Origin of the sequence: Rhizobium aethiopicum, from assembly GCF_014197535.1 — a bacterium.
Taxonomy (GTDB): domain Bacteria; phylum Pseudomonadota; class Alphaproteobacteria; order Rhizobiales; family Rhizobiaceae; genus Rhizobium; species Rhizobium aethiopicum_A.
Genome location: NZ_JACIFV010000001.1, coordinates 109,919 through 165,055, shown reverse-complemented (window position 1 = coordinate 165,055; position 55,137 = coordinate 109,919). Strand labels below are relative to the sequence as shown.

At 59.5% G+C, this 55,137-nt stretch carries 60 protein-coding genes and 2 pseudogenes (1 of these 62 running past the window's edge); 29 read left to right on the top strand and 33 right to left on the bottom strand.

Features of this window, described 5'->3' with window-relative positions; translation table 11 throughout:
- The 3 genes in view from hmgA to maiA are tightly spaced (at most 49 nt apart) and all read left to right on the top strand, a layout consistent with a single transcriptional unit that may run on beyond the window.
- A protein-coding gene (gene hmgA / locus GGD53_RS00885; RefSeq protein ID WP_184452789.1) for a homogentisate 1,2-dioxygenase crosses the window boundary here: on the top strand, positions 1–177 show its final stretch. Its footprint begins 1,185 nt before the window's first position; the window shows 177 of its 1,362 coding nt (coding positions 1,186–1,362); its start codon lies off the left edge, out of view; the stop codon is at positions 175–177.
- A gap of 49 nt (positions 178–226) precedes the next feature.
- Positions 227–1,255: a fumarylacetoacetate hydrolase family protein gene (locus GGD53_RS00880; RefSeq protein WP_184452787.1), complete on the top strand. Its 1,029-nt coding sequence runs from the start codon at positions 227–229 to the stop codon at positions 1,253–1,255.
- Complete coding sequence (maiA, locus tag GGD53_RS00875; protein WP_184452785.1) at positions 1,252–1,884, top strand: maleylacetoacetate isomerase; 633 nt, start codon at positions 1,252–1,254, stop codon at positions 1,882–1,884. The genes GGD53_RS00880 and maiA overlap by 4 nt, the downstream gene beginning before the upstream one ends.
- Before the next feature lie 3 nt (positions 1,885–1,887).
- Here maiA and GGD53_RS00870 read toward each other — a convergent pair whose 3' ends face one another.
- The gene (locus GGD53_RS00870; protein ID WP_184452783.1) at positions 1,888–2,358 is read right to left on the bottom strand and encodes an MEKHLA domain-containing protein; all 471 of its coding nucleotides are present in this window, start codon (positions 2,356–2,358) and stop codon (positions 1,888–1,890) included.
- 336 nt (positions 2,359–2,694) lie between these two features.
- On the opposite strand from GGD53_RS00870, the gene GGD53_RS00865 reads away from it, so the two are divergent.
- Both GGD53_RS00865 and GGD53_RS00860 read left to right on the top strand, forming a co-directional pair.
- Positions 2,695–4,026 (top strand): hypothetical protein, encoded by a 1,332-nt coding sequence (locus tag GGD53_RS00865; RefSeq protein ID WP_184453479.1) that lies wholly within the window; start codon positions 2,695–2,697, stop codon positions 4,024–4,026.
- Between the two features lie 93 nt (positions 4,027–4,119).
- Positions 4,120–5,388, top strand: coding sequence for a patatin-like phospholipase family protein (locus GGD53_RS00860; RefSeq protein WP_184452782.1), 1,269 nt, complete (start codon positions 4,120–4,122; stop codon positions 5,386–5,388).
- Positions 5,389–5,660: 272 nt separating this feature from the next.
- Here the strand turns inward: GGD53_RS00860 and GGD53_RS00855 are convergent, their stop codons facing one another.
- Both GGD53_RS00855 and GGD53_RS00850 read right to left on the bottom strand, forming a co-directional pair.
- A complete protein-coding gene (locus GGD53_RS00855) occupies positions 5,661–6,197 on the bottom strand; it encodes a SixA phosphatase family protein (RefSeq protein WP_184452780.1) in 537 nt (178 codons plus the stop codon).
- A 591-nt stretch (positions 6,198–6,788) separates the two neighbouring features.
- Complete coding sequence (locus GGD53_RS00850) at positions 6,789–7,445, bottom strand: hypothetical protein (protein ID WP_184452778.1); 657 nt, start codon at positions 7,443–7,445, stop codon at positions 6,789–6,791.
- A gap of 884 nt (positions 7,446–8,329) precedes the next feature.
- Here GGD53_RS00850 and GGD53_RS00845 point away from each other — a divergent pair.
- Positions 8,330–9,397, top strand: coding sequence for a hypothetical protein (locus tag GGD53_RS00845; protein WP_184452776.1), 1,068 nt, complete (start codon positions 8,330–8,332; stop codon positions 9,395–9,397).
- On the top strand, positions 9,357–10,856 hold the full coding sequence (locus GGD53_RS00840; RefSeq protein ID WP_184452774.1) for a hypothetical protein: 1,500 nt from the start codon (positions 9,357–9,359) through the stop codon (positions 10,854–10,856). Before GGD53_RS00845 ends, GGD53_RS00840 begins: the two co-directional genes overlap by 41 nt.
- 122 nt (positions 10,857–10,978) lie before the next feature.
- On the opposite strand, the gene GGD53_RS00835 is transcribed toward GGD53_RS00840, so the two are convergent.
- The 8 genes from GGD53_RS00835 to GGD53_RS00800 form a co-directional block, all read right to left on the bottom strand.
- Positions 10,979–12,802 carry a TniQ family protein gene (locus tag GGD53_RS00835; protein WP_281413892.1) on the bottom strand — a complete coding sequence of 608 codons (1,824 nt, stop codon included), beginning with the start codon at positions 12,800–12,802 and terminating at the stop codon, positions 10,979–10,981.
- Positions 12,803–12,815: 13 nt separating this feature from the next.
- Positions 12,816–13,841: a TniB family NTP-binding protein gene (locus GGD53_RS00830; protein ID WP_184452770.1), complete on the bottom strand. Its 1,026-nt coding sequence runs from the start codon at positions 13,839–13,841 to the stop codon at positions 12,816–12,818.
- Positions 13,842–13,860: 19 nt separating this feature from the next.
- Positions 13,861–15,885 carry a DDE-type integrase/transposase/recombinase gene (locus tag GGD53_RS00825; protein WP_184452768.1) on the bottom strand — a complete coding sequence of 675 codons (2,025 nt, stop codon included), beginning with the start codon at positions 15,883–15,885 and terminating at the stop codon, positions 13,861–13,863.
- A gap of 377 nt (positions 15,886–16,262) precedes the next feature.
- Entirely contained in the window at positions 16,263–16,943 is a 681-nt protein-coding gene (locus GGD53_RS00820) for a hypothetical protein (protein ID WP_184452766.1), read from the bottom strand.
- A complete protein-coding gene (locus GGD53_RS00815; RefSeq protein ID WP_097623488.1) occupies positions 16,933–17,118 on the bottom strand; it encodes a hypothetical protein in 186 nt (61 codons plus the stop codon). The genes GGD53_RS00820 and GGD53_RS00815 overlap by 11 nt, the downstream gene beginning before the upstream one ends.
- Positions 17,119–17,134: 16 nt before the next feature.
- Positions 17,135–17,599: a hypothetical protein gene (locus GGD53_RS00810; protein ID WP_184452764.1), complete on the bottom strand. Its 465-nt coding sequence runs from the start codon at positions 17,597–17,599 to the stop codon at positions 17,135–17,137.
- Positions 17,600–17,608: 9 nt separating this feature from the next.
- On the bottom strand, positions 17,609–18,079 hold the full coding sequence (locus GGD53_RS00805; RefSeq protein WP_184452762.1) for a hypothetical protein: 471 nt from the start codon (positions 18,077–18,079) through the stop codon (positions 17,609–17,611).
- 617 nt (positions 18,080–18,696) lie between these two features.
- Positions 18,697–19,329 carry a hypothetical protein gene (locus GGD53_RS00800; protein ID WP_184452760.1) on the bottom strand — a complete coding sequence of 211 codons (633 nt, stop codon included), beginning with the start codon at positions 19,327–19,329 and terminating at the stop codon, positions 18,697–18,699.
- A gap of 90 nt (positions 19,330–19,419) precedes the next feature.
- On the opposite strand from GGD53_RS00800, the gene GGD53_RS00795 reads away from it, so the two are divergent.
- Complete coding sequence (locus tag GGD53_RS00795; RefSeq protein WP_184452758.1) at positions 19,420–19,632, top strand: hypothetical protein; 213 nt, start codon at positions 19,420–19,422, stop codon at positions 19,630–19,632.
- A gap of 625 nt (positions 19,633–20,257) precedes the next feature.
- The gene (locus tag GGD53_RS00790; protein WP_184452756.1) at positions 20,258–20,539 is read left to right on the top strand and encodes a hypothetical protein; all 282 of its coding nucleotides are present in this window, start codon (positions 20,258–20,260) and stop codon (positions 20,537–20,539) included.
- Between the two features lie 317 nt (positions 20,540–20,856).
- On the opposite strand, the gene GGD53_RS00785 is transcribed toward GGD53_RS00790, so the two are convergent.
- The gene (locus GGD53_RS00785) at positions 20,857–21,369 is read right to left on the bottom strand and encodes a DUF6428 family protein (protein ID WP_184452753.1); all 513 of its coding nucleotides are present in this window, start codon (positions 21,367–21,369) and stop codon (positions 20,857–20,859) included.
- 42 nt (positions 21,370–21,411) lie between these two features.
- Between GGD53_RS00785 and GGD53_RS00780 the strand changes: the two genes are divergently transcribed.
- Positions 21,412–21,774 (top strand): ArsR/SmtB family transcription factor, encoded by a 363-nt coding sequence (locus GGD53_RS00780; RefSeq protein ID WP_184452751.1) that lies wholly within the window; start codon positions 21,412–21,414, stop codon positions 21,772–21,774.
- Positions 21,767–22,978: an arsenite efflux MFS transporter ArsK gene (gene arsK / locus GGD53_RS00775; RefSeq protein ID WP_184452749.1), complete on the top strand. Its 1,212-nt coding sequence runs from the start codon at positions 21,767–21,769 to the stop codon at positions 22,976–22,978. The genes GGD53_RS00780 and arsK overlap by 8 nt, the downstream gene beginning before the upstream one ends.
- A 73-nt stretch (positions 22,979–23,051) precedes the next feature.
- Here the strand turns inward: arsK and GGD53_RS00770 are convergent, their stop codons facing one another.
- Entirely contained in the window at positions 23,052–23,633 is a 582-nt protein-coding gene (locus GGD53_RS00770; protein ID WP_432443129.1) for a cation transporter, read from the bottom strand.
- A gap of 354 nt (positions 23,634–23,987) precedes the next feature.
- Between GGD53_RS00770 and GGD53_RS00765 the strand changes: the two genes are divergently transcribed.
- Complete coding sequence (locus GGD53_RS00765) at positions 23,988–24,794, top strand: sulfite exporter TauE/SafE family protein (RefSeq protein ID WP_184452745.1); 807 nt, start codon at positions 23,988–23,990, stop codon at positions 24,792–24,794.
- Positions 24,795–24,797: 3 nt separating this feature from the next.
- On the opposite strand, the gene arsH is transcribed toward GGD53_RS00765, so the two are convergent.
- From arsH to GGD53_RS00730, 7 genes are read right to left on the bottom strand one after another with little or no spacing between them, the layout of a single operon-like run.
- Entirely contained in the window at positions 24,798–25,508 is a 711-nt protein-coding gene (gene arsH, locus GGD53_RS00760; protein WP_184452743.1) for an arsenical resistance protein ArsH, read from the bottom strand.
- Positions 25,501–25,929, bottom strand: coding sequence for an arsenate reductase (glutaredoxin) (arsC, locus tag GGD53_RS00755; protein WP_184452741.1), 429 nt, complete (start codon positions 25,927–25,929; stop codon positions 25,501–25,503). Before arsC ends, arsH begins: the two co-directional genes overlap by 8 nt.
- Entirely contained in the window at positions 25,926–26,984 is a 1,059-nt protein-coding gene (gene arsB / locus GGD53_RS00750; RefSeq protein ID WP_184452739.1) for an ACR3 family arsenite efflux transporter, read from the bottom strand. Before arsB ends, arsC begins: the two co-directional genes overlap by 4 nt.
- Before the next feature lies 1 nt (position 26,985).
- Entirely contained in the window at positions 26,986–27,513 is a 528-nt protein-coding gene (locus tag GGD53_RS00745) for an arsenate reductase ArsC (RefSeq protein WP_184452737.1), read from the bottom strand.
- A gap of 15 nt (positions 27,514–27,528) precedes the next feature.
- Positions 27,529–27,969, bottom strand: a complete 441-nt coding sequence (gene arsN2 / locus GGD53_RS00740) for an arsenic resistance N-acetyltransferase ArsN2 (RefSeq protein ID WP_184452735.1) — start codon at positions 27,967–27,969, stop codon at positions 27,529–27,531.
- Positions 27,957–28,316 carry an ArsR/SmtB family transcription factor gene (locus GGD53_RS00735; RefSeq protein ID WP_184452733.1) on the bottom strand — a complete coding sequence of 120 codons (360 nt, stop codon included), beginning with the start codon at positions 28,314–28,316 and terminating at the stop codon, positions 27,957–27,959. Before GGD53_RS00735 ends, arsN2 begins: the two co-directional genes overlap by 13 nt.
- A 53-nt stretch (positions 28,317–28,369) precedes the next feature.
- The gene (locus GGD53_RS00730; RefSeq protein ID WP_184452731.1) at positions 28,370–28,813 is read right to left on the bottom strand and encodes a MerR family transcriptional regulator; all 444 of its coding nucleotides are present in this window, start codon (positions 28,811–28,813) and stop codon (positions 28,370–28,372) included.
- A 74-nt stretch (positions 28,814–28,887) separates the two neighbouring features.
- Here GGD53_RS00730 and GGD53_RS00725 point away from each other — a divergent pair, with 74 nt between their 5' ends.
- The 4 genes and pseudogenes from GGD53_RS00725 (at position 28,888) to GGD53_RS00710 (ending at position 31,663) form a co-directional block, all read left to right on the top strand.
- Positions 28,888–29,466: a hypothetical protein gene (locus GGD53_RS00725; RefSeq protein ID WP_184452729.1), complete on the top strand. Its 579-nt coding sequence runs from the start codon at positions 28,888–28,890 to the stop codon at positions 29,464–29,466.
- Complete coding sequence (locus GGD53_RS00720; protein WP_184452727.1) at positions 29,463–29,849, top strand: thioredoxin family protein; 387 nt, start codon at positions 29,463–29,465, stop codon at positions 29,847–29,849. The genes GGD53_RS00725 and GGD53_RS00720 overlap by 4 nt, the downstream gene beginning before the upstream one ends.
- Positions 29,850–29,851: 2 nt before the next feature.
- Positions 29,852–30,557: pseudogene (locus GGD53_RS00715) on the top strand (cytochrome c biogenesis CcdA family protein).
- 59 nt (positions 30,558–30,616) lie between these two features.
- A complete protein-coding gene (locus GGD53_RS00710) occupies positions 30,617–31,663 on the top strand; it encodes an arsenic resistance protein (RefSeq protein ID WP_184452725.1) in 1,047 nt (348 codons plus the stop codon).
- 125 nt (positions 31,664–31,788) lie between these two features.
- Here GGD53_RS00710 and GGD53_RS00705 read toward each other — a convergent pair whose 3' ends face one another.
- Positions 31,789–32,235 (bottom strand): MerR family transcriptional regulator, encoded by a 447-nt coding sequence (locus GGD53_RS00705; RefSeq protein WP_184452723.1) that lies wholly within the window; start codon positions 32,233–32,235, stop codon positions 31,789–31,791.
- 85 nt (positions 32,236–32,320) lie between these two features.
- On the opposite strand from GGD53_RS00705, the gene GGD53_RS00700 reads away from it, so the two are divergent.
- From GGD53_RS00700 to xth, 7 genes and pseudogenes are all read left to right on the top strand, one after another.
- The gene (locus tag GGD53_RS00700) at positions 32,321–32,746 is read left to right on the top strand and encodes a mercuric transporter MerT family protein (RefSeq protein ID WP_184452721.1); all 426 of its coding nucleotides are present in this window, start codon (positions 32,321–32,323) and stop codon (positions 32,744–32,746) included.
- Positions 32,747–32,764: 18 nt separating this feature from the next.
- Positions 32,765–33,055, top strand: coding sequence for a cation transporter (locus GGD53_RS00695; RefSeq protein WP_184452719.1), 291 nt, complete (start codon positions 32,765–32,767; stop codon positions 33,053–33,055).
- A 1-nt stretch (position 33,056) separates the two neighbouring features.
- A complete protein-coding gene (locus GGD53_RS00690) occupies positions 33,057–33,305 on the top strand; it encodes a mercury transport protein (protein ID WP_184452717.1) in 249 nt (82 codons plus the stop codon).
- The gene (gene merBA / locus GGD53_RS00685) at positions 33,302–35,542 is read left to right on the top strand and encodes a bifunctional organomercurial lyase/mercury(II) reductase MerBA (protein ID WP_184452715.1); all 2,241 of its coding nucleotides are present in this window, start codon (positions 33,302–33,304) and stop codon (positions 35,540–35,542) included. The genes GGD53_RS00690 and merBA overlap by 4 nt, the downstream gene beginning before the upstream one ends.
- A 102-nt stretch (positions 35,543–35,644) precedes the next feature.
- Positions 35,645–35,758: pseudogene (locus GGD53_RS31550) on the top strand (DNA-binding response regulator); the annotation flags it as partial.
- A gap of 316 nt (positions 35,759–36,074) precedes the next feature.
- Positions 36,075–36,251, top strand: a complete 177-nt coding sequence (locus tag GGD53_RS00680) for a DUF3606 domain-containing protein (RefSeq protein WP_184452712.1) — start codon at positions 36,075–36,077, stop codon at positions 36,249–36,251.
- Positions 36,252–36,254: 3 nt separating this feature from the next.
- Complete coding sequence (xth, locus tag GGD53_RS00675) at positions 36,255–37,037, top strand: exodeoxyribonuclease III (protein WP_184452710.1); 783 nt, start codon at positions 36,255–36,257, stop codon at positions 37,035–37,037.
- Positions 37,038–37,046: 9 nt separating this feature from the next.
- Here the strand turns inward: xth and GGD53_RS00670 are convergent, their stop codons facing one another.
- The gene (locus GGD53_RS00670) at positions 37,047–39,059 is read right to left on the bottom strand and encodes a DNA cytosine methyltransferase (protein ID WP_184452708.1); all 2,013 of its coding nucleotides are present in this window, start codon (positions 39,057–39,059) and stop codon (positions 37,047–37,049) included.
- Between GGD53_RS00670 and GGD53_RS00665 the strand changes: the two genes are divergently transcribed.
- From GGD53_RS00665 to GGD53_RS00645, 5 genes are all read left to right on the top strand, one after another.
- Complete coding sequence (locus GGD53_RS00665; protein ID WP_184452706.1) at positions 39,043–39,285, top strand: hypothetical protein; 243 nt, start codon at positions 39,043–39,045, stop codon at positions 39,283–39,285. The genes GGD53_RS00670 and GGD53_RS00665 overlap by 17 nt on opposite strands.
- 161 nt (positions 39,286–39,446) lie before the next feature.
- Positions 39,447–40,070, top strand: a complete 624-nt coding sequence (locus tag GGD53_RS00660; protein WP_184452704.1) for a hypothetical protein — start codon at positions 39,447–39,449, stop codon at positions 40,068–40,070.
- Between the two features lie 3 nt (positions 40,071–40,073).
- Positions 40,074–41,948, top strand: coding sequence for an AAA family ATPase (locus tag GGD53_RS00655; RefSeq protein WP_184452702.1), 1,875 nt, complete (start codon positions 40,074–40,076; stop codon positions 41,946–41,948).
- Positions 41,935–42,246 (top strand): hypothetical protein, encoded by a 312-nt coding sequence (locus GGD53_RS00650; protein ID WP_184452700.1) that lies wholly within the window; start codon positions 41,935–41,937, stop codon positions 42,244–42,246. Before GGD53_RS00655 ends, GGD53_RS00650 begins: the two co-directional genes overlap by 14 nt.
- Positions 42,247–42,800: 554 nt before the next feature.
- Positions 42,801–44,168: a hypothetical protein gene (locus tag GGD53_RS00645; protein WP_184452699.1), complete on the top strand. Its 1,368-nt coding sequence runs from the start codon at positions 42,801–42,803 to the stop codon at positions 44,166–44,168.
- On the opposite strand, the gene GGD53_RS00640 is transcribed toward GGD53_RS00645, so the two are convergent.
- The gene (locus GGD53_RS00640) at positions 44,155–45,060 is read right to left on the bottom strand and encodes a hypothetical protein (protein WP_184452697.1); all 906 of its coding nucleotides are present in this window, start codon (positions 45,058–45,060) and stop codon (positions 44,155–44,157) included. The genes GGD53_RS00645 and GGD53_RS00640 overlap by 14 nt on opposite strands.
- 298 nt (positions 45,061–45,358) lie before the next feature.
- Between GGD53_RS00640 and GGD53_RS00635 the strand changes: the two genes are divergently transcribed.
- Entirely contained in the window at positions 45,359–46,213 is an 855-nt protein-coding gene (locus tag GGD53_RS00635; RefSeq protein ID WP_184452695.1) for an FRG domain-containing protein, read from the top strand.
- Positions 46,214–47,147: 934 nt separating this feature from the next.
- Here GGD53_RS00635 and GGD53_RS00630 read toward each other — a convergent pair.
- The 10 genes from GGD53_RS00630 to GGD53_RS00585 form a co-directional block, all read right to left on the bottom strand.
- Positions 47,148–47,879 carry a hypothetical protein gene (locus GGD53_RS00630; protein WP_184452692.1) on the bottom strand — a complete coding sequence of 244 codons (732 nt, stop codon included), beginning with the start codon at positions 47,877–47,879 and terminating at the stop codon, positions 47,148–47,150.
- Complete coding sequence (locus GGD53_RS00625; protein ID WP_184452691.1) at positions 47,876–48,541, bottom strand: hypothetical protein; 666 nt, start codon at positions 48,539–48,541, stop codon at positions 47,876–47,878. Before GGD53_RS00625 ends, GGD53_RS00630 begins: the two co-directional genes overlap by 4 nt.
- 437 nt (positions 48,542–48,978) lie before the next feature.
- Complete coding sequence (locus tag GGD53_RS00620; RefSeq protein WP_184453477.1) at positions 48,979–49,899, bottom strand: TIR domain-containing protein; 921 nt, start codon at positions 49,897–49,899, stop codon at positions 48,979–48,981.
- 5 nt (positions 49,900–49,904) lie between these two features.
- The gene (locus GGD53_RS00615; RefSeq protein WP_210303040.1) at positions 49,905–50,525 is read right to left on the bottom strand and encodes an adenylate/guanylate cyclase domain-containing protein; all 621 of its coding nucleotides are present in this window, start codon (positions 50,523–50,525) and stop codon (positions 49,905–49,907) included.
- Between the two features lie 90 nt (positions 50,526–50,615).
- Positions 50,616–51,143, bottom strand: coding sequence for a Pycsar system effector family protein (locus tag GGD53_RS00610; protein ID WP_184452687.1), 528 nt, complete (start codon positions 51,141–51,143; stop codon positions 50,616–50,618).
- Positions 51,144–51,189: 46 nt separating this feature from the next.
- The gene (locus tag GGD53_RS00605; protein WP_184452685.1) at positions 51,190–51,951 is read right to left on the bottom strand and encodes an E2 domain-containing protein; all 762 of its coding nucleotides are present in this window, start codon (positions 51,949–51,951) and stop codon (positions 51,190–51,192) included.
- On the bottom strand, positions 51,952–53,514 hold the full coding sequence (locus tag GGD53_RS00600; RefSeq protein ID WP_184452683.1) for an adenylate/guanylate cyclase domain-containing protein: 1,563 nt from the start codon (positions 53,512–53,514) through the stop codon (positions 51,952–51,954).
- Complete coding sequence (locus tag GGD53_RS00595; RefSeq protein ID WP_184452681.1) at positions 53,514–54,281, bottom strand: ImmA/IrrE family metallo-endopeptidase; 768 nt, start codon at positions 54,279–54,281, stop codon at positions 53,514–53,516. The genes GGD53_RS00600 and GGD53_RS00595 overlap by 1 nt, the downstream gene beginning before the upstream one ends.
- A complete protein-coding gene (locus GGD53_RS00590) occupies positions 54,248–54,607 on the bottom strand; it encodes a helix-turn-helix domain-containing protein (protein WP_184452679.1) in 360 nt (119 codons plus the stop codon). The genes GGD53_RS00595 and GGD53_RS00590 overlap by 34 nt, the downstream gene beginning before the upstream one ends.
- A 70-nt stretch (positions 54,608–54,677) precedes the next feature.
- Positions 54,678–54,836 carry a hypothetical protein gene (locus GGD53_RS00585; RefSeq protein ID WP_184452677.1) on the bottom strand — a complete coding sequence of 53 codons (159 nt, stop codon included), beginning with the start codon at positions 54,834–54,836 and terminating at the stop codon, positions 54,678–54,680.
- Positions 54,837–55,137 lie beyond the last annotated feature (301 nt).

Genomic DNA, 55,137 nt, shown 5'->3' with positions numbered 1-55,137 from the left:
TCCAACAGCGAACTCAAGCCGGTGAAACTCGACCACACCATGGCCTTCATGTTCGAGACCCGTTATCCGCAGCAGCTGACGAAATATGCGGCCGAGCTCGAAACGCTGCAGGACGATTACCTCGAATGCTGGGATGGCCTCGAACGCAAGTTCGACGGAACTCCGGGCGTCAAGTGACAGGATCGGTCAAGATCGGCGAAGCTTCCTCCGGCAGTGGAATTGAGACATGAAACTTGCGACCTTGAAGGACTCCACCAGGGACGGCCGCCTCGTCGTCGTGTCCCGCGATCTGACCCGTTGTTCGGAGGTCGGCCACATCGCCCGCACCCTGCAGGCGGCGCTCGACGACTGGGAGCATGTCGCTCCGCGACTTCGTCTGATTGCCGAAGGCATCGAGACCGGGTGGGCTCAGCCGACCATCCGCTTTCACGAACACGACGCCGCATCGCCTTTGCCGCGCGCCTATCAATGGGCCGACGGCTCGGCCTACGTCAACCATGTGGAGCTGGTGCGCAAGGCGCGCGGCGCCGAGATGCCGGCAAGCTTCTGGACCGATCCGTTGATGTATCAAGGCGGCTCTGACAGTTTTCTCGCGCCGCGCGATCCGATCCTGATGGCGGACGAGGCCTATGGGATCGACATGGAGGGAGAGGTTGCCGTTATCACCGGCGACGTAGCCATGGGAGCCAGCCCCGAGGCTGCCCGCGGCGCGATCCGCCTGGTGATGCTCGTCAACGACGTGTCGCTGCGCGGCCTGATCCCGGACGAGCTCGCCAAGGGATTCGGTTTCTTCCAATCCAAACCGGCTTCGGCATTCTCGCCGGTCGCGGTGACACCCGACGAACTTGCAGAGGCGTGGGATGGCGGCAAGCTGCATCTGCCGCTGCTTGTAAGCTTGAATGGCAAGCCGTTCGGCAGGGCGAATGCCGGCATCGACATGACCTTCGATTTCGGCCAGCTGATCGCCCACGCGGCCAAAACCCGTCACCTCGTGGCCGGAACGATCATCGGCTCCGGCACGGTCTCCAACAAACTCGACGGCGGCCCCGGCAGGCCGGTGGACGCGGGAGGAGACGGCTACTCCTGCATTGCCGAGCTGAGAATGATCGAGACCATCGAGAGCGGCGCGCCAAAGACGCCCTTCATGAGGTTCGGCGATCAGCTCCGCATCGAGATGAAGGATCATGCTGGCCATTCGATCTTCGGAGCGATTGAGCAGACGGTCGGACGATACGAGGGAGCTGCCGGGGGATGAACGAGATCATTCTCTACGACTACTGGCGGTCATCGGCGAGTTATCGCGTGCGGATCGCGCTCAATCTTCTGGGCCTCGACTACCAGACCGTGCCGATCAACTTGCTCGACGGTGCGCACAGAATGCCGGACTATCTCGCGCTCAATCCGCAGGGGCTCGTGCCGACACTGGTAATCGATGGGAGGACGCTGACACAGTCGCTGGCCATCATCGAATATCTGGCCGAGTCTCGGCCGGAATGCGGATTGCTGCCATCAGATAGCTTCGATCGCCACAGAGTGCGCGCTCTCGCATATGCAGTTGCCATGGACATCCACCCGATCTGCAACCTGCATGTCGTCTCGCATCTTCTGACGCTGACCGATAAGGCCGAGGCTCGCGAGGAGTGGATGAAACATTTTATCGGCGACGGGCTTCGCAAGCTGGAGATTATGCTCGGCGAATCCGATGGCGCGTTCAGCTTTGGCGGCAGGCCGTCGATGGCCGATCTCTGCCTTGTTCCCCAAGTCTACAATGCGCGCCGCTGGGGAGTTGATATGACTGCTTTCAGACGCATCAGCGACATCGACGCCAGATGCGCCGAACTCCCCGCCTTCCAGGCAGCGCATCCGGACCGCGTGAAACCGTAGGAACTACGCGTCCCGCCACGTTGAAAATATCGCCGCCTGGCCCAACCGCTTGCCCGCTTCATCGATGAGCTGCCAGACAGTGAAATTTTCGACCAGGAAACGGCGGCCCGATTTCGCGACCCTGAGGCCGCGGCCGTTGCCGACAAACCCATCGCGCGTGACGGCATCCAGCAGCCGCTGGCGTTCGGCGCGATCAGGCTGCTCGGCCGAAAGCCGTGACGGCAGCATGATGAATTCGTCCCAGCTATATTCGAAGCAGTTCTGCGCGGTCCGGTTTGCGTAGATGAAGCGCGGGTCGGGCAGTGTATTATGCGCGAGGACCACGAAAGGCGCTTGGCTGTAAAGCCAGTCCGGCCCTTGCCCATTCTCCACAAGACGGCGGCCGACAATGCGCTGGTAGCTGCCGGCAAGAAGGGCGAAGAAATCGGGATCATTCCTCAGGTCAAGGGCGTGGTTGTCATAGGAAGAAGTCACGAACTGCCTCGCTGGTCAAATGCGTCGGTCCAGGCGACATAGCCGATATCAATTGCACGCGTCTATGATGTCTGGTGAACTGCGAGCCTTTTCGGCGAGGGCCGGCATTTACCTTGTCTCATCACTTCTGATTGTGACGCTTGCCAGAAGATCACCCTTGTGCATTGATCTGAGCTGCTGGGGTAGCTGTCAACATTCTCTGCGAAGCTATTGTTCTTCGGACCGTTATCGGTTTTGGCCGTCGCGGATCAGGCTGGGGTGGAGCAGGTGATTTTCATCATCCGGCTATACAGACCTGCGCAAGCTATGCTGCGAATGACGACAGGAGAAGTACGGGTGCTCGAGGGCTGGGGAAGAATGCGGAAATTCGTCTCGTTGATATCGATGCTGCTGGCGTTCGTCGCCATGGCCGGGGAGGGGCATGCGGCCATTTCCTACCAACGTCTGGAGACCGCGCCGGGAGAGCGCGCCCTGACGATAAAAGGCGTGTTCGAGGGTTCCGACGATGCGATGACACTTGTCGACGAATATATGCAGTACCAGCCGAGCTATGTCACCTTTGACTCGCCCGGCGGAAACGTGGTCGCAGCGATCAGGTTCGGCCGGGCCCTCCGCCTCCTGAATGCAAAAACGATACAGATCAGAGCCGCCGAGTGCGCGTCGGCTTGCGCCTTCGCCTTCGTCGGTGGCGTTGAAAGATTTGCCGAGCCGGGCTCTATCGGCGTGCATCGGGTTTCCCTGTCCGACGATGTTGCCATCGACAACAAATTGGCCATCTCGACTGTTCAAGCACTGACCGGCGAGATCATCGGCTATCTCACCGAGATGGGGGTAAGCCCCAATCTGCTGCAGCTCAGCCTGTCGATCGACAGCACCGATATACGGTATCTCACCGCCGCGGAAATGCGGGACTGGAACATCAACACGCCCGAGGATATGCCCTCGGCACAGGAAAGCGCGCCGCCCCCGCCGGGCGCCGCACCGCAGGAGAGCGCAACACCCGCCGACATGCCGTCAGACCCGAGCGATTCCGAGGAAATGGCTGCCTCCGAACCCGGCGACCTGACCACGGAGGCGGTTGATTTCGTCAACCGATACAATGACGAATGGTCGAAAGACAGTGCTTCGGCGTTGGCCTTTATGAAGGGTGTCTATGCCGATGAGGTCTCCTTCTTCGGAAACTCGGTCGACAAAGATGCCGTCCTGAAGGAAAAGGCAGCCTTCGCCCAACGCTGGCCGGAGCGCATCTACAGCGTCAAGCCGGGCTCCGTGACTGCCAGCTGTGCCGGAAAGTGCGAAATGTCGGGAATTGTCGAGTGGTTTGCCGGAAACAGAGACACGGGTAAGACGTCCTCCGGGATGGCCGAATTCTCTTACGTGTGGAACACGGCCTCTCTGCAGATCGAGTCCGAGACCGGAAAGGTGCTCGCCACGGACAAGGGGGCCAAGGCGCCGGATCGGTTGATCCATCAGTGGACAGGACTGGACGACATCTGCCGCACGAGTGTCGATCGCAAGGGACCCGATACGCTGCGGGCATGTAAACGGCGCGATGAACTCGGTCCGCTGCTCAATCGCGCCGACTGGTGCTATGGCTATAAGGACGAAGCCGAAATAAACTGGGAGTGGCACAAATGCGATGCCAACTCCCGGAGGTATGCAGAGTAGATATCGCCGGTCTGCGGGCAGCGACCGCAAAGGTCGGCAGCTTGCCCGAAGAAAAAGATCGGTGAAAACTCATATTCCTGAGTGAGGCCGAGCATGTCGGAAGACGAGCATGCCCCATCGAATGCCGTCTTGTCGGGATCCGACGAGCCCGAGAGGCCCGCTGAGCGTTATAAACTCGGCCTCTGCCTTTCGGGTGGCGGCTATCGGGCCATGCTTTTCCATGCGGGATCGCTTGCGAGGCTCAACGAGGCCGGTCTTCTAGCGAAGCTCGATATGATCTCGTCGGTCTCGGGCGGCTCCATCGCCTCCGGCCTGCTCGCCTATATCTGGCCAGGGCTGATCTTCGAGAACGACGTCGCCGTCAACTTCAGGACCGAATATCTGGATCGCGTTCTGGCTTTCAGTCAGTTGTTCGCGGATGGGCCGAGCTTCCTCAAGGGTGTGTTCAATCCCTTTTCGAGCGCGGCGGCGGAGGCCGCGAAGCTCTATGAACGGCATCTGTTCGACGGAAAATCGCCAAGCCTGAAAGATCTTCCAAGCGCGCCCTGGTTCGTATTTTGCGCCAGCAATCTCAGCACCGGTTCGCTCTTCCGGATGTCGAACCGCTATATCGCGGATTACAGGATCGGCCTGTCGTTTCATCCGGCACTTTCGCTCGCGACCGCGGTCGCCGCTTCGGCGGCATTCCCGCCGGTGCTGTCACCACTGCGATTGGACCTGGCGCAGTTTTCCTGGAAACGGGAAAAACTCGATGACACCGTTGGCGATCCAGTTGCTCCGGGCCGAGCAATATTGAGCGACGGCGGCGTCTACGACAATCACGGCATCGAGCCGGCGCTGAAACGCTGCGACTGCCTGCTCGTCAGCGATGCCGGCGCGCCTTGGCGCTCCTCGACCCGCGGATATTGGAACTATCTCTCCCAGCTCAAGCGCGTTCTCGACACCACCGACAATCAGGTGCGGTCTGTGCGGCGCCGAGACCTGATCGGCGGCTTCAGGGCGGCAAAACAGGCCGATAGGCTTGGCCTCGACGATCTCGCGAAAGCGGCGCTGCGCGCGAGAACGCGTGGCGTCTATTGGTCGATCGACAGCAAGGACGCCGAGCTCAAGCCCTACGCCTCTTACACACTGCCGCCGTCCTCGGTCGTCCCCGCGGAGGTCGGCACTTACCTCCACTTCCTCGGCGCTGAGGAGACCGAGCACCTGACCAACTGGGGTCACTATGTGTGCGACGCAATGCTCAACCGGTTCTACCAATCGCCACCGGCGCCGTCCTCCGGCCCGCCGTTGGCAGCCGGGACGGTGAAGCCCTCCTGGGCGGCGAGGTCGAGTAAGCGCCTATTCGACATTCTGCCCTTTTGACAATGGCCGGAGGTACCGGCCAAGAAGAGCCGAAGGCGGAACTCTGACCGGGTGAGGGAAGCAGCTGCCGGCGTGTAGCATCCACCATATAGGGAAGAGATGCCCGCAATGGATTACCTGTAGAACCGATCCCAATTCCTTGACGAGAACGGATTCTCCGGCCATGTCGGCGCTCTCGGACCATTCTGCCGTGAACGGCGCGTTCGGACCGGCGCAGGCAGAATCGGGACCGTGCACCATGTCCACCAAATTCAAACCGGAAAGCGGCCTTATTATCTCAATGATCGTGGGGTTATGAACCGCTCGAGATAACCGGTGCCCGCCGCAATCTCGTCCCATCCGTCGAGATCGAGGTCGATAACAGCGAGTGCCGCCGTCGGGAATTTCTCCCGCATGCGTCCCACGGCATCGGCATCGCCGTCCGCCACGATAAGCGAGGCCGCATTTTCCATGCCGGGATTGTGGCCGACGATGAGCAGCGTGCGGATGCCAGGCTCGACGGCCCGGATCACATCGAGGATGCGCTCGGCCGACACCTCGTAGATATCCGTCGCCTCGCGTTCGGAGACCTTTTTCGAGAGGGCTCGACGGACAAGCTTCCAGGTTTCCTGCGCCCGGCGGGCCGGCGAGACGAGGGCGAGATCGGGGATCAGTTTTTCGCGCACCATATAGGTGCCGATGACGGATGCCGCCTTGCGCCCGCGATCCGCCAATGGCCGTTCACGGTCGGCCACACCGTCGGGCCAGGCGGATTTGGCGTGGCGCATAAGGATGAGGCGGTGTTGCAGCAGCGTGGGGTTCAGCGTCATTTTATCGCGAGGCCTACATCGGTCCGTTTCGTGTTGACTCCCGGAGCATGAAGGGCCTCCGATACAGCTCGCAAACTAGGCGGATGTCACTGGCAGCCGCGGATTTGGCGTTTGCGGGTTTCAATCGAACGCGGAACGCGTCTTGTCCGAAATCGAAATCAAGCTCGACCTCGCAGACGAAACTCCGGACGTCGTCCTGAGTTCCGACCTGCTAGGAGAACCGCAGGAGGTAAGGCATCAACCTATTCGATTCGCCAGATCGCCGGCTGATGCACGGGGGCTATTCGCGGCGACAGCACTGCGGCGAAAAATCTGCTCTATTCCCCAAATTTCTTCAACAAGAAGTTGTTTGGTGCCGTTTGCCTGTTTTTAGACACGACGTCTCGGACATGCACCTGAGGGTTTAGGTGGCGTAAATCTCTAGCGTGTATTTCGACGGTTTCTTATTCAGTCCAGTTAGGCCGTGGGTGAACGGTGGCGGCAATAGAAAGGGCGAGCCGGAGTGACAAGCTAGCGACTGCCCAAGCATTTCCAAGATATGGCGGGCAGATAATTAGCCCCGCCGCCCACAAGAGGCGGGGCTGTCCGCGATCATGGCTGTGGCGATGGACCTTCCGGACTAGCGGGTAGACCAAGCTCGGTTCGGGCAACCTCAAACTGATTGTCAAGGAACTCCAGGAGCCGTTCACCGAGAAGGGCTATTTGTCGATCCGATTCCGACCATTTGTAGATGGAACCGTCCTGTAGGGAGAGAACTGCGATGTCATCGGGCCTGTCGTGTTCTGGAAAACGCGTAGCGACCGTGCAAAGCGCAGCTCTCACCAACTGACCACTTAGCGGGTGCTGTGTGTTCCACAGATGTACCGCTGTGCGTCGACCATCAAGCTCAAGAAGAAAGTTGGCAGTGAACTCCACCTTGTAAAGCCCCTTAGGGCTGGTGAAGAGGAGGCCGTCAGTCGTTTCGAGAGTTCCTGGATTTTGCTGCTGCCACTCGAAGAAGCGCTTAAGCCCGCGCCGAGCCGACTCGCGCTCTGAATGTTTTGTAATGAGAGCCGTCGAATCCAAGGCTTGCTGAGGAGTGAGTTCCCCGAAAGCAACCTGTTGAACACGAGTTCTAAGACTTTTGTGGTAATCATAACCACCGCCGCTAGGACGGTATCGCTCTCGCACAAGGCGTGTCTGGGGCTTCGGATTCGTGTTGAGGAGTTTCAGAAAGGCAGAGAATCCGAACTTAGGAATCTGAGACATTGCTCATCCTTTTCGTTGATAACTGCCGAAACCCAACTCGACTCTTGTACACGACTCTCCATATAATAACCTTGCTACAGGGCGGAGAACGTAACTTCGCCTCACGAAAGGCGTCAGCTTATTCGTGATCGCAAAAGCCGAATCCGAAAGGGTTCGGCTTTTGTATTTCGCGAGGCGCGGCTGCGCCAACTCCTTTTCTAATCAGTCTCTTTAGGGTTTCCGATTCGTTCCCTATTTTAGTTTTCCAGGCAGTGATTGCCTGGAAAACCTTGACTGATGGTGGTTACTGAATGTCTGCAAGCGTGCCTTGCCGCTTCATTGCGCTGGGCGGACGACCGCCCGGCTATTTCGGATTTACCCCTGCCTTTTGCCTGTAATAGGTCAGTTTTATGCAGAACTACCGCTGTATTCACAGAAGACACTGATATGCCATGACACCAACTATGTCGCACGTTAACCACATTTATCGTTTAAAATCAGCGCCATCTGTGACACCAAGTTCGTCGCAAAATTTGCGTTCCGTGTCTCAAGTTCAATTGCACACGTTCTCTACGCATCGCGGCCGAATACTTTAAGGGGAACTCGCCACCACGACCTGGAATCCTTCGAACTCAGTCGCATCAGCAGATTGACGTCGACCATCAGAGCGTACAGGGCGATAATCTGTATCGCTGAGCGTCACCAATCCCAGCTCCTAGTAACCCAGACCACCGCCAAGTCGACCAGATTTAAATGGTACGGCTTGGCCGTCCCGCCGCATCAAAGCATCGAAGCACGGATGCCCTGGTGCCATAAACCTACAGTTGACAACCGCCGCTCGCGTTTGACATCAAAGCGATTGTTTAGCCGCGCCGCTTCGAAGCGCAAAAAACTGGGGAGCGAGAATGAGCTTTTTAACCGATGCAGAGCAACAAAAACTAAAGATCGAAAAAATGATCGTCCACGTGGTTGATCCGCAAAAGGCGTTTCAGCCGAAAGACGAACTACCTGTCGAAGGCGACCATGTGGGGTTCTTCGAGGCTCGTATCATCGATGTCGCCGTCAGCGCCGTGCACGCGTTCACCCTCGGGTCCGTCGTCAGAGCTCGACTGGAAGATATCGCGATGAAACGCGTCACCTTCCAAATGGGCGCGCAGGAAATTTCCCGCTTGTTCATGGACGAGCACAAGGGATCGGCCAGCCCAGGCGCCTTCTTTGTCTTTCAACTAACGGCCGGCAATCCCGATGTGAGATTCTACAGCCTTATCAAGTACGACTATCGCGAGGCGGTCGAACTTGATTCCGCGAACGGGAAGACGAAACTTCGGCAGATCGTCCAAGCCTTTGTCACCGAACAACGGGCGATCCAAAAATCTGCGTTGGTTCGGGTCGAAAACGGCACCGCTCAGGAGTTGGTGTCGGCGTTCGACCGGATGGAGCGGGCGCCTGATCTGACGGGGTATTTCAAGAAATTCCTGTCGGTCAAACGCAACCGTTCGGACACCGAACTTAGCGATGACCTCATTGCTGTCCTGCGCGAAACACTTATGGCCAATAAGGCGTCGCTTCCTCAAGAGGACGTGCCGGGTGCCTTGCGGGAGGTTCGAAGAAACCTGGCCGCTCGGGCTGAAGTTGACAACAATGCGGTTCGGGAGTCGATAATCGTGGCGGCGGGGGAACTCCCTGAGGACCAGCTCGCGAACATCGATCTATCGCTGTCCAAATCTCTCAAGTCGAAGAACCTGAGCGGGGTCACTTTCAAACCGGACCCGGAGAAGCTGACGAAGTCGGTACGGGTGCGTCTCCGCACTGCGGAAGACGTCATCGTCATCTATCCGCACGATCAGGAAGGCGTCACCGTTGATCGCTCTGTCGACAAGGAAGCCGGCGCGACTAAGATCGTTGTGACCACCAAGAAGAAGTTGATCGAAGATGAGCCTCTCCCCGAAAAATCTCGCAAAGCTCTTAAATGAGTGGGACGACAGCTACAGAATTTCCATCAGCGAAAGCCATGCATATTTAACGGTCAGAGGGGTCCGCGAGGAGGATGCGAAGGCCGTTCTCGAAGGACTCCGCTCGCTGGATTGGCCGATCGAGGTGGAGGATGCCTCGCAGGCACCTGTTCCAGTTAGCAAGATCGAAAACGGACTGCCTCCGTTCAAATTCACCTGCAAGAAGCCCGACGGTCAGTCGTCCATGCGCATCCTGACGAACGAGGGCCTGCGGACATGGCTGGGGAATCAGGAAGCCGACCCAGTCGTCGAGCTCGGCGCGCTCGATGAAGGATTCGCGACCTATGCCACAACCTTCGTTCCATGGGGAGAAGCTGTCGTTGAGGTAAGCCGGCCGGCACTCGACACCAATCCTCGGCGGCTCGTCAGGGAAGTGGGTGAACGCCTGGTGCCTGAAAACGTGTCGAGGTTCGTGCTGCTCGAAGGTTCACACGTGCCGGCGATCGATGGTCCAGGTCCAGCTTCGGTCTGGGCTGGGGAGGCGTCACGCGCCATGGCGCGTTCGCTATGTTCGGAAATCGATGGCAGCGAGGTGATGTTCCGCGGACCGCCGGCGTGCCGGTATCTGGTTCCGGCCGACTTCGCCAACGAACTTGGCGAGGACGGGTTCTGCCACCTGACAAATCTGGCGCGCTGGGTGTTTGAATTCTCCGCAGAAGCGGAGACGCGGCATGGATTGGCAGTCGCCGAGCTCGCCAGATGGCCGGCCAACGGTCAATGTCTCGCGGATCTCTACAAGGACAGTGGTGCCGCCGTGCTCGAGAGCGCGAAGATTGCACACCAGTTGGGCCTTTCGAAGATCAGCTCGGACTCGATGAAGACGCTGTCCGATCTTCGGAAGAACGTCGCCGACGAGGCGTCGAAACTGAACGATGTCACTCGCCAGCTCGCCGGTGCGGTCGCGAGCGCACTTTTCGGCGGTGCCGCCGTCGTCATTGCCAGGTTGTCTCTCAAAGATGCGACATTGGGTGTCGATTACGCAATCATCTCGATCGGGATTGTCTTGTTCGGCTACGTCTGCCTTGTGGCGTACTCTGGCCATCGGTTTATTCAGATCCAGAGCGGTCTGCGGTCTCAGTGGCGGGAAAAGCTCTACAGGTTTCTATCCAACGGCGAATATAAAGAGATGGTGATGGACCCTGCCAAAGACAGCGAACAGATGTACTACCTCGCAGCCATCGCGGGCGTGATTCTCGCCTTCGTTCTTTCGGTAAGTCTTATCGTGATGGGCGCAATGCTGATCTCAGGCCAGGTAGCTGCTCGCTCATCGCAAGCTGAACCCGCGATCAACTCGGCGCTGGAGAACGTCTACAGCGGTGTCTCACTTGCCATCTGTTCTTCAATCGCCGTTGCAACGCTTCCTGTTTCCTGGGGAACTGGACTCGGCCGGCACTGCCGGCCGAACAGAACTCATCGATAGCGATGGGCGATCGTCGGGGTCGATCGTCTTGTTCGGCCACTTAGCCGTCGTAGAGCTGACGGCCCTCAGCGCTACTTAATTGGATCACGCAACAAGAGAGTCGACTCAGCGCAGCCCAACTCCTAATCCGCGCCCGCGATCACCCGGATCGCGGCCTCAAGTTCGGCTCGGACGTAGAACGAAACTCTTACCTCGTCCAATGGAAAGGCGGTCTGCAGGTCGGCGTTCTTGATCGCCTTCCGCAAGGTAGACCGGCTAATTCCAAGGTCCTTTTCGGCAGTTAGGAACGACACGTATTTCTTCTCGAATGCATCCGCGTCCTCTTGGCTGATTAATCGAAGCGGATGGTTGTGCGCATGACTACGTTCCATTGACGAATTCAGATAGCCGCCCCTGACGAGTGCATACGCCGTCTCGTTGGAAGTCTTTAGGCGCTCCTTCATTTTGGTGATCGTAAGCTTTTTGGGACCAGCGGGAGCGAGGGCGGCGCTTGCCTCGCGCGGATCGATCAGTATCGCCGAAAGCCCTTCCTTATCAGCGTCCCATCCGACTTTGGAGAGCCGCCCCTGGAGGATGAGGGCGACCATGTCGCCGAGCCTGATCGCTGTCATCTTGCACGCCCTCAATATCGGGCGCATCAGCCCGTCGGACGGATACACGGCGATAGAGCGGAGCCCCGAGAGGAACTCGGTGATCGCTGTTCGGGAAAAGCGCTCGTGGGCGTCGACGCCATTTCCAGATGAAAGGACGGGCGAAAAGATGCCGGCTCGACGCAGGTCATTAAAATTGACAGTGCGCACCGAAAGCATCTCTGCGGCCTCTCTCGGCAGGACCGCATCGGAGATAAGCTCCGAAATTCTTACGGCGACGTCTCGCGGCATCGCACCTGCGTCAATTTCCGAGGAACTGAGGAATCCCATCGCCACCGCCATTTTGCGCATATGGCCGGGCCGGTGTCCGAATTCCTTTCGAAGCTGCTTTTCTGATACGTATCTGGTGACCTCAGGTCTTCCGAACACCTCGGAATCCCCGCTCAGCGGCAGCACTTCGACAGCATAGGTATGGATTTCGCATTTCAGCCGATCGAGAGCCGGATCTTTCCGGTCCTTGAGCCTTACATAGAAGTTTCCATAGATTTTCTGCCCGCCGATGTCGCAGCGGACCGCAGAGATCGAGCGGTGCATTAGATCTTGAAACGAGTGCATTCCGGCGACCCCACCAGCAAGATATTCGAAACCTGTCTGGGATGCTTCCCATAGCTGATCGTCGTCGTGCGCTTCTTCACGGGCTTTCGGTCCATGGAGGGCGGCCACGCCAATCAGCGTGCATACGAGAGCCGCCAGTTCGAGGGGAAGCTCATCAAGCAACTCGCCGTCGCAACGAATTCCGTCCAATCGGCGAAGCAGGAATTTTTCGAAATCCGATGGCTGCCGTGCGGTGGGCGAGACGATCGCCTCCTCGACCTGGTCGTAAAGCTCTTCCAGATTCTCGATGAAATCCTGATTGCGGGGTGGGTGGAGCGGCGAGGCGCCTAGGTCGACCATCTTCAACTGATGCCGAGCACACGTGCGAAGGAAACGTAGCGCCCAGCTCCGCCGTATGTAGCGACGCGTTCCGGGCATACGGTCTTTCGAACGGTCGTCGTCCCGAAAGCAACCTGGGCAGAACCGCAGTCGCGTTCGCGAATAGTTTTGCCACGTCAGTGGCTCTCCCTGCAGATTGAGAATCCTTCCCGACGTGACGACCGCTGCTGACCGCAGCCGAGCAACCGGAACACGGCTATATTCCGCCAGCGCGTCTATCGCCCTTTCGGCGCCGTCTATGACGTTCTGGAACGTGACGCCCATGTCCAGGGACAGATCGGTCGCCGTCGTCAGGTTGGCCGCAGCCAGGCGGGCGCAGTAGCTTGTAAGCATTTCGTCATCGAAGAGCGGGACACGTAGCATTTTCTTGGTCCCGTCAAGCTGCCCGAACCGATGGCGGGCCGAACTCGCCTCTTCGATTGACCGGACGAAGGATCGAACGCCAGTTGTCGGCGGCGAAGACGTTGGTTTCGGGGACTGCGTCACCATTGACCAGCCGTCGGTAGCCTTCCTCCCAGCACAACATCGTGACTTCGCCCAGATCGTTTTCCAATGCGTCCTCGATGGCGTGGTAGATGATCTTCATGACCATGCCGTAGCGAAAGTGAGCGCCATACATCAGTCGCTCGATGAAATCCGGCACTACCGCGGACGGCATCCGAAGGCCCGCTCGGTTCACCACCAGTTCCTTTATGACGTTCGCGATGAATTTTGCGTCGGCCTTCAACGACAGTGTCTGGAGGGCGAAATCGTCGACGCGGCGCAGGAACTGATCCTTCGGATCACGAAGGGCGACTTCCTTGATTTCCGGCAGGCCCATCAGGACGATGAAGATAGGCCATTTCGGGTTCTGGAGAAGGTTCTTGATGGAGTCCGCGACATGGCTCGGCCCCTTCACCTTGGGGGCGTCAAGCACGTGCTGGAACTCGTCGATCAGGACAACTCTAGTTCCACGCCTACGAAGCGCGTTGCGGACGTCGCGGATCAGATCCGACTCGTGCTTTCTCTTCTTGGTCGGATACCCCATGGCGTCGAGCAGCTCTTCGCCCAGGTCGACCATAGTCGCCTTCGAAGGAGCCTTGATGTAGAGGACCGGATAGAGATCGTTGCCGTACCCGTCGGGAACTGGTCGGAACGAAGGTTCGTCCTTCAGCCGCTGCTCGAAGAGGGTCGACTTTCCGGCGCCCGTCTCCCCATGGATCGATACCGCGAACGTGTCGGGATCATGGGCGGCGATTGCTCGTTTCATCCGTTTTATCGGAATGTCGATCAGCTTGTCGTTCGGCGTGGAAAAATAGGCGAGCTTGACGTTTTTCATGATCGTTTTGATGCGACGGTCCGTTTCGTCCAGCGCCAAGTCGGCCGAGGCCGCTATAAGCTTGGCGATTTCATCGTTGACCATCGAGTGTTCCGGTTTCTCACTAATCCTGGATCGGGTCATCATCTTCCTCGTCTTCCCAGTCGGATTTGAATGTCCGCACCCTGCCGGCGGTGCGCTGCTTGTCTTCGGAACTCTTCGGCAGCAGATCAGTGGTTCCGCGCAAAAGTTCGGAAATGGTCACCTCCCGCACGGGTTTGTCCTTTTCCTCGCGTGGCTTCGGGCTCGGCTTCGGCGGTGGTATAGAAAGCGGAGCCGCCACGCCGTCTTCCGCGCGCCGTCTAGCGAACACACCGGGATCGAAGGTCCCTTCTGATGGGCCGAGCGAGGTGGAGACGTCATCGTCGTCGCCCGCTTCGGCTTCGGTTACGTCGGGCAGCGCGGGTCTTGTCGTGTCCTCGCCGTCCTCGGCCCCATGGGTTTCGCTAGGCAGCTCGTCAACAATGAGGCGTTCCGGATCAGGCGCGTAGTCCGGCATGCTCCGGCGACCCGCGACGTAACCGGCGAAATACTCTCTTTCGAAATAGTCGTAGTCGTCCTCGGTCACCACGTGGCCGGACACGTTAAGCTTGTCTTCGGAAAACTTCGCGGTTCCCTGGATCTGGGTCAGCGCCCGGCCGATGATGGCTTCATCCTCGATGTCGTATTGAGAGTACGACTCGTTCAACAGTCGTTTGGTCGCCGCCCATTCGATGGCCGAGACGCCGTCGAAAGCGGGGACTGCAGCTTTGACGAAGTGAAATGCGTCATCGCGTACGGACCGCACCCCGAGAAGGCCCAGATTGTAGGGATTGGCCCTGATGACGACCTCCTGGTTCTTGAACTCATTGTAGAGGTGCTGGATAGTGTCGTCGTAATACGGGATGCCGAGACACACGACACCCGAGCGGGAGATCTTTCGCTTTCCAGCGCGGAAGCCGAAGATCATGCCCTCCTTTTCAGGATCGGTGAGCGTGTCAACGGGCCGGGCTTTCGTCATCTTCGCCCAGGCGTCGATCGGCTTCTGGCCACCCAGGCCGTCGTGCGGCGTTATATGGTAGACGTCCACGATCAGGCGGATGAGGCATCGTGCAAATTCCTCGAACTCCATGGACGCGTTAGCGACGGAGTCGTAGTTCGCGCGGACGAGGGGATTGGAAAACGTCTGCCCTGTGAACAGTCTCAGCCATTTCTTTCCGGTCCTGAAGAAGCGCTCGATGCGACCGCGGAGCTTCGGATTGCCGGTCGGTGGCATCAAATGGCTTCCGCTAAGTGCGAGGACCGTGTCGTGGAATTCCGTGTCGAGGTAGGCGGCGCCGTGATCGGTTGCGACCTCCTGGGGTATGCCGAACTGGATCCACTTGTTTTCGGTGCCCGCCGCTTCCGCGATATGATCTTTCGGCATGACCGCCATATGCAGGGTCGCGACGCCGGACCGGCCGTTCGGATCGCCATCGAGCAGACGTAGGGCGAGGATCGAACGGGTTCCAGCGTCGATCGCGACTGACGCCCAGAACCTGTCCTTTTGCACTTCCAGCCGTTTTTGAACGTCGGGATGGAGCACGTTCCAAAGCCGAGTTTTCTTCAATAGAAGAATGATGTCGAGCTTGTCTTCGTCCATCTCGATCCGTTCGAGAGGGTGGTACTGTCGATTGGCCGTCTTTGAAAGTTCGAACTCGTTTCGGGTCGCTTCCGCGCCTAGCTGACCAAGGTGGATCAACATCTTTTTTATCTTGGCGACCCGCCGATAGAATGTGCGGATATCCGGAAGCACGACGGGATCGGCGCTGTGACTGTTCTCTATGGTCATCAACTGCCAGCGGGTGGCAATCTCGGTACGTTTGGAGGTCGCGAGCTTCCTGGCCTCCGCGTCGATGTACGCATTCGTGCGAGCGGACAGCGTGCTCTTCCGAGACGTCTTCTCGCTCGGATCGCCCCCGTACATCAAGGAGAATGAGCTGTACGATCCGTCTTCAAATATTTTCACGAGGCGCATGAAATGCCGCGGCGTGCAGGGGTGATGCGTCTCGATCACCACCTTCTTATTTCCGCCACGAGCCTTCGGAAGGTGCTTTTCGAATTCCTCCATGTAGTCGTCGTAGAATTCGAGAATGCTCTCGTCCGACCTCGACCGAAGACCTTGCTTCTGCTCCTCAAGGAACTTCGTGATCATCCGCGCGCGAAACCTGACGTGCTCGGGGATGATGTCCGGATCGAGCAGCTTCTTCTTCCGCTTGTCGAGTTCCTCCTCGGTATAGTAGCCCTTGCGGATGACGATCGCACGGTTTCGGACAAGCCGTGCGATCTGCGCGTATGAGAACTTCTCGATCTGCCCGGCGCCGTGGACCTCCGTGAAGATGTAACTTCGTCCATCTTTCGAAGGCCTCACGCGGAAGACGCCGCCATCCCATTCGACCCTGTCGAATATCGAAAGCTTGACGCTCGTATAGCGGGGCATTTCGTCCATCAGTTCACCCTTGCGGCGCGGACGAACGAGACCGCCTCGAACGTCAGCGACGTATCCTTGACGACGTGCTCTACCAAGCCGTCGCCCATCAAATTCCACAACGCGATCATCCCTCGGCCCTCGTCCCCGAATTCCTCGACGATCTCGAAGGCACGGATCGGTTTGATCTTCGCCTTGAGAAGTTCGAGCAGTCGCACGCAGTCTGGGGAGTTCATGAGACGTCGTGCCGACAAGATCTCACGCGCCCGGTAAACGGCGGCTTTCGTCACCACCCGATCGGTAAGGATTTCAATCCGATGCGCGTGATACTTGAGTTCATGGTTACGAATGCTTTTCACCACGGCCCTCAAGATACCACGCCGGTCACGTCCGATCGGTCGCACGCAGTAGAGGACTACTTCGCCGTTCTCGTACTCCACGCGCAGATCGGCGTAGTGCTCGTGGATCACGCCGTCCGCGTCGGTCCACTCGATGGGGCCATACTGTGCAGTGACGGAGCGAACCGTCTTCATCGACCAGAAGACGACGGCACAGTCGCGCTCGAATAGGCTCTCGAACACGAGATACTGGTTCGTTCCAGGAGCACACATCAAAATTCGACAGGATGCGCTCGACTTCATCGCTACCCGGCGGGCGGACGGGGCCGCGATCATGTCGTAATAAAGGGTCTTACCGAGCATTTCCTCGAGAGACCGCTCGTATTTGCGCGCCTCGGTCGGCGGTCGACGCAAGGCCGCCGCGATAGCCTTCGTCGGGCACCGCGACGGTCGTCCTGCGCTCGGCCTGACGCTCCCAGGGGCGGTAGCCCGCGCGAGCGAAATAGACAGCCTGGATCTGAGTGAGCACCTTAATCATGATTTGTCTCCCGGCCTCACATCAGCGACGATGCGGACTGCATGGTGTCGCGCAGTGCGCGGACACGCTTCAAAAACGTGCCGTAGGAAGGAACGCGAAGCACCACGCCTTCCGAACCGAACCGGCAGGTCTCCGCCACCAAAAGGCGCCAAACCAAGCGGGCGTTGGCGCGGTACCAGCAGCCCATGCGCTCGTACTCCATCGCGAAGACGCACTGGAGAACCGTCTCCTCGTAAGAGAAGGCTTTGCTGCACTGGCGCTTCAACCAGTCGACGAGCTCGGGGTAGGGGCTGATGCGATCTTCGAAGACACGCACGTAATCGATCTGCAACATGGCGTTGCTCTCCTTGTTCATGAAAGTGGGTGTGTCTTCGGGGTTGGGGGGGCGAGTGGCTCCGTCGAAGCGGGCCTTGACGCGGACATCCGCGAAAAGGCTCTTTTCGAAAGCGTCGTAGTCCTGCTGGGTGATGACAACGTTCATGACGACCTCCTATGCCTGGCGCGAGACCATGGCGTCGAAGCGCGAGACGAGCGTCATCATCGAAGGACGACCGTCATCTGCGCCAAGGCGCGCCTTCCAGACGAATTCGCGGGGCAGATCGGCCACGCGGGTGCGAAAGGTGCTGTAGGAGGGGAAGCGCACCGCGCGACGGCCCGGCATCATGCGGGCGTCCTTCAGAATGAGGGCCTGCAGGTACTGCCAGAGCTCGCGGACGGTCGGACGCGTCGGGTCGGCGTAGCGCAGCGCGACGACGCACTGAAGGTTCGTCTCCTCGCGCGTAAAATAGCGGCTGCGCTGACGCTCGACCCAGCGGTTGATTTCGTCGCGATAGACGAAATCGAGATTCTTCTCGTCGTTCAACCGAATGGTGGGGAAGCCTCGGCCGCTCTTGATGAGCGTCCCAAGGCGCTCGAGCGAGCGCTTGGTCTGAAGCTGCTTGGTTTCGATAACGTTGGTCATTCCAGTCACCATCCACTTGGCGGTTCCGGCGGCGTCGACGCACGACTGCACGACCGCGAACCCGATTGCACAAAAGCTTCGGAAGGTTCGACGGCTGCGCTGGCTGGACGGAATTGCCTCCGAGAAGCTAGCGGGCGGCCGCGAACGCTTGGAAGCGTCGTTGGAGATGGATGGTGGAGAGAAAGTTAGGTGTCATGACTGCGTCCTCAATTCCGACTGTTGGAAAACTCAGAGGATGGCCGGCGGCGTCGTGTCGGTGCCGCGGCATAGAAACCACGGCGTCTTACGACGCTTGCCGGCAACCTTGTTGGCCCGATGTGGCTGCTTTCGACTTCATGACTGCCTGTCTCATATGACGCCGTCCGGACTGGAGCGGTGGCGCAATATGGCTCAGATCTCGACCGTGTTGTCAACGGAAAAAATATCCGCAAACGGCGTCGGCCGGCGTCGGATATTGCGGGATTGGCAAATCCGCCTGCGTTGCGAGAGCCGTATTCGATAAGATTTTAGTAAAATATTCCGTGGCAGATTGCGGTTTTGTCAACAATTGCTTGCCTGAGGTTGCTCATGGATTCAGTCGCGCAGAAACGGCCTGCGGTTTCGAGTTCGTCGGCGTTTCAGGGAATTGGTGCTTCCAAGGTGTCGTCATCAAAGTTCGAGTGCTGCTCCTCGCGAACTTGACCCAGAGGTCCGATCACCCTTCTCCAGTCTCGCTCATGTCGGCCCAGGCTCTCACCCAGGTTCCAGCCGGCGGGGGGAGGAACATGCCAGCGTCCTCCGATCGGACAATAGAGGCCCGGCAATGGGAAGTGCCGATTGATGGCCAGGAAATCGGTGACGTCGGTAGACGCCAACGGTATGCTGTAGACGATCGCCGTAGCCGCAATCTCGGGGTCGCATCCGAAACGGAGCTTCGGGTCTTTCGATCGATCAAGCCAAAACCGGCTTAGTTCCGGAACGACCGTCATCTCGGCGAGCAAACGCCTCACTCTTACATCGACCGGCGGCAGCCAGATATCTGTCTCGAGCAGCCGATCGAGCCAACTTTCATACGCCCGCGCTTTCGCGGGCTTGGTGATGGCGATCATGCTGGCCCCACGTTGCAGCTCGAAGATTGCCGCGATGGGGACGGCCAAGGCTCCCGCGGGTATCTGCCGCAGGAAGAAGACGATGTTCTCGTCCAGTTCGTCGATCATTTTGCGGGCTTCGCTTAGCACGCTGGTGTCGACCAGGATAAAATCCACTGCCATCCGCGACGTCCCCTTCGCGGCCACCGTAATCAGTGGATTCGACGCCAATTATGGTTACCAAATCGTTAGCGAGAGGGTATAAGGATTCGCATGAGTAGTAGCAGTGTCCCGACGAGCCGCGACAGCAGATGGCAGTACCCGGAAAACGGTGAAGACCTTCACCGTGTGTTCACCGTCGCGAAGAGGGACGGCCCTCAGCAGGTCTTCGATGGAGAGGGCGTGTTCACCGTATCTTATGCCAAGAGCGGCGCCCAAGGCAGCGCGAAGGACTTCCTGTCAAGCGGCGGGCCTGGCAAGGAATAGCTGCTGAATTTCCGCTTGCTCCTAGTGCCGATCGCGAAGACGATTGTCCGAGGAGGATGCCTCGTGACCGTCGATATCAAGTCTGCCGCCGCTGATGCCGAATACGAAGCGGCCGCGCGCCTGAACGAACTTCTGTTCGAAGCCGCGCGCGGAACAACGATGGAGCGTGGGGCTTCGCGCGATTTCGAAGCACTAGCATGCTCGATCCTAAGCTTGATCGGCGACGGTTCAGCTTGTGCAAGGGCGACCCCCCGGACTGCTTGTGGCGACTCACGCCGATAGCTAACGTGGAAATGCCGAGGACTCCCTCGGAGACGGATGCAATGTCGCGCGTCCGATTGAATGAGCATGTTCATCGACGCTCGCCAAAGAGCATCTCGGAAGGTCGAAAACAGTGCTTTCACCGAAACAACATGCTGCCTCGGAGCAGTTGGACGCCGTCGATGCGGCACTCGCCTGGCACGACGGCGATGCGCGCGCCACGATCGAAACCCTTCTGCAGGATTGCGGCCACCTCAGAAGCCAGCTCGCGGTCGCCAACTCATTCCTAAGCCGAGGGATTACCCGTGGTTGGATCCCGAAACCAGAACGAGACGCCACGTCGTGGTAATTTCCACGAGCGCTCATGAACAGACGCCGTCCTTCGTTCACGTCGTTCCATCGAAAATTGATCCGTTTTATGGTTCGATCAGTCCATAAAGTGGTGCATCGTGTCGATCGTCGATTTCATGCTGTCGAGGCGCTAGCAACGGAACTCGGCGCGATGATCGTTCATCCCGATCGTGAGTTCGGCGCCGGCGGATCCTGGCGAAATCAGGTGGTACGGCGTGGTACGCCAAGTATCGATGAAGTGTCTTTGGCAGCCGCGCCAAACCTATACGGAGTGCACGCCGCTCTGGCAGCTTGAACCATCGCAGAAATGGAGATGGAGGCCGGCCGAGTGACCTTGACGATACGCGGTGCGTGAATGCGCGCGAATCGCGCGCTGGCCCAAAGCCGCACCTAGTGGCGTATTCGTAACTCGATCCGGGTCATAATCATGTCTCCGCTTGTGGAAACGATCTTGGCGTTGCAGCGATCATGGCTGCAGGCGTCGATGCCGATGCGCATTTGTTCCTATTTTGTTCGGCATATCAAGCGGCGTCTGCATGCTGACACCTGCAGCGTGAACGGCTCCGGGAGACTTCGAAGCCGACACGTTGGGTCGGTCGGAGACTCGAGATTTTAAGCGCAGCAACTCTGGTTCGCAGACGGCGCGCAACATCCCGACTTCGCCTTCTCCTCTACAAGCCAGCGGTCGCGAGGCTTGCAGCTCGCCGGACGAGGGGCAAGCTCGACCGAGACGCGGCCGGCAGCGATCCGCGGCGTCGCCGCGCAATATAGGGCCATTGGCGCGACCCCGTCGCTCACCTCGAAGGTAAGCTTCGCGCTCATCGGTAGGCCGACGTGCTCGGAAACCTTCCGGATGATCTTGGCGAACTTTCCCGAGGGCATGTGCGTGCGCCCATCTTCGTCGATGTCCCAGAGCTGCACGAAGATTTCCGTCCACGATTCCGGGTTGGCACCGCAGTCGAGAGCGTCGAAGCGACCGGTCTTCACTTCGGTCACATGATAGCCCGCCTTCACGTCCCGGCCGTCGTAACGGAAGACGAGAGGGGCGTCGGCGTGGGCGTCGAGCGCGGCCAGAAGGGCGCCCAGTTGGATGTCGTTCGATAGGGTCTTGTCGATGACGTTCATATCGGTTATCCCTAATTTCAACATTTCAAGGATTGTCGAAATATGGAAGAACGTCAAGCCCTCCTGTCATTCGCCGCGCTGTCGCAAGAGACCCGCCTGCAGATCGTCCGGATGCTCGTCGTCGTCGGCCCGGAAGGGATGGCCGCGGGAGCGGTCGCCGAGAAGGCGGGCGTCTCGCCGTCGAACGTCTCCTTCCACTTGAAGGAACTGGAGCGCTCGGGCCTGATCGCCCAGCGTCGGGAGTCGCGCTCGATCGTCTACAGCGCCGACTACGACGCGCTCTCCGGTCTCGTGCAGTTCCTGATGCTCGACTGCTGCGCCGGCCATCCGCGCGTCACGGGATCGAAGGAGATCACCGACGCCTGCTGCGCCGGCGAGCCTGCGAAAGACGACGTGAATGTCTGAAGCGAAGGGAACGGTTCCCGTCGCGACGATATCGGCGCTCGGACTGACGCAGATCATCGGCTACGGCACCCTCTACTATTCCTTCTCGATCCTCGCGCCCGGAATGGCGAAGGATCTCGGCATGTCCCTCGAGCAGGTCTTCGGTGTCTTCTCGGCATCGCTCTTCGTCGGCGGTCTGTCGGCTCCGATCATCGGGAAGCAAATGGACCGGATCGGAGCTGCGACCGTCCTCACGATAGGCTCGATGCTTTCAGCCCTGACGCTGGCGCTCTGCGCGTGGTCGCCGTCGATCGTCGTGTTCGCGCTCGCCGTCGTCCTGATCGAGGTGGCGTCCGGGATGGTCCAATATCAGGCGGCGTTCGCGGCCTTGGTCGAGAGCGATCCGAAGACGGCGTCGCGCAGCATCACCTACCTCACGCTGATCGGCGGCTTCGCTTCGACGATCTTCTGGCCGATCTCCGCGGCGCTCATGGGATACCTGACATGGCGGGAAATCTATCTCGCCTTTGCGGCACTCAACCTGTTCGTCTGCATGCCCTTGCACCTGTGGATGGCCAGAAAGGGCCGGGCTGCGGTCGCCGCAGGAACCAAGCGTGCTCGGGAACACGTCGTGGGCGCCGTTTCGCCCGAGAGACGCCGCGGCGCAATGATCGTCGTCTCGGCAGCCTTCGCGATCCTCGGGTTTACGCTGGCCTCGATCCTCGCCCACATGGTTCCGATGCTCGGCGACCTCGGGCTGGGCACGGCGGCGGTCGTCGTCGGTTCGCTGTTCGGACCGGCACAGGTGCTCAGTCGTCTGATCAACATGATCTTCGGGACGAGATTGTCGCCACCGATCCTCGCGGTGATCGCGGCGGCTCTGATGGTCGTCGGCATTATCATTCTAGGCGTGAGCGGGAGCTGGCTGCCGGGCGCGGTGGCCTTCGCGATTTGCCTGGGCCTGGGGTCCGGCATCAATTCCATCGCGCAGGGCAGCCTGCCGCTCTACCTGTTCGGCAGCGACGGCTACGGAACGATCACGGGCAAGATGGCGGCCGCAAGGTTGGCGCTGGGAGCGGCAGCGCCGTTCGCCTTTGCGGCGGCGATGCAGAGCTTGGGGATCGGCCTGTCGCTGTTCGCCACCGCCGCGCTCGGAGTTGTGGGAATGGCCGCGTTCGCCAGCCTGGCCATGACGACGAGACGGGGTCTAGTTGCAGCCGAGTAAACGGCAATAGGAGTTCCGCCCCATGTTGTTCCGTCTGTCTATATCTGTGATCGGCTCGGCGCGGTCCCGCGTTTCATACGGCTGCTCGGTGTTCTGCGCGCGCCGCTCCCCAAACCTCTTTCGCCGCATCAAGGTTCATGTACGCAATACCCAGACCCACGATAAGATCTGGCCACGCTGAGGACCAGAGATAGGCCGTAACGATTCCCGCAGCGATGATGGCGACATTGGCGAAGGCATCATTGCGAGCTGAGAGGAAAGCCGCCCGCGTCAGCGAGCCGCCAGCATGGCGGTAGGCAGCGAGCAGATAGGCGCAGCAAAGATTGACGACAAGAGCACCCAACCCGGTCAAGCCCAGCGCGAATGGTGCAGGCGGTATTGGATCCAGCAGTTTGTGCCATCCGGTCCAGATAAAGGCGAAGGCGGGCAAGAGCAGGATGAGCGCCATTGCCATACCGACCAGAGCGCGGCTGCGCGCCGACCATGCCATTGCGAAAAAGATAAGCAGATTAACCGAGGCATCTTCAAGGAAATCGGCGCTGTCGGCTAATAGTGAAGCCGACCCGATGCGCCACGCAACGACGAACTCAACGCCAAAATAAGCGAGATTGGCGAGTGCGATGACTAGCACCGCTCGCCGAAGCGTAGGATCGATGGGTTGCACCACGGGCATCCTGGAGAGTTCGACTAACCGAATGCTGAGTTTTCTACCCGATTCAGCGGTAAGGTGCGAGCTGAATTCGGTTCACAGGGATGTCCTGTTTGGGGTTCGCCGTCGAACCGTCACATCACATGCACGTGCGTGTGGAAGAGGTACTGTCCGCCCGCTTCTCCCACGTTCCGTGAAGCCGATGTATTGGAACTTTGCAAGCGAGTGCGCGCCTTTCTGGACGAGTGGCACGAGGCTCGAACGGTTTCGCGCAAGCGGCGGCGGCTCTCAGTGCGCCACTTGCATTAAGGCTAGCTTCACAGGATAAGCTTCGACGTGTATCTCGGGGAGTATGGGAGCATGGACGCTTCTGCCAATGAGCCAGTGGATCGCAGCAAGCCTATTGCCTTCTCAGGTGGCGCGGTCATTGGTGCGTTGGGCGGTCTCATAGGACTGGGCGGCGCGGAATTCCGCCTTCCTCTCCTTATTGGCGTCTTCAATTTCGCCGCTCTCGAGGCAGTGATCCTCAACAAGGCCATGAGCTTGGTCGTCGTCGCGACCGCGTTGCCATTCCGTGCCTCGACCGTGCCGTTCAGCGAGATCGGCTCCCACTGGCAGATCATCGTCAATCTGCTTGCAGGAAGTCTGGCAGGAGCATGGTTCGGGGCCGGGTGGGCGACCCGCCTCAAGTCGGAAACGCTCTACAGAGTGATCTCCGTCCTGCTGCTAGTCATCGCGGTCATTCTCGTTGTCGGACACGACGCGACTTCGGGTCAGCCATTGCTGACGGGAGGGGCCCAGCTTGTCGCTGGAGTGGTCGCCGGCTTCGTGATCGGCATCGTGGCGTCGCTACTAGGCGTGGCGGGCGGCGAACTCCTGATCCCGACCCTCGTGCTGCTGTTCGGCGCGGACATCAAGCTTGCCGGATCCCTTTCGCTGGCCGTCAGTTTGCCGACGATGCTTGTCGGATTCACGCGATACAGCCGGGATCAGAGTTTCTCCGTGCTCGGACGCAACAAGGCGTTCCTGATCGTCATGGCCGCAGGGTCGATCATGGGAACCTTCATCGGTGGACGGCTGCTCGGCATCGTGCCCAACGCGTTTCTGCTTCCCGCGTTGGCGGTGATCCTTCTGCTATCCGCCGTGAAGGTCTGGCGACACAAGTAGACGTCAGATCGATTTCAACTGTACACGCTGCTCCGGCTTGGCCGCGTCCTCCTGCCGCTCGCTGTAGCGGTCGGTCAGGTAGGACGAGGCGTCGCGGGTCAGCAGCGTGAACTTCACGAGTTCCTCGCAGACGTCGACGACACGGTCGTAGTAGGACGACGGCTTCATCCGCCCATCGGCGTCGAACTCCTGAAACGCCTTGGCGACAGACGACTGGTTGGGGATTGTGATCATCCGCATCCAGCGGCCGAGGATGCGTAGCTGACCGATGGCGTTGAACGACTGGCTGCCGCCCGACACCTGCATCACCGCCAATGTCTTGCCCTGCGTCGGGCGAACCGATCCGACGGCCAGAGGAATCCAGTCGATCTGGGACTTCATGACACCGGTCATTGCGCCGTGACGCTCCGGACTGACCCAGACCTGACCCTCCGACCATTCCGACAGCTCCCTGAGCTCCTGGACCTTCGGATGACTGACAGGCGCGTCGTCCGGCAGGGGCAGCCCCTTAGGATCGAATACCCTGACTTCGCATCCGAGACGCTCCAGCAGGCGGCGGGATTCGTGGGCGAGGAGCCGGCTGTACGAGACCTCGCGGATCGAGCCGTAGAGGATCAGGATCCGGGGCTTGTGCCTGGAGAACGACGGCCGAAGGGCGTCGACGTCGGGCTGGGCGAGATGGCTTTCGTCGAGTGCGGGGAATCCTTCAGACAATGCGCTTTCCCTCCTCGTCGAGAACGCGCTCACCGTCTTCCTTGGTGAAGGCGCCCTTGTGGGCGTCGGGGAGGATGTCGAGCACGACTTCGGACGGGCGGCTCAGCCGGGTGCCGAGCGGCGTGACGACGAATGGTCGGTTGATGAGGATCGGATCCTTCAGCATGGCGTCGAGCAACTGATCGTCGGTCAGATCGGGATCGTCGAGGCCGAGGTCAGCGTAGGGCGTTCCCTTCTCGCGGATGGCCTGCCGGACGGTCAGGCCGGCGTCGGCGATCATCTTGGTCAGTTCGGCACGGGATGGCGGCGTCTTGAGATATTCGATCACGGTCGGTTCGATGCCGGCGTTCCGGATCATCTCCAGCGTGTTGCGCGAGGTCCCGCAGTCGGGGTTGTGATAAATGGTGACGTCCATGGTCATGGCCTTTCGGTTGCGATGTTCTTGGAGACGGCGGGTGCGGATTCGTACCAGCCCTTGCTGCGGTTCACGATCCAGACGACCGACAGCATGACCGGGACCTCGATGAGCACGCCGACGACGGTCGCAAGCGCCGCTCCGGACTGGAAGCCGAACAGGCTGATGGCGGCGGCGACGGCGAGTTCGAAGAAGTTGCTGGCCCCGATGAGAGCCGACGGCCCCGCGACGCAATGCTGTTCACCCGACATGCGGTTGAGGAGGTAGGCCAGCCCCGAGTTGAAGTAGACCTGGATCAGGATCGGAACCGCCAGCAGTCCGATGATGGTCGGCTGAGCGATGATCTGCTCGCCCTGGAAGCCGAAGAGAAGGATCAGGGTCGCCAGCAGCGCTACTAGCGAAAGCGGCTGAAGTCTGGCCAGCAGTGCATCCAGCGACCGCGTCGTGCCGTCGGCGGTGAGCAGCCTGCGGACACCCTGGGCGATGGCGACCGGGATCAGGATGTAGAGGACGACGGAGATCGTCAGTGTTGCCCACGGCACCGTGATCGCCGACAGACCCAGCAGCAGTCCGACGATAGGCGCGAAGGCGACGATCATGATGGCGTCGTTGAGCGCCACCTGCGACAGGGTGAAGTGCGGCTCGCCCCTCGTGAGGTTCGACCAGACGAACACCATCGCCGTGCACGGAGCTGCGGCCAGGATGATCAGGCCCGCAATGTAGGAGTCGATCTGATCGGCCGGCAGGAGAGGGCGGAACAGCCAGCCGACGAACAGCCAGCCGAGCAGCGCCATCGAGAACGGCTTGACCGCCCAGTTGACGAAGAGCGTCACGCCGATCCCACGCCAGTAGCTGCCGACCTTGGCCAGCGAGCCGAAGTCGATTTTCAGCAGCATGGGGATTACCATCAGCCAGATGAGCGCCGCGACGGGGATGTTCACCTTCGCCACTTCGGCGTCGCCGATGACGTGAAAGACGCCCGGCATCATGTGGCCCAGCGCGATGCCGACGACGATGCAGAGAAAGACCCAGACGGTCAGGTATCGTTCGAACGTGGACATCTCATTCGGCCTTTGCGGATTTGACGGAAGCGCCTTCGAGCCTGCCGATCTGGCGGACGCGCTGTTGGAGCGCCAGACGGTCAATGGAGGCGAGCGGAAGATTGATGAAGGCGGAGATGCGGTTCTTCAGGAAGCGGGCCGCCTGCGCGAAGGCGCGTTGGATCTCGACCTCGGTGCCGACGACGGCGGCCGGATCCTCGACACCCCAGTGCGCGGTCATCGGGTGGCCGATCCAGACCGGGCAGGCCTCGCCGGCCGCGCTGTCGCAGACGGTGAAGATGAAATCCATCTCCGGTGCGCCAGGTTCGGCGAACACGTCCCAGCTCTTCGACAAGAAGCCCTTCGACGGATAGCCGAGCGCCTCCAGTTCCTTCAGGGCATGCGGGTTCACTTCTCCCTTTGGCTGGCTGCCTGCGGAAAACGCCTTGAAGCGTCCGGCACCCTCCTTGTTGAGGATGGATTCGGCGAGGATGGAACGTGCGGAATTGCCCGTGCACAGGAAGAGCACGTTATAGGTCTTGTCGGTCATCGGTTTCGTCCGTGTTTAGGTCGGTGGCCTGTTCAGTCTCATGATCGTCGCCGACGCAGGGCAGAGGCCCGATAGCTGCCGGGTCGAAAGGATCGCGTTCGGCGCCTGGTCGCGCTGGATGGGTGTGAAGCCGAAAGATTCGAAGAAGGGCGCCGCGCTCGTCGTGGCGAGATAGACTTCGGCGGCGATGGGCAGCTTGGCGAGCGTCAACTCCACCAGGCGGCGCCCGAGTCCATTCGACCGGAACTCCGGAACGACGACCACCGAACGGAGAAGAACGGATGCTTCGTCGCAGGTTTCGAAGCCGGAGTATCCGACGATGCCGCCGTCGGAGTCGACGAGAGCGAAGTAGGCTCGGTCCGCTCCTTCGAGATCGTCGGTCAGCAGCCCGGCGGACGTCAGGGCCGCCTTTAGCGCATCGGAAACCGGAACTGGCTCGAGGTTTAGTTCACGCATGGCTGGCTTTCCGGCAAGCAGCAGGGCGTGAGATCGGCGATGAGAGGCGCGCAGAGTTCCGCGTTCCCGCCGCAGCAGTCCTTGAGCAGGAACAGCGTCAGAGCGCGGAACCCTTCGAGGTCGGCGCGGTAGATGATGGAGCGGCTCTGTCGTTCGCTCTTGACAATACCCGCGCGCTGCAACGTCGCGAGATGCGCGGACATCGTGTTCTGGGGCACGTCGAGCATCCTGGCGAGTTCGCCGGCGGGTACACCGTCCGGTTCCGCCTTCACGAGCTGACGGAAGGTTTCGAGGCGTGTGGTCTGGGCTAGTGCGGCCAGCGCCGTGATCGCAAGTTTTGATTCCATATATCCAGAATAACGGATACTTTGGAAACGTCAAGACGGATTACCGAAAGGCGCTAGCCGCAGCACGACCGGGTAGGTTGGCCGGCAAGATCCTTGAAGATGATGCATTCGTCCCCCGGACCTCCGGCGCACGCCTCGTCGCATCGCTTCACGAACGTCTCCAGCCGCGCTTCCAGTTTCCTCAGCTCCTCCATCTTCTGCCTCACCTCGTCCAGATGACCCTGCGCGATGTCCCGCGTCTCGATGCAGTTCCTCTCGCTGCTAACGGATAGTTCCAGCAGCACGCGGATCTGATCGATCGAGAAGCCGAAGTCGCGGCATTGCTTGATGAAGGTCACCCGAGAAACATCCTCGTCCTCGTAGTAGCGCTGGCCGGATTGTGACCGCCGCGCCTTCGGAATGAGGCCGATCTCTTCGTAGAACCTGATGGTCGGCGTGGTGACGCCGGAAGACTTAGCCAGGTTGCCGATCGTGAACACGGACGTGTGATAGTTCATCGCATTTTTCTCCTTGCCCTTAAAGTAACTTGAAGGAGTAGCTTCGACCAATCACGATTGAAGGAGGTCGAAGGATGAATACGACAACCAAACTAGCGGGGTTTGGACTTGCCGCCTGCGCGGCGTGCTGCACGGTCCCGCTACTTTCGGCGGGATCGGCCGTCGCCGCGGCAAGCCTGACGCCGTGGCTCGGACCGGCCGCTCTTCTGGCGGCGCTCCCGGTGCTCGGATATATGGTCCTGAACCGGAGAGCGCAGACAGCGGGCGGTGCGCCGCTTCCCGCGACGGCCTGTGGCTGCGGTTCGTGTGCCGCGCCTACGGCGGACAAGCCGATCGCCTGCACGTTGGACGGGGGCGACTTCAAGAAACGCGCGGCGGAGATTGAGAGGCTTGCGTCCAGCAGCCTACTCGAAGTCGTTCGAAAACCGCTGGCCATAGAACTCGTCTACGACAGCGCGGCGCGGCTGGAGCTGCAGGAGCTCGTCCAGAAGGAGCGCGAGTGCTGCGCGTTTCTCGACTTCAATCTGAAACAGGAGGTAGATACGATCCGGCTCACGATCACCGCGCCCGAGGAGGCCCGCGAATCCGCGGACGCGCTCTTCTCCAACTTCGCGCCTTCCTCCGTCACTCTCCGAAAGGAAATCGTCCAATGAATCGCCGTCAGTTTCTCGCTTCCGCGTCCGCCGCACTTCTCGCGGCTGGCCTTGCCTTCAATTCTGCATCCGCGGCGGAAGCCATCCCCGGATTTGACGATGCAGCCGCAAAGGGCGTGCCCGTTCTCGTCCACGTCACCGCGCCGTGGTGCGAGGTCTGCCAGGCCCAGAAGCCCGTGGTCGCGCGTCTGCTCGGAACCTCCGACTTCAAGACCATGAAGGAGTTCGACGTCGACTTCGACAGCCAGAAATCCATCCTTCGCAAGCTGCGGGTCCAGTCGCAAAGCACGATGGTCCTGTTCAAGAACGGCAAGGAGATCGACCGGAGCGTGGGCGTCAGTGATCCCGCCCGCATCGAAGCATTCCTGCGCAAGGCCCTCTGACGATGACGGCCCTGGCATTTCTGGCGGGAATCCTTTCCATCCTGTCGCCATGCGTCCTGCCTCTCGTGCCGGTCGTCATGGCGACGGCGGCATCGGAGCATCGCGCCGCTGGCCCTTGCGGCAGGCGTCGCGACGTCGTTCACGCTGATAGGCATTTTCGTCGCCACGATCGGGTTCTCCATGGGGCTGGACATGACCGTTTTCCGGCTTGTCTCGGCCGCACTCCTCGTGGTCGTGGGCGCTGTCCTTCTCGCTCCCCGTCTTCAGACCAGCTTCGCAACGGCCGCCGGGCCGATCAGCGGCTGGGCACAGAACAGGTTCCGGACGACGTCGACGACGGGCGTCGGCGGGCAGTTCGCGGTGGGCTTCCTGCTCGGGGCCGTCTGGACGCCGTGCGTAGGACCGACGCTCGGAGCGGCGTCGGTAATGGCGGCGAGGGGAGAGAACATTGCCGCGGTCGCCGTCACGATGCTTGCCTTCGGCGTCGGAACCGCCTTTCCGCTACTGATCCTCGGATCGCTCTCCCGCGAGGCCCTGCAACGTTGGCGGGGACGGGTGGCCGCGTCGGCCGCACGTCTCAAGGCGATCCTCGGCGTCCTGCTGGTGCTGGTCGGCACGATGACCCTGACGGGCCTCGATCGCCCGATCCAGACGGCGCTTGAAGGTGCCATGCCGGACTGGCTCCTTGGCCTCACGACGCAGATATGATCTAGCCACGACCGTCTCCATGCTGTTCGATGGGACCGATCAACACGTAAGGACACGTCTTGAGCACTATTCGCGAACGCCTCGAAGAAAGCCAGGTCCCTATCTATTTCGTCGCCGTCGTCGTCGCGGCGCTTGCCGCATTTCTCGTGCAGGGAACGGCGGCGCTGGAGGTCGCCATCAATCCGGCGCTCGCATTCATGCTGTTCGTCACCTTCCTCCAGGTGCCGTTGGCCGAGCTTGGAAAGGCGTTTTCACGCTTCAAGTTTCTCGGCGTCCTTCTGCTCACGAACTTCGTCATCATCCCCTGCATCGTCGGCGTTCTCGTCCAGTTCCTCCCCGGCGACCCCATGCTTCGTCTGGGCGTCCTTCTCGTGCTGCTCGCACCCTGCATCGACTACGTCGTCACCTTTTCCCACCTGGGTCGCGCCGACTCCCGGCTCCTGCTTGCGGCGACGCCGATCCTGCTCATCGTCCAAATGATCGCTCTTCCGATCTACCTCGGGTTCCTTCTAGGAAAGGATGCGGCCTCGCTGGTTCAAGCGGAACCCTTCCTCCATGCCTTCGTCTGGTTGATAGCGTCACCGCTGGCGTTGGCGATCACCGTGCAATGCTGGGCGAAGACGAACCGGTTCGGGGAGAAAATCTCAGCCGTGCTGGGATTCCTGCCCGTTCCGGCGACTTCCCTCGTGCTCTTCGTCGTCGTCGCTTCAGTTCTACCGCAGCTCGGTTCGGCAACTGGGGCGGCGCTGACGGTCTTCCCAGTCTACGCGGTATTTGCGGTCCTTGCCCCGTTTGCAGGCTGGCTAGCCGGGCGCATGTTCGGTCTGTCTCCGACCGAGGGCCGGGCCATCGCCTTCAGCGCATCAACACGGAACTCGCTCGTCGTGCTGCCGTTGGCGCTGGCGGTGCCCGGCGCGGTTCCGGTTCTTCCGACAGTCATTGTCACTCAGACGCTCGTCGAGCTGTTGAGCCAGCTTGTCTACGTTCGCGTCATGCCACTACTTGGTAGGTCGCTGGAGGCTTCCAAGAGCGAGCAGAACCGCCAACGCCAGGAAGACCGCGAGCTCGGAACATCGCTCCCGCGGAAGAGGCAGCCTCGTTCATGACATCTGAAGCGTGTCACAAAAAAACGCGTAGCGATGTCTTGCATCGCTGTGTGATCGAAGGAATGGCGCTGTGAATCGAAACATCGCATGGCAAGCCGGTGTTTGCGATGACCTGCAGAGCACAGTTAGCGGGCAAGTTCGGATTTCAGCCCACTTCTACCGTCGAAGAGCGTCTCGATAAGCGGGCACTCCCGCAGCGAGCCGTCGGCGCATTGCGCGACAACGTCCTTGAGCACCCGTTCCATGCGCCTGAGATCGGCGATCTTCGCCCGCACGTCATCGAGATGCGCGGCGGCAACGGCGCTTGCCTCGACGCAGGGCTGGTCGCGCTCGTCGACGAGGCGCAGGAGCTCGCGGACTTCATCGATGGAAAAACCGAGTTCGCGGGCGCGCAAGACGAAGCGAAGCCGTCGCTCGTGGGTGCCGTCGTAGCTGCGATAGCCGCTCGCCGTGCGTGGCGGCTCCGGCAGAAGGCCGATCTTCTCGTAATAGCGGACCGTCTCCAGATTGCACCCTGTGCGCTGTGCGAGTTCAGCGCGCTTGAGGCCTTTCACGCCAGCGTGATCGCCCATACCAAAATACCCCTTGACCCTGTAGTTGCTACAGACCGCACGTTAGCCCCTGGATAGGTTTTCGACAAGAAGAGCGAGGTCGGACATGAATGCATCGCGACACGGACCAGCAGACGTTGCACCGACTGCGGCAAACCTGACGACGCCAGAGCGAAGCGAGGCCGGGCGACAGCGCCTGGTCGCCGCCGGCGGCATACTCGGCGCTATCGCCGCCTCGTCCTGCTGCATCATTCCGCTCGTCCTGTTCAGCCTCGGCATCGGCGGCGCCTGGATCGGCAATCTGACGGCGCTTGCGCCGTACAAGCCGCTGTTCGTCGCCGGAACGGCGGGCGTGCTCGGCTATGGCTTCTACCTTGTCTATTGGAAGCCTAGGCAGGCCTGCGCCGATGGCGCCGCCTGCACGCGCCCGGTTCCCAGCCGCCTGGTCCAGATCGCGCTCTGGTTCGCCACGGTTCTCGTCCTCGCTGCCTTCGCCTTCGACTATGTCGCCCCGCTGCTGCTTTCCGCCTGACACCAAGAGGAGATCCCCATGAGGAAGAGTTTGAGTGCTCTCGCCTTGATCGCGTCCGTGATGACCGCTCCAGCCGCTTTCGCCGCCGAACGCACTGTGACCTTTGCGATCGACAACATGACCTGCGCCTCGTGTCCCTACATCGTGAAGAGCACGATGGCGGCGATCCCCGGCGTCGCGAAGGTGACCGTCTCCTTCGAGGCGAAGACCGCGGCCGTGACCTTCGACGACGCGATGACGAACACCGACGCCATCGCATCCGCCAGCATGAATGCCGGTTATCCTGCCCATCCGCGGCTGGGCAGCTAGAATGACTGGCTCCGCTTCATTCCGTGCAGCCGCGATCGGCGCGGTCCTCGCCGCGATCTGCTGCGTTTCACCACTTGTCGCCCTGAACCTGCCTTTGGCCGGCCTTGGCGTATGGCTGGTGGGTGCAGCTCCGGTCGTGCTTCCGCTGATGATCGCGGGCATCGGTCTTGTCTCGTGGAGCCGGTATCATCACTGGGCAAGATCCACCGCCCGTGAAGCGACGATTCGGAAGGAAGCCGTGAAGTCATGAACGATTGCTGTGCATCTCCATCGCCTCAGGCCGAGGTTGCAACGTCCACATCCGCGACGCCGCCAAACTACGCCGTTCGGCCTGGCGTGACGTTTCCCGACTGGTCGGTCGTCACGTCGCCGACAGTCCGAAGCGCCTTGCAGGCGATGGTCGGCTCGGACCATGTGCTCAACAGGTGGAGCGGCTACGACCCCGCCACCGATCGCATTCGTGTTGCGCTGCTCCAGCTTTACGCGGAAGACGGGCGAGCTCCGGTCACTGCCGCGCTTGCGGAACGTACAGGTTTAAGCGAGACGGATGTCCAGCCGCTGCTTGAGGAGCTTCGCCGGCGCGACCTGGTTGTTCTCGACGGCGAGCGGATCGTCGGAGCCTATCCCTTCAGCGATCATAACACCGACCATCGGGTCGTGCTGGACGGACGCACGTTGAACGCAATGTGCGCGGTCGACGCGCTCGGAATCGGTGCCATGACCGATCGCGATATTGCGATCGCCTCGCAGTGCCGCCATTGCGGCGCGCCGATCCGGATCACCACGCGAGGGCGAGGGCGGGCACTCGACGACGTCGAGCCGCAGTCGTCCGTCATGTGGCAAAGCGTCCGCTACGAAGGCGGCTGCGCCGCCAGCTCGCTCTGCGCGACGACCGCCTTCTTCTGCTCGGACGACCATCTTTTGGCCTGGCGCGACGACCGTTCCGCCGACGAGCCTGGTTTCCGGCTGTCGATCGAGGAAGGACTGGAGGCCGGCCGCGCGCTGTTCGGGCCGAGCCTTGCTGGCCTTGATCGCCCACCGAAGAGCCCAGCGGTCGGGAACCGCCCCTTCCGCACAAGCGGTCGCAATGGAGACGTTTACGATCTCATCGTCATCGGCGCCGGCTCCGCCGGCTTCTCGGCCTCGATCACGGCCGCCGATCAGGGCGCCCAGGTCGCGCTCATCGGCAGCGGCACCATCGGCGGCACCTGCGTCAATGTCGGCTGCGTGCCGTCGAAGACCCTGATCCGCGCCGCCGAGACGCTGCACAACGCTCGCGTGGCGGCCCGTTTTGCCGGCATTGCTGCCGAAGCCGAACTGACGGACTGGCGCAAAACCGTTCGTCAGAAGGACACGCTCGTTTCCGAGTTGCGCCAGGCCAAGTACGTCGATCTGCTCCCTGCCTACGACGGCATTGGGTATCGCGACGGACAGGCGCGCCTCGTCGACGGCGGCGTCGAAGTAGACGGCGCGCGTATCGCCGCCGGCAAGATCATCATCGCGACCGGCGCACGGGCTGCAGTTCCCGCCATTCCTGGCATCGAGACCATTCCGTATCTCACCAGCACGACGGCGCTCGACCTCGAGGAGCTGCCGCGCTCGCTGCTTGTGATCGGCGGCGGCTATATCGGCGCGGAACTCGCACAGATGTTCGTCCGCGCCGGCGTCGATGTGACGCTCGTCTGCCGGTCGCGTCTCCTTCCCGAGGCCGAGCCCGAGATCGGCGCGGCGCTCACGGGATATTTCGAGGACGAAGGCATCACAGTGGTCTCCGGCATCGCCTATCGCGCAATCCGCAAGACCGGGAGCGGCGTCTCGCTGACGGTCACGCGCGACGGCCAGGATGCCACGATCGACGCCGATCGGGTGCTGATCACCACGGGGCGCACGCCCAACATCGAAGGCCTTGGGCTGGCCGAGCACGGGATCACGGTCTCGGCGAAGGGCGGCATCGTGGTCGACGACCGTATGCGCACCACCAGGGCCGGCGTCTATGCCGCCGGCGACGTCACCGGCCGCGACCAGTTCGTCTACATGGCGGCATATGGTGCCAAACTGGCGGCCAAGAACGCCCTCAACGGCGACAGCCTGCGCTACGACAACAGCGCGATGCCTGCCATCGTGTTCACCGATCCGCAGGTTGCGAGCGTCGGCCTCACCGAGGCGGACGCTCGCACCGCTGGACACGCGGTTCTTGTTTCGACGATCGGTCTCGACCAGGTGCCGCGCGCACTCGCCGCCCGCGACACCCGCGGGCTGATCAAGCTCGTGGCCGACGCCGGCAACGGCCGCCTGCTCGGCGCGCATGTTCTCGCGCCGGAAGGGGCCGACAGCATCCAGACGGCGGCTCTGGCGATCCGACAAGGTCTCACCGTCGACGATATCGCCGGTATGATCTTTCCATATCTCACCACCGTCGAGGGACTGAAGCTCGCGGCGCTCTCGTTCGGCAAGGACGTCGCCAAGCTATCGTGTTGCGCCGGTTGAACGGGGAAAGGAATGGACCACGAGGTAAGAAAATCATTTTGTCGAGCCAGGCGCGCAATCAGCGCGATCGCCGAAATTGGTCCTTGACGCCACGATAGCGCGATCGTGGACGACCACCCACTTTTTCGAGAAGGGGTGAGCCGCAGTCTTTCTGAAATCGAGAATTTCGTCATTGTCGGCGAAGGCGCAAGTGCCGATGACGCGGCCGCGCTGGCGGAGTCCCGCGCTCGATGGTTCGGAAGCGGTACAGGGCTTGGTACCGCTATTACGAGGTCGAACCCGACGACTAGGCATCGCAAACCTTGTGCTCGGCGGCCATCGAGTTCTTCAACGACGGCGCGAGATCGTTGGAGGATTGTCTCAACGCTGCTCATCGGCACTTATGTCGGCAGGTGGGCGACGCGCGCAAACGCGCCGACGTCGGCTGTGGCTCACTGACCTGCCGGGCCGACGGCATAACGTTCGCCCTGCTTCGCCGGAACTTCCTGAAGCGGCGCCCGTTTTGAGATGGTCGAAACCAGAAACTCCTATCATGGCTACTACATCACGTGGACGAAATCAGGACCGGGCGCGCGTCGCCGCCGGTCAGAAGCATGAAGTCGCATACGAGGCGAAGAAGGAGAACGTCTCGAAGGATACGGTCAAGAAGGCCGTCAAATCGGCTGGCAGCAGCCGCAAGAAGGTTGAGGCCGAGATCGGTCGTCACTAAAAAGTGAGGATCGCCACCTACAACGTAAACGGCGTCAACGGCCGTCTCGAAGTCCTACTTCGGTGGATCGGGGAGACCGCGCCGGACGTCGTCTGCCTGCAGGAGCTCAAGGCGCCGCAGGAGAAGTTTCCCATAGAAACAATCGAGGCCGCCGGCTACGGCGCAGTTTGGCTGGGTCAGAAATCCTGGAACGGCGTTGCAATCCTTGCGAAGGGGCAGCAGCCACATCTTACAAGGAAGGGCCTGCCGGGCGAGCCGGAGGACGAGCACAGCCGCTACATCGAGGCCATCGTAGACGGCATCATAATCGGCGGCCTCTATCTTCCGAACGGCAACCCGTATCCGGGGCCGAAGTTCGACTACAAGCTTCGATGGTTCAACCGGCTGCACAACTACGCTGCCGAACTGCTTGAGCTTGAGGTGTCCGTCGTTCTGGCAGGCGATTACAACGTCATGCCGACCGAACTCGACGTCTACAAGCCGGAGCGCTGGACGAACGACGCGCTCTTTCGCGTCGAAGTGCGGGAAGCATATAAGAAGCTCGTCGATCAAGGCTGGACGGATGCACTCCGGCATCTGCATCCAGACGAACGCATCTACACCTTCTGGGATTACTTCCGAAACGCCTACGCCCGCGACGCCGGACTCCGCATTGACCACTTCCTCCTAAGTTCAGAGGCCGCGTCCCGTCTGGCGAGGGCGGAGGTCGATAAGCACGTGCGCGGCTGGGACCACAGCAGCGATCATGCTCCCGTCTGGATCGAACTGCAGGAGAAAGCCGGCTAAGACGAGCCGCTAGCTCACCTCGGGAAGGGCTGACGAAAATTCCTCGACGACGAAGTCCGCCGCGATCGATGGAGCCCAAGTCAGTTGACGAGCGCTTTCCTCCGGCTGGTGGACGGCGCCGGGCCGCATCAATGCTCCGTAGTCGAAAATGGTTCCCCTCAGCGCAGATCGGACCGCCAGGCCGATAGCCATTCCGACCGGAGGCGGTACCGCGTTGCCGATCTGACGCGCCGCCGAATCCTTGCCGCCAACGAACGACCAGTAGTCGGGGAAGGCCTGGAGACGGGCGCGCATCCTCAGCGTCAGGGAAGGGCGGAACGCTGGTCCTGCACGTTCGGCCTGCTGCTGCGTGGGCGCACTGTCGGCCACGTTGCGGATGTCGATGCCCTTTGCAGCCCAACGGGCCGTTTCCTTCTCGCGCGAACCGCCCTTGCGTCCGACCACTGTAGAGGCCAGCGCCCCACGCAGGTCAGCACCGTTTCTCCGGACGACCTGCGTTCGCAGCGCCTCCGCCCACGCGGCAGCACCTAGCCAGCCGTTTTCGGCCATAAGGTCGGCAAGGGCGTCGCCCATGTTTGCCCGCCACTCGGGAAACTTGGGCGGGCTGCGAAATGCGCCCATCGCAGCCATCCTCATGCCAACGATCAAGATTCGGGTGCGTTCCTGGGGCACGCCGTAATCCTCCGCCTCCATGCGAATGATCTGAATGGCATATCCGGACTTCCTGAGCTTCTTCATGAAGGCGCCCAGGTGATCCGCATGTCGCGCGTGTAAGAGGCCGGCGACGTTCTCGAAGACGAAGGCGGCCGGCCTGATCTCGTCGACAGCCCGCGCACCCTCCGGCAGGAGATCGCGTGGATCGTCCTTGCCGAGCCCCAGTCCCTCGATGGAGTAGGGCTGGCACGGCAGACCTCCGACCAGCAAGTCGACGTTCGGCGAACGGTACTGCGAAAAGTCGACGGTTCGCATGTCCGCTTCCACCACAGGCCAGAACGGCCGGTTCTGACGAAGGGTCGCGGCGGCATCCTTGTCGAACTCCACGAGCGCTATCGGATGATAGCCAGCCCTTTCCAGGCCGATAGAGAAGCCTCCTGCGCCAGCGCACAGCTCGACTACAGTCAGATGAGGCCGAGGCAGGGCGGCAAGCGGCTTTCTTACGGCAGGCGCATCAAACTCGAGCGGTGGCTTCGCGCTGGTGACGCTCTGAAGGCAGTCGATCAGGTTAGTCTGCACCTTGCGGCATTGCGAAGTGTTGTCGAGAGCGTATCCATACTCGCCGCCGAGCTGGCCATCAGCCACCCTCCTTAGCGCAGCATAGGCGAGGGCGACGCCGCGTCCTTCACTACCGTTAGGAAGAGACAAAGCTTCCTTGAGCGAAGCAGGCTGGGGACCCCAGACCTCTTCGAAACGCGGCAACACCTCCGACGCGATCTCTTGCACGCTCGCTAGGTATTGCGTCCGAACTTCTGGGGATAGTCGCGACTGGAGAAGATCGACCTTGGTCATGACTTCGCCTACACGCTTGTCAACCAGCTTGACCGATACGGCCATACGGCGCCTTGCGGCGGCTATCGTCCTGCGCATTGCCGTCCTCGCCTGCAGGTCCCAGAACGTCAACTTCTGCCGCTTGAAGTGGGCCCGGATCGCGGCTACGTCCTTCGTGCCAACGGAGGCTCCGGCCTCCATCCGCAACAAGGATTCGCGACGCGTCTCATTGTCGGCGGTAGCGAGTGACCGTAGCTGGGCGAAACCGATCCGCTTCTCCCGGAGGAGTCCATGACAACCTTTCAAGCTGACGGAGGCCTTCACGAACGCGGACGCATCTGTCAGGTCAAGTTCACAGGCGGCGTGGAGGAACTGTGTAGTTTCCTTGGCAGTTAGGTGCTCATGCAGTGCTTCCACCTCCGCCGTGATTTTAAGCAGTCGGTCCGCGATCTGTCCCTGCAGTAGGCGGATCGACTTTCGTGCCTTCGCCACTGCTTCATGTTTCAAAAGTTCTTCTGGCGTGCGCGACCGCTTCATCAAGGCTTTCCTGCGTTTGGCGTCTGTGATGCAGGACGGCCTGCCTCGTTATTTGTTGCATTACGGCACAGTTCTTGAGGCTTGGGAAAACCAATGGATAAAATGTCACCTATCCGTAAGATTGTACGATCTATCGGCGACACCGGGCGGCGATCCAGATTGGGAAGGCTTGGAACTGGGCGGCGGACTAATCACCACCGGACAGGCCAACCAGATTGGCGCATGACTTCTTGTTGCCATGAAACAATTTATTCTCGGGCGCCTTGACGCCCGCCTGAGCGTTCTGTATCTGTTCTCTCATGTTCAAGAACCGTCGACAACCGCAACAACGCTGACCGACCTGCCGCACTCGCGGCGGATCCCTTGGTATTGTTGCGGAGACCGACGATGAATCCTTACAACGCAAAGGGTCGTGCGACCCGAGGTGCCGTGTGCTTAGCGAGTGAACGCTTTAAGCCGTTCGGCACGGTGCGATGCTCCAATCCGCCTTTCTTCCGATGCCAGCTCGCTCGTGATCTGGGTTGTATCCTGGATGTCGACGACGACGTCGTCGCATGGTGCTGCAGGCCCCACGGCATGGATGCTGCGCTCGACGAAATCGAGTGGCAGGGACCGCCGCCAGACTTCATGGTCACCTACCCGAACGGCAAGGAGCTTTATCTTCACGCGGTGGAGGACGTCGGCGATCCGGAAGTCACCGAGGCAGCAGCGTGCCGCAAGCTATGGCACCGTTTTGTGAAAGCCACCGATATCCGAGTCGGCTACCGGCTACAAAACGCTCGAGATCTCCTCAGGTACGCAGCCTACCAAACACCGCTGGGCGACCGGATACGTCTTCTGGCAGCTCTCGAGCACGAGGGCTCGGCGACCGTCGCCGAATGCCTGTCCATTTTCCGGGAGGTGAGCCCGATCGCCGGACTCTCATCCCTCATTCTCAACCGGGTTGTGACCGTCGATCTGGATGCAGAGCTTATTGCTCCGCACACGCCGGTCCGAGTTTTCGGGATATAGATCATGTCAGATCGCGCGGACACACTCTTCAAATACACCACCACCCGTCTCACACTGGCCGCGTGCCGGTCTGCTCTTCGCCGATCCCTCTTGCGGCACCCAGCGGTGTACGCCGGCGAACCCTTCACGCTTGTGCTTGCGGTGCCCGAGGATCTCAGGAAGGATTTCAATCGCGCAGCCCTAGCTTTGATAAAAGAGGACGACGCTCTGGCCGACGTCGGGCTTGGGACGAACTCCGTAAGCCTGAGGGGACGCGTCGACTACACGGACGTGAAGGTTTCCCTTCGGGCGTGCGAGAGGCTGGTGATCCTCCTGGACCGTCTGGAGGGCTTGCCTGCTTTCCTGATCGCCGCAGCCGACACGATCGAGCAGATGCATCCGATCGACGTCGAAGTCCTGGTCGAGGCTGTCCGCGCCGTTCATGACTTGGAACTCGGGCATGAGGCCGCCGAAGCCATGCTCAACTATCCTGTCGCGGACGTCCTGGCCGCGCTACGTCCTGGCCGCGACCACGCCGATGTTCTACGACGGCTGAAAGCCGCTCACGACAGCACCCTCGACACCAAGGTGCCGCCCGTCGAAAGCCTGGCCGGTTTCGGCGATGCGGGCGAATGGGCGCGCGTCGTGGTATCTGAACTCGCTGCCTGGAAAAGTGGAAGCCTTACCTGGGAGGATGTGGATTCCGCGTCGCTCTTGAGTGGTCCGCCGGGTGTCGGGAAGACTCTTTTCGCTCGGTCACTTGCAAGAAGCGCCGGCTGCGCCTTCATCGCATCGTCGCTCGCACAGTGGCAGGCCGCTGGTCATCTGGGCGATCTTCTAAAAGCCATGCGTGAATGCTTCCAGCTCGCCGCCGCTCGGGCGCCTACCGTACTCCTGCTCGACGAATTCGATTCCATCGGCGATAGAACTAAATTCGCCGGATCGAACGCCCAGTACAGCATTGAAGTCGTGGCCGGGCTGCTGGAATGCCTCGACGGCGCTTATCGCCGGGAGGGCGTCGTCGTGATCGGCGCGTGCAACGACCCAAGCCGAATTGACAGGGCGCTCCTGCGGCCCGGCCGGCTGAGCCGGCATTTCGCGCTCTCGCTACCGGACACGATCGCCCGGACGGGGATTCTGACAACGCATCTCGATGGAGCTCTTCGACAAAAGGAGATCGTGAAGATAGCCGAGGCGACCCTTGGGTTATCCGGCGCAGAACTGGCGCAGCTCGTGGCGGATGGTCGCCGAAAGGCGAGGGGGCGAGCACAGAAGCTTCGTGTCGAAGACGTCATGTCATGCCTCCCGCCAATCGCGCCGATCAAAGGGAGATTGCGAGATCGGATCTGCATCCACGAAGCGGGCCATGCGGCCGCGATCATCGCGCTCAACGTTGGAAGACTGACGGGCGTCGCCGTCATGGACGGGTTCTACAAAGGCGGGATCGGCGGCGGCGCCGCATTCGATCGTGAGGAGCGGCTGCAGACTGCAAAGCACTATCGGAACGAACTGATCGTCCAGCTAGCCGGTATGGCGGCCGAGATCGTATTTTTTGAAGAACATCTTGAAGGCTCCGGGGGCCGCCACGGATCGGACCTTCAGAGGGCGGCGGATCTCGCGACGAGCATGATCGCGCAGCTTGGAATGGGCGGGATCACAAATTTCCTGTCTGCAGAGAGCCTCGAAGACCTCGACAGGATTCGCCGCACCGTCCCGAGCGTCAACCGACGGGTGGAGCGATTGCTCGCAACGGTATTGGATGAGGCAAAGGAGTTGATCGGACGCAATTCCGAGTTTGTCTGCGAACTGGCGGCGATCCTCAACATGGAGGGCTCGGTCGATGGAAAGCTGGCGACGTCCATGTTCGACAAAATGGAGAAGCCGGATGCCGCAGAATAGATGGACCAGCGACCTGCAGCATATGCGTTCACTCCCGCGGGCCGGACAGAAGAGCATGTTCCTGACATTCATCGAGAAGGAGTGCGGGATACCGCTGACCGTACGGGAGGCACGCTCGCGGCTCTTTCTTCTCACAATGGATGCACTGGCGGGATCGCCTCGTCTCATCGTCGTCGACGAGACGCGCGCCATCCTGATGTCCTTGGGAGACCTGGAGGCGATATTGCTGGATCTGGCACTGATGAAAGTCGTCGAGGGCTTGAAGGAGCAGCCGCGCCGTCGGGTGAAGAACCGCTAGAAGGGCCAGACGCGTAAGGTCAATATCTTCTATACGGCGCCGAAGCGATCCGTTCGCTTATGGGTGGCGGCGACGATCTCGTCACCCGCTAATCGCGCGAGAGCTTGCGTCTGCTTGGTACAGTCGGCGGCACCATTGCCTCCGCGACTCGATACCGTGCGTGTCGAGACGCCTTATTTCAGAGGGGAATTTAATCGACGACCCTAAAGGCGAGCCAGACTGCACTCATTCCACCGCCGGCAAGTTTCCCTTGAATTAGACGGAGCGCTCACCTCCCCAAGCGGGCCGGGGCGATGCGACGCCGCGTCAAGAGAATTAAGGCGGCGGAAAGCCCCTGCGCCTTGATGTCGATGTCGCCGACACAGGATCTTTCAGGCCGGTAATCGGATTGGTAGAGTTGAAGAGGTTTGTCGACGGCCTCAAGAGGTTGCCGAGGCGCAAGGTCAGTAACCGCTGAAAGTTCGGTCGAAGCCGCGACGGTCTTTCGAGCTTGTTGGTAACATCGCTTTTACCCGCGCCGGATATGAAACGATCGATCAAACGCGAGAATATCGATGCCCCACTTTGCAGACAAGTCGTCCATCCTATCGAGGGTCATCCATCTCGAAGCGCGGTCCTACCTGGAGGAGGCGATCAAGTGTCACGAGGTGGAAGCATATCGAGCTAGCGTCACCATGATGTGTTGCGCTGTTTTCTACGACGTCAGGCTCAAGGCATACGGTTTGGCCAGCTACGATCCCTGGTTCGACAGGTTTAGCAAGCATGTGGAGCACATGCGCGAAAAGCAGGATAGTTTCGAGTCGAACGTCATGGAAAAAGTAAGATCTTCAAGGCTCTTCAAGGAGGAGCAGAAGTCGTACTTGGATAGGATTTGGAAATCTCGCAATGACGCGGCTCATCCCACGAAAGTGACGGTATCGGAGCATTTATCGGAAGACTTCATCAGGACTGGGGTGGATCTCTTTCTCGCCGATAAGGCTCTGCTTGGTGATCCGGGGGTTGACGTTATCCTCGAGCAACTTGAGAACGTTGACATGTTTCCGCACGAGTTTTCGACGCGCGATGTTTCAGTTGCGCGAGACCTTTTGCAGGACGTTCTGATAGGCGGTGCCTATTTTAAGCTCGCGGAGAAAATCGTGAGCAAGCTGAAGAGTGAGCCCGATGCTCGATTTCAGCAAAATGCCATCCGCTTCCTTAAGGCCATGGCACTCATGCAAACACCTGACAGCATTTCCGCCATAACAACCGCCCTCATACAAAGAAGGACGCCGGAGGCCGCTGAAACCTGGCACCTCGAAATTATTGCGCTTTCCCCGGAGATGTTGAAGGCGGCCGGATCGGCAAGCAAAAATGGACTCGACGTCAGCCTGGCCGCCATGTGCCGCTCTTTCGATGACTCCGATCCGAGCCACATCCGAAAGATGCAAGATCTTTTAGAACAGGTAATGAGCAAGATCGACGCAGTGCGTCTGCACGCCGATTTCCCTTCATTTCTTGATGCGCTGCTATCTTTCGTTTGGTGCCAGCCTGCAGTGGTGAACTGTCTCGTGGCGGGCGGAGGTATGCGGGTGTTTGCGAGTTACGAACTTCATAAACGCTTGGCAGAACCCGTCGATGCCGGTCGGTTCGTTCGCTATCTGAAGTACAGGGGATTCGAAAACCAACTCGCCGACGCGCTCTCGGACGACGAGGCGTTTACGATCCTCGCACAGATCGCGTGCGCGGCGGTAAACCGAGATCCGGACTGCAACAGGATACTCGACGCTGACTTCGCTGACTTACCATCCCTCAGAGCGAAGGCCATCAAATTGGCCATCGAGAATCCTGATGAAGCGGAAAACATCCTTGGTAGTTACAACGGCCACTGGGACTTGGCGATGATGAAGGAGGCGCTGGATGTAGGCGCGGCTATGGATGCATGAACGGCCCTGTATCTATCGTCCTGTACCGGTCCAGCCACAGCCTCGCGGCCTCCTCCTTATATCGAAAGTCAAACCCGGAAGGGCCATAGAGATCACGGGTAAGCCGCCGGTCCTCCTCCTCAAATGGAATTCGCCCCCAATATTGGAATGCATCCTCGACGTCGACCGGCGGATGGATAGACTCGAGAAGGTCTGTCTCCGACTTGAGGTAACGCCGTTCGAAAAGCCGAACTCGCAACGCTGTTCGATATTCAACGGTGGAGAAACCTAGCTTCAGAGCATCAGCGATAGACAATGATTCCAAGCCCGACTGAGCCAATGTTCGTGGGTTGTGATGCAGTTGCCCAGTCACCATATTTCGGACAAGCCACTTGTTCTGGAACCGGTCGAATGGCGTGCTCTTGAGAAGACGACCGTCGACTGACGCCCAACCTATTGCCCTGAAGCCAGACAACGCGATCTCGTCGGGATACGGTACTTGCTGCTCCTCGCTCTGGCTCAACCAGTCTTCAAGACTGTCCAGTCCTTGCTCCCGCCTATCGGCTTCAGCGAAGCCGGAAGGTGGCCGGCATTCCGCGACGAGTTCATCCTCATCCTGAACGAGATAGGACTGAAGCATCTGCATCCTAAGTCCAGCCTGATATTCGCTCGTGTTAAACCCGAGGGCGACGGCATCACGAAGTGAAAGGACTTGTATCCCGGAAACCGAGAGAACGTCGTCCGCGTAAAGATTTCCGTCAATCGGCGACCGACGCAGATATTGCGTCTGAAGTCGGTCGGAAACTAGACCGCACGGTCGCAGGTTGTTTCCCAGCCATGCCACAGCAGAACCATGTCGCTCGAAGTGGCTTTCGTCTGCAATGTATTGAAAACGTTCGTTGTATGCACCCATTGTAGATCCTACTCTAGGGAAAGTGCCTCGGCGCTATGCAACGAAGAAATGGGCTGAGCGAGTGCCGGCAATGGGCGTCGATCGATGAGCGTTTGAGTATCGACGCGACTTCGATGGCTGGGGTTCATGGTGGTATCTCTCCTTTGGAAGAGATTTTCACGTGGCCATGAAAGTCACTACAGAACGGCGAACGGTCTAGTGAATCCTCGCAACAATCTGTCGGCAATGTCCATCGCGAACTTCTCCTGCAGCACACGGTCGTCTATGAAGTCGCGATCGATAGCCTCCGGAGAAAGACTTGGAGAAGATTGGAAATAGAGATCTGTGGGGAGTCGCTGATGAAGACGACGATATCCAGGTCATCGAGCAGATCGACGTAGCGCGCGGGGTCGGCAAGGTGGTCGATGACTACAACGATCTTATCCGCACCCTGGCGAAGATCCAATATCACAATCCCGATTTCGTTCTGATGCTGCGCGGGCAAACCGAAGATCACCAATCGAACGGCGCTACTATACTCAAGCCCAGCATATTGCGCGAGAACCGCGGTCGTTACCCTGGACGTGGACCTCTCAACGACCGCTTCCAGCGACTAAAGGATGCCGAACGGGAGCTCGCGGACGCTTTCAATCGGCACGCTATTCCAGACCCCAAGCTGCGGGTAGTGAAACATCGAATTGTTCGTTGGGCAATCCTTCAGCACTACAAGGTCGTCGATACGCCACTCCTGGACGTCACCTTGTCGCCACGGATCGCGGCATCCTTTGCAACCAGCAACGGACGCCCCTGGGGCTTTATCTATGTCCTCGCTGTTCCGAACATCAGCGCCGCCGTGACGTCCAGCGCCGAGGCAGGGATGCAGATCATAAGACTGTCGAGCGTCTGCCCTTATGTAGCGATGCGCCCCGGCGTCCAGGAGGGGTATCTTTTAGGGGAGTATCCGGAGATCGACACGATGGAAACAAAAAGCCGGATCCCGTATGGGGAAACTGACTTCAGCCTGAGGCTCATCTCCAAGATCAAGTTCAGACCTCGGGACTTCTGGGATCTAAGCGGTTTTGGGGAAGCCACTGAAGAACATCTTTATCCGGAAGAGGACGAAGCATTCGGAAGGATGATAGAGGAGTTAAGAGAACGTTTCGATCACTATTGAGTAGCCGCCGCATATCGGGAAGTCGAACGTGGTCGCAATGTTCTCGTCCCTGACCTGATAGGACACCGAAATGGCAAGCACGACGCCCGGCGAATCCTTCACGTCGGCACCGAAGCGCTGACCATCGTGTGAGACGCACCAATGCTTAGGCTTTTATGCAGCCGCCGGCGCGGCCGATGACCAAGGGTGACTCCCAGTATTCGTAAACCACAGTCTGTTCGTTCGCGCGGCGCGAAGTCAGCGGAATCCGAGATCTTCGATGACCCGCGGACGCATCCTGGAAGGCCCCTCAGTCCTCCATCGCTGAAAGGGTGTGTGCTGCCATCGGGCGCAGTCAATACGGTTGGAGGAAAGGCCGGGGCATCGAGAAATGTCACCGATGCGCAAAGCTTCGTGATATCTGAGGATTTCGTCCCCAGTCCCTATCCATACGAATTCAACACGAAGATGGTTACGTCCGCGCGTCCGCGCCGCTGGCGCGAGCGATGATCAATCTCTGGGCTGCCGCAATTCACAGTGGCGACGATGCGAGCGACGTTTGTCTGAGGCTCCGGCGAGCTGAGTCCGACGGCAATACTTTTGAGATGGGTATCACGGTCACGGAGACCGTCAACGGCGACGTTAATGTGGGCCTGTCGAATTTGGGGCTGCCCGCAGGCGGAGAACTCAAATCTACTACTGGAAACACGGTCACCGTCAAATTCGTAGACCACGACTTCTCGCGACCACCGCCGCCGCGTCCGAAGGCTTGTAAACGCGGTGACACTCGTCCGGAATGCGAACAGCACATCGTGGTGCCTAGGGGACGACGACCGGCGTGGATAGTGGAGTTGATCCCCGCAAGCGGCAACAGTCATACCCGCCATTCTCGATCGCCAAGCTCGTAGCGACTTTGATCTCGTCCTGGACGCCAGGCGTCGCAGGCTACGAAATCTCAGCGCAGCTTGAACCCAGGGTTAGGATTCAGTTCAATGAGCGGCTGGAGTCGCTCTTCCACGATCGCGGGTATAAACCAGTTCAACGTTCCTTCACGCGAATAGGACAATGCTTGACGTGATCCGAGCGTCGTGCGGTTCACGATCCTCGGGATACGCGTCATCTCGACGAAGAAGCCGGTGGCCACGGTCCTGTCGAATTCGGCAGCCAAGTCATTCCGCATCGCATTAAGCTCGTTCGTTGTCGCCAAAGGTGCCACGACCATCACCGGCACGTTGGAGTCAGTCCAGATCCGATGGAGCATTGCGACTGTGATATCCGGACGCAATGAAACCGGCTTCAAAACTATGATAAGATCCGGCTCCGCGACCTCTTCAAAAAACTCTTGGGAGATGTCGACTAAGAACTTATTGTTGCGAAGGGGGCTGGGTTGCGACGTCATCCAGAGGCAAACCAGGCTTGCTTCGATTTGGGCCGCGGCTAGTTGGTGCAGGAACATTGATCCGACACTATCGGCCTCTTCGGCTTCAACCACCACGGCGACCTTCTTCGCCTCCTTGCTATAGTCGCGCGCTGTAAGAGCCTTCGCCATCGCGCGGCCGAGCACAGTACCGGCGCGTTCGTAAAGTGTAAAAAGTTCCTGTGGGCTACCGCGAAAATCAATCAGTTCCCGTGCGAACTCGATCTCGTTGCGGTCGGGCCTGTCAAGAAATGAGCTCCACTCGGTCATCTGATTTTTCCTGCGATTGTTGCGAACTTAATGAGATCCAAGTCCTCCGCATTCGACAACCGCTTAATAAGCCGGTCCCATTTCGGCGTTCCGCATCGAAAACCGAGTGGCGATCGAAAATGCCTGTTCATTCCGAACGTAAAGATGTCTCCTTCGATGTCGTAGTCCATACCTTTGACGGCTGAAAGCAACGTTTCGACTTCAGGGCTTAGCTCGAACTTTGGCTCGAAGTCCCGAAGGAGGAATCCTGAATGGTCGGCGGAACACTTCGCAATATCGCGGATTGTCCCGTGAAAATTACATGCTTTCCATCCAATATAGTAGTAGTCGGCCAGGTTGCGTTTCGCCAAATCGCCTCCGGCCTTCGATAGAAGACCCTCTGCAAACGACCTCCATTCACTGAAGCGATGGACGTAGTGCTTAACCTCAACCTTTCCTTTGAATGCAGCCGGCATACTGTCATCCAAGCTTTTTCTAAGCCCCGCTCGAGAGACAACGAGCTCAACCTGTGAGCCTGCATCGAGTCCGGTCATTTTCAGATCTTCGAGTTGATTCTTAAAGTCCTGTTCGACCTCTGGCCAAGCAAGTCTAAGCCTGTGCTTCGCTTGGGCATAAAGCAGTTCCGTGTCTGAAATTACGACGAGGTCGTCGACGTCCGTCACGCGCCGGTTCGATACGTGAGACGACATTCCATTCTCGTTCCGCAACATGGCGAGAAAGGAAATTCGTATCGCATGATAGACGCCATACTCGCGCTCAAACTCCGTACCCTTGTCCTTGCTGTCCGCTCCTCGTCGCCTTCGTACAGACCGTGTCGTTCTCTCGGGTCCCATTGCTGCGTTGGCCTGATCAATTAGCCTAAGCTTCTCTCGGTAGGTGGGCATTGAGCTTCTCTCTCGCTAATGCCGCGAAAAACTGGTCGGCATTGAAGGCGAGGTCTACAACCCCCGCGTTAACAAATTCTAGTGTAGGACTGCTGTCGAAGTTCAGCCTGGTTACACGGCCTTCTCCTAACTCCATCCGAGAAAGTGATACTGTCTCGACCGCTAGATGACAGCATCCAGCACCTCCGTCGGTCTGCAGACAGCGAGTTGTTCAATCATCCATTAAACGGGCCTAGATTGAGGACGTGTTGGCGAAGCTTGTCACACGCCGGCGCCATCAGAGTTGCCGCATCCATGCCGCTCTCGAATCTATAAGGGATCGTGGTAATCCCGGTTAGGTCACTGGGAAGCTTAAGTTTCTCAGTTCGAGGTTCCATGAGGATCGCGCGCTGCCGGCCTAGCCTGCCCATAAAGAGTCCGAGCTCGAAAACGACGTTGTCGCGCGGGCTTGGCCAATCCGTGTTCCTGTCCTTGTTTTGGGTATGGTCATCGGCGTGAGCTATCGCCACGGCGAAGTCGGAATCGTCTACCTTCGCTTCTAGGTCCTGCAACGTATAGTTCATCACCCGGAAGGTGCCTTCCGTCCATAGCGTCGTATGGAAAGGGTCGAACTCGAAGGCGTTTTGAACGACCCGAGCTACGGGAAGAGCCTCTTTCGAGGAAATTATGAAGACGCGGATCCTATCACGGAACGTGCCGATGTATTTGTTGCGCTCGAGAAGGCGCCGGGAAAGGGATCTTGCGATCTCCCGATACATGAGCGGGTACGTCGTGGCGAGCGTTGCGAACTGTTCGCCACTCACCTTGGCGACTATCGAGGGCTCCTCGGCAATCACGGTAGCGGATCGGAGTTGCGTCGGCTCGATGGCTGCCATTTCGCCTACATGGTCACCGCGGCCTCGTAGCCCGTAGCGACGCCCATTGATGTGTATGCTGAACGAGCCGGAGACGATAAAGAAGATATCGTTGTCATCGCCATTCTGCTCGATAAGGATTTCTCCCGTGTCGAGGTGCCTCAGCTCGACGAGATCCGCGAGTTCTTCTGCGAGCTTCGGTTCCTTGCCGACGATTGATTGCTGTCCGAGTACATCGATCCGGAGTGCCCTGCCGGCATCTCCCTTGAAGCGTTCGAGCATCTTACTCACGTGACTGTTCTCCAGTAGGTAGTCGAATAGATTTCTTCGTTGCCATGCTGCGCCCAAACGGATCGCTGCCACATGTTCTCGTTGTTCGGTCCGAGCTTTTGAGGGTCGTTGAGGAGATCGTAGACGCGCTTCGTTATGTAGGTCGGTTTCTCTGCACTCAGCGCCGTTAGCTTGGCTGCCAGATTGGCGGCATTGCCGATCCAAACGATATCGTTGTCGCCACGGACGCCCGTTCTCGCAGCTCTGATTTCGGAGAGGTCGATGCCGACGACGTGTCGAATCTTGAAATCTGTCGTCCATCCCTTGTTGAGTTCGCCCTGAACGATGTTCTTTACGGCGTAATTCAATTGAAGGGCGCAGGATACCGCATCGTTACATTTGCTGTTGGAGATGAAGATACCCATGACCCGATCGCCGTCGTACGAGACGATCGAACCCCCATGATGCCTGACCAGACGTGAGGCGGCGTAGAGGAAAGTCTTGTAGACTTCACCCGAGAACTGCCATTTCTTTGTTTCGACCAAGCCTGTTGACCCATCGAGATCGGCATACAAAATGGCGGCCTTTTCGAAACGTACAGCGTCATTTGTGAGCTTGAGATCCTTCGGCTCGGGCACAACTGTCCCGTCGCGCGTCGTCCAAGCGCTCCCGAAGGTCGAACTCGAATTGCTTTTGATGTCGTCCCCTATGGTCATTGATCTGCCTCCTCAGCAAGGAAATTGGGCGATGACCCAGCGACCACATGCAATGGCCGGGGGAAGCGCGATGACCACGAAGGCGAGTAGAACAAGCGTCCCTGCACAGTGGAAGAACCTGAACTTCCGATGCGCGATCGAGGCTTGAATGGCTGTCTGGACGCCGAGGTCGTGTAGATAGGTCGCCGTCGCGGACTCACCCTCGGACGGCATGTATTCCTTCTTCGCCATTTCCGGATAGTCCTTGACCCCTCCTTTGATGATGTCGCCGAAATAGAGGAGGTTCACGACATCGTCTTCGCGCTTGTAGACTTGGTTGAGGAACCTGGGCAAAAGCGACTTGAGACAAATAACGGCAGCGAGCGCGAGCAGTGGAAGCGCGGCTTCGAACGCATACTTGTAGCTAAAGGGGAGATCGTCCGGTGATTTTAGGAGGTTAATTATGGCTCCGATCCACAGCGACGAGAACGTTAGTAGCGCAGCATTCTTCGTCTCTGCGAATTTGACGAAATCGATCATTCGGCCGTGATTGGCCGACATCAATTTCTCATAGGCTTCCTGTTGATCATTCTTCGGCACGGGACACCTAAATGGAAGCGGTAACGCGGGCGGCTGTAGATGAGGAGCCTTCACGCAGCGGGCAGTTCAGCATCGTGCCACAGCAGACCTCGCCGGAAAGCCGGGAGAGGGCGTAGAACAAGTCCACCTTCATGCGCCGAAGCTTCTCTTGATACAGCAGCGTCACGACCGCTTTGGAATTGCAGCAGCGTGACCGGGGAATGGGCTTACCCTGACTTTTGCATCCAGCCGGGCAGGGAAGCCAGCCGTTCGCTAGTTTGCCGCGGTTATTGACCTTGTATGTTCCCGTGGAGAACCAGGATTCCTCGCCCTCCAGCATTCTCATGTATTCATCCTCGATCCCAAGGTTTCTGGCTGCTTCAATCGCAGCGTGCTGGTGAGGACCAGCGTCGCCGTGCGACATCTGTTGCTGCGGGGGCCACCGCCTCGTTCGCTTGGCGATGCGTTGAAGCTCGAGAAAGTGCTTCAGCAAACCCCACCAGACGTTGGCGTGATCTCTGGAAACGATATTGTTTCCTGCATGCATTCCCAGACAGAAGTGTTCGTCTGACTGCAGGTGCCGCTCGTGACAGGTCTTGGGGTATTTCGTTCCCGGAACCTGTTCCTGCACAGCGATCGCCCCCGAAGAATTCCGAATACGAAGATCCACCTCGATCGTGCCGACGGCTCTTTCAAGTTCAATGCGTGCGGAGCCTAAAATCTCGTCTTCGGTGGCGGCGACGACATGGAACCAGCTTGGGCACGCAGCCAGGATATGGGCCAGCGGCATTTATTGCCCTCCGGAACTGTAAGGTGCCGCCGTTGCGCTGACCTCGCCACTCTTGACCGTGGGAGGAGCACTCAGATGTTCGACAACCGACGACGCATCAAGGTTCCAGGCGACTCCGCCTTCGAACAGTCGTTTCACTCCAGCGGGAGCGTGACTGAGAGCATTCGGCCCCAATGCAGTCTGTTCTCCGGTGCAGTCCCTCTGAAGTTCCTCTGACTTGGAGACGGCACGGCTGACAGAGCAACGTACGCTTCGGTCGCCTCTGATCCCGATCCGCGTGATTGGCGTTTCCCCGAACTCAAGACCGATCGCAATCCCGAGACCTTCGATGCCATCGAGTTCCTGCTGGCAGAGTTCGAAGCTCGACCGGATCCCCCCGGCAGCTTTAACACTCGATACCACCGACGCCGGCGCATCGGTTTCGAAAGCGGTTCCCGCCGCGACCAATCCGTGGATACAGTCTCCGATGAAGCGAACCTTGCGACCATCGAAATCCTCAGAGAGGGTGGCCGCCAGCTCGCTGCGGATCACATGCAGGTTTGATACCATCTCGCCAATGCGGCCTTGCGCGATGCATTCATCGACGTACTTCGTGAAGCCGTCGATGTCACCGAAGATCGACATCAGACCCATCCGAATGGAATTCGACGGCATAAGAACCGCGAAGTCGATCGTCTTCAACGGCGGAGTATGACGGTGGAACGTGAAGCTTGCGTCCGTTCCGATATCGAGAACGAATTTGTTTCGCGCATTCAACGCAGCTTTTGTGACATCGGCGTCCGTGAGCCGTTTCGCGATGTAAGTCAGGCTCCCGGTTCCGACTGTGGACGCTGCGTTGTGGCGCTCAGAGAAGAGAATGTCGTGGGAAACGAGTTGCGTCATGCCGAGGTCCCGTCGAACCCTATTCGACATGAAGATGCCTTCCTCGTCGCCTTCCGCCAGTTTAGCAGCGTAGTTCGCGGGCGCTCCCAGGAAGAGAGGCTCACGTTCGTCCTTTGTGCCACTGTTGACTGCAACCGCCGAGCCACTATCCAGGCCAACCCGGATCCGGGTGGAGTAGCGACCATTTTCCGTCGTACGACCGACCTCTTCGATCGCCCGTTTGGCCGAATCTGCGAACGCGAGTGCACGTTCCGATCGCTCCTGCGCGTTCTCAGCGCCGGGCGGCGAAATGATGACCGCATGCATTCTGGCGCCGTGGAAATCGACGCGCTGCGCTTCAAATTCCTCAGCCACCTGATCGCAGGCGGCATAATTCAGATGGAGCATCGAGAGCGCGCGGCGATGGCTTGCTTCGGTCTCGCGTTCCCGTTCGATCATCGCGTCGCCGAAGTCGAGCATTTGAATGTAGACGTGAACTCCTTCGACAAGTATTGCCGTGTCCGGTGGAACGTCGAAGATCAGCGGCTCACTTTTGCCACCTAATTTTATCTTGGCCTGGTTCGCCGCGTGTCTCGCGACGACGAAGCCTTGGTCGAAATTTCTCAGATTGATTGACGCCGCTGGGGCAGTAGCGCGGAAATTCCGGATGCGCTGAAGACTCTTATGTCGCGACCAACTCATTACAACTTCCTTCCGGTTTGCTCGTCGAGGGCTCTTGATTGCTGAATGCCGGCCATGCTCGACGAATGGCCACAGTGCGAATGTTTCGTCCTGTTTCGAGGGTGGCGCGCTTCCGTAACCGAGGGCGCGCTACGATTGAGTCTAGATGGATTGGCGCCTAGACACCGGAGGCCATGGTCCTCTGCCGAGCGTTCTTCCTTCGTTCGGATTGCATGGACCTCTGGCCACTTCGACATGGTGGCGTTCCCGCGTGCAATTCGGAGCGGTATGCCTGTCAGCGTCGCCAGGTGCTCAGGTGCGTGGCGATGTCGATAGGCGAGGTGAGGCGGCGCGAGGAAGTGTCTCGCGAACATGTCTGCCTGATCCTCGATGGACTCCGTGGCCTTCATGTCCCGGATGTTCTGTACCGCGCCGCCATTGTCCTTGTGCATCGGGACGTCCTTCTCGCGATGAAGAAGGAAGTGCCCCAGCTCATGCGCAAGCACTAGCCGTGCCTCCGGATTGCCTTCGCACGCCGCCGCGTACACTGAACTTCGAACCGTGATCCTGTCCTTCACAGGTTCGGCAAGAGCCTCCTCCGCCATTTCGGAATCTGGCTTGATCAGCAGCCGAAACCGCGGAAACATATCGACAAGCCTGAATTCAATAATGTCAACTATGTCAACAAGTTCGACAAATTTCATGTCAAACTCGTTTCGGTATTTCAGGGCTTCCGACATCATCTGAGAGGTCGTCAATCCACTGGATGTGAAGTAGTCCTTTGCCATTCCCGATACCTCGCCAGATCGACTACAGCGGAACTCCGAAGCTGTTCTGCAGCCCGCGGAGGAGAGTTCGCCCTTGCGTTTTCCTGCCGGACAATCTTCGCAAATGCGTCGAGATCGACCCCCAGAAACTCGCAGAGCGTTTCGCGTTCGATGTCGGAAACCGCGTCCGAACCGTCCTCGAGAGCGCTCAAAGTAGCGGCGTCGATCCCGGTTTTTTCGGACAGAGCGTGGAAGGTCCACCGGCAGGAATGCCGTTTTCGCCTGATGATATCGCCAAAAATAGACAGCGCGGCCTTGCGGCCGACGTCATTGACGTCGTCGGTCATGATATCCTCACTATAGGGTCACGAAAGATCGATGATTGAGACGCTTCCGGAGAAGCGTCTCCGGATCACCCTACTTGCGGCGGCTCGGCTCACCCTTGGTGTCGCCGTGGCCTGATTTCGGGACGCGCTCGACGGTCGTCGTGTTCGGACGAGTCTCCGCCTGCTTCACTGTGATGAACCGACCCGAACCGGAATCTCGCCCAACGTCGAATGTCTTCCTTGCAGTCATTTCCGTGTCCTTTCCTGGACCGTGGATTAATGAATGCGGTGCCTCGACATTGGGATGCGAATCCCCCTATAGTGCTCTTGCTAACAGCAGGGGATTTCGATCTTTCTGCCTTGCGAATGCCACATTCGTTATTCGCAAATATGCCGCAGCCGGGTGTGGTAGCTTGGCTGCGGTATTGCGGGGAAACGCTCCCCTTATGCTTCCGAAAAAATCCGCAATTTACTGAGTGATTCGGCATAGTTAACCTACGATATCCTGCGGATTTTGGGAAGCGATATCTGCTAAAATTCCGTTAAAATTC

Excerpts from the sequence above, each read along its gene's own strand:
- GGD53_RS00880 (WP_184452787.1), top strand. The coding sequence starts at position 227 with ATGAAACTTGCGACCTTGAAGGACTCCACCAGGGACGGCCGCCTCGTC.
- GGD53_RS00600 (WP_184452683.1), bottom strand. The coding sequence starts at position 53,514 with ATGAGTTGGTCGCGACATAAGAGTCTTCAGCGCATCCGGAATTTCCGC.
- GGD53_RS00850 (WP_184452778.1), bottom strand. The coding sequence starts at position 7,445 with ATGTCTCAGATTCCTAAGTTCGGATTCTCTGCCTTTCTGAAACTCCTC.
- GGD53_RS00855 (WP_184452780.1), bottom strand. The coding sequence starts at position 6,197 with ATGACGCTGAACCCCACGCTGCTGCAACACCGCCTCATCCTTATGCGC.
- GGD53_RS00815 (WP_097623488.1), bottom strand. The coding sequence starts at position 17,118 with ATGATTAAGGTGCTCACTCAGATCCAGGCTGTCTATTTCGCTCGCGCG.
- GGD53_RS00745 (WP_184452737.1), bottom strand. The coding sequence starts at position 27,513 with ATGACCGACAAGACCTATAACGTGCTCTTCCTGTGCACGGGCAATTCC.
- GGD53_RS00800 (WP_184452760.1), bottom strand. The coding sequence starts at position 19,329 with ATGGCAGTGGATTTTATCCTGGTCGACACCAGCGTGCTAAGCGAAGCC.
- GGD53_RS00780 (WP_184452751.1), top strand. The coding sequence starts at position 21,412 with ATGGAAGAACGTCAAGCCCTCCTGTCATTCGCCGCGCTGTCGCAAGAG.
- arsK (WP_184452749.1), top strand. The coding sequence starts at position 21,767 with ATGTCTGAAGCGAAGGGAACGGTTCCCGTCGCGACGATATCGGCGCTC.
- GGD53_RS00785 (WP_184452753.1), bottom strand. The coding sequence starts at position 21,369 with ATGAACGTCATCGACAAGACCCTATCGAACGACATCCAACTGGGCGCC.
- arsN2 (WP_184452735.1), bottom strand. The coding sequence starts at position 27,969 with ATGCGTGAACTAAACCTCGAGCCAGTTCCGGTTTCCGATGCGCTAAAG.
- maiA (WP_184452785.1), top strand. The coding sequence starts at position 1,252 with ATGAACGAGATCATTCTCTACGACTACTGGCGGTCATCGGCGAGTTAT.
- GGD53_RS00860 (WP_184452782.1), top strand. The coding sequence starts at position 4,120 with ATGTCGGAAGACGAGCATGCCCCATCGAATGCCGTCTTGTCGGGATCC.
- GGD53_RS00835 (WP_281413892.1), bottom strand. The coding sequence starts at position 12,802 with ATGCTACGTGTCCCGCTCTTCGATGACGAAATGCTTACAAGCTACTGC.
- GGD53_RS00730 (WP_184452731.1), bottom strand. The coding sequence starts at position 28,813 with ATGAACTATCACACGTCCGTGTTCACGATCGGCAACCTGGCTAAGTCT.
- GGD53_RS00605 (WP_184452685.1), bottom strand. The coding sequence starts at position 51,951 with ATGCCGCTGGCCCATATCCTGGCTGCGTGCCCAAGCTGGTTCCATGTC.
- GGD53_RS00690 (WP_184452717.1), top strand. The coding sequence starts at position 33,057 with ATGACTGGCTCCGCTTCATTCCGTGCAGCCGCGATCGGCGCGGTCCTC.
- GGD53_RS00810 (WP_184452764.1), bottom strand. The coding sequence starts at position 17,599 with ATGAACGTTGTCATCACCCAGCAGGACTACGACGCTTTCGAAAAGAGC.
- GGD53_RS00645 (WP_184452699.1), top strand. The coding sequence starts at position 42,801 with ATGCCCCACTTTGCAGACAAGTCGTCCATCCTATCGAGGGTCATCCAT.
- GGD53_RS00640 (WP_184452697.1), bottom strand. The coding sequence starts at position 45,060 with ATGGGTGCATACAACGAACGTTTTCAATACATTGCAGACGAAAGCCAC.
- GGD53_RS00820 (WP_184452766.1), bottom strand. The coding sequence starts at position 16,943 with ATGCTCGGTAAGACCCTTTATTACGACATGATCGCGGCCCCGTCCGCC.
- GGD53_RS00650 (WP_184452700.1), top strand. The coding sequence starts at position 41,935 with ATGCCGCAGAATAGATGGACCAGCGACCTGCAGCATATGCGTTCACTC.
- GGD53_RS00765 (WP_184452745.1), top strand. The coding sequence starts at position 23,988 with ATGGACGCTTCTGCCAATGAGCCAGTGGATCGCAGCAAGCCTATTGCC.
- GGD53_RS00590 (WP_184452679.1), bottom strand. The coding sequence starts at position 54,607 with ATGACCGACGACGTCAATGACGTCGGCCGCAAGGCCGCGCTGTCTATT.
- GGD53_RS00845 (WP_184452776.1), top strand. The coding sequence starts at position 8,330 with ATGAGCTTTTTAACCGATGCAGAGCAACAAAAACTAAAGATCGAAAAA.
- GGD53_RS00620 (WP_184453477.1), bottom strand. The coding sequence starts at position 49,899 with ATGCTCGAACGCTTCAAGGGAGATGCCGGCAGGGCACTCCGGATCGAT.
- GGD53_RS00655 (WP_184452702.1), top strand. The coding sequence starts at position 40,074 with ATGTCAGATCGCGCGGACACACTCTTCAAATACACCACCACCCGTCTC.
- arsC (WP_184452741.1), bottom strand. The coding sequence starts at position 25,929 with ATGACCATGGACGTCACCATTTATCACAACCCCGACTGCGGGACCTCG.
- GGD53_RS00720 (WP_184452727.1), top strand. The coding sequence starts at position 29,463 with ATGAATCGCCGTCAGTTTCTCGCTTCCGCGTCCGCCGCACTTCTCGCG.
- GGD53_RS00695 (WP_184452719.1), top strand. The coding sequence starts at position 32,765 with ATGAGGAAGAGTTTGAGTGCTCTCGCCTTGATCGCGTCCGTGATGACC.
- GGD53_RS00790 (WP_184452756.1), top strand. The coding sequence starts at position 20,258 with ATGAACAGACGCCGTCCTTCGTTCACGTCGTTCCATCGAAAATTGATC.
- GGD53_RS00595 (WP_184452681.1), bottom strand. The coding sequence starts at position 54,281 with ATGGCAAAGGACTACTTCACATCCAGTGGATTGACGACCTCTCAGATG.
- GGD53_RS00705 (WP_184452723.1), bottom strand. The coding sequence starts at position 32,235 with ATGGGCGATCACGCTGGCGTGAAAGGCCTCAAGCGCGCTGAACTCGCA.
- arsB (WP_184452739.1), bottom strand. The coding sequence starts at position 26,984 with ATGTCCACGTTCGAACGATACCTGACCGTCTGGGTCTTTCTCTGCATC.
- GGD53_RS00660 (WP_184452704.1), top strand. The coding sequence starts at position 39,447 with ATGAATCCTTACAACGCAAAGGGTCGTGCGACCCGAGGTGCCGTGTGC.
- GGD53_RS00630 (WP_184452692.1), bottom strand. The coding sequence starts at position 47,879 with ATGACCGAGTGGAGCTCATTTCTTGACAGGCCCGACCGCAACGAGATC.
- GGD53_RS00825 (WP_184452768.1), bottom strand. The coding sequence starts at position 15,885 with ATGGAGGAATTCGAAAAGCACCTTCCGAAGGCTCGTGGCGGAAATAAG.
- GGD53_RS00795 (WP_184452758.1), top strand. The coding sequence starts at position 19,420 with ATGAGTAGTAGCAGTGTCCCGACGAGCCGCGACAGCAGATGGCAGTAC.
- GGD53_RS00670 (WP_184452708.1), bottom strand. The coding sequence starts at position 39,059 with ATGAAGCGGTCGCGCACGCCAGAAGAACTTTTGAAACATGAAGCAGTG.
- GGD53_RS00735 (WP_184452733.1), bottom strand. The coding sequence starts at position 28,316 with ATGGAATCAAAACTTGCGATCACGGCGCTGGCCGCACTAGCCCAGACC.
- GGD53_RS00725 (WP_184452729.1), top strand. The coding sequence starts at position 28,888 with ATGAATACGACAACCAAACTAGCGGGGTTTGGACTTGCCGCCTGCGCG.
- merBA (WP_184452715.1), top strand. The coding sequence starts at position 33,302 with ATGAACGATTGCTGTGCATCTCCATCGCCTCAGGCCGAGGTTGCAACG.
- GGD53_RS00610 (WP_184452687.1), bottom strand. The coding sequence starts at position 51,143 with ATGTCGGCCAATCACGGCCGAATGATCGATTTCGTCAAATTCGCAGAG.
- GGD53_RS00805 (WP_184452762.1), bottom strand. The coding sequence starts at position 18,079 with ATGACCAACGTTATCGAAACCAAGCAGCTTCAGACCAAGCGCTCGCTC.
- GGD53_RS00830 (WP_184452770.1), bottom strand. The coding sequence starts at position 13,841 with ATGGTCAACGATGAAATCGCCAAGCTTATAGCGGCCTCGGCCGACTTG.
- GGD53_RS00585 (WP_184452677.1), bottom strand. The coding sequence starts at position 54,836 with ATGACTGCAAGGAAGACATTCGACGTTGGGCGAGATTCCGGTTCGGGT.
- GGD53_RS00700 (WP_184452721.1), top strand. The coding sequence starts at position 32,321 with ATGAATGCATCGCGACACGGACCAGCAGACGTTGCACCGACTGCGGCA.
- GGD53_RS00840 (WP_184452774.1), top strand. The coding sequence starts at position 9,357 with ATGAGCCTCTCCCCGAAAAATCTCGCAAAGCTCTTAAATGAGTGGGAC.
- GGD53_RS00680 (WP_184452712.1), top strand. The coding sequence starts at position 36,075 with ATGGCTACTACATCACGTGGACGAAATCAGGACCGGGCGCGCGTCGCC.